This is a genomic window from Croceicoccus mobilis (genome assembly GCF_001661965.1).
GTDB lineage: Bacteria > Pseudomonadota > Alphaproteobacteria > Sphingomonadales > Sphingomonadaceae > Croceicoccus > Croceicoccus mobilis.
This window is the reverse complement of sequence record NZ_LYWZ01000017.1, coordinates 1-55,097: the sequence shown is the minus strand read 5'-3', so window position 1 is coordinate 55,097 and position 55,097 is coordinate 1. Positions and strand designations below refer to the sequence as shown.

At 63.1% G+C, this 55,097-nt stretch carries 57 protein-coding genes (1 of these 57 running past the window's edge); 29 read left to right on the top strand and 28 right to left on the bottom strand.

Translation table 11 applies throughout. The annotated features are described in order from the left end of the window. The 3 genes in view from A9D13_RS04520 to A9D13_RS04510 are tightly spaced (at most 22 nt apart) and all read right to left on the bottom strand, a layout consistent with a single transcriptional unit that may run on beyond the window. Positions 1 to 512: the 5' portion of a nuclear transport factor 2 family protein gene (locus A9D13_RS04520; protein WP_066770756.1), read on the bottom strand. The gene continues 16 nt to the left of window position 1, outside the view; the window shows 512 of its 528 coding nt (coding positions 1–512); its start codon is at positions 510 to 512; its stop codon lies beyond the left edge, outside the window. Continuing rightward, a complete protein-coding gene (locus tag A9D13_RS04515; RefSeq protein WP_066770753.1) occupies positions 509 to 874 on the bottom strand; it encodes an EthD domain-containing protein in 366 nt (121 codons plus the stop codon). The genes A9D13_RS04520 and A9D13_RS04515 overlap by 4 nt, the downstream gene beginning before the upstream one ends. A 22-nt stretch (positions 875 to 896) precedes the next feature. Continuing rightward, positions 897 to 1,718 (bottom strand): SDR family NAD(P)-dependent oxidoreductase, encoded by an 822-nt coding sequence (locus A9D13_RS04510; RefSeq protein ID WP_066770750.1) that lies wholly within the window; start codon positions 1,716 to 1,718, stop codon positions 897 to 899. Between the two features lie 153 nt (positions 1,719 to 1,871). Between A9D13_RS04510 and A9D13_RS04505 the strand changes: the two genes are divergently transcribed. Then, positions 1,872 to 3,119, top strand: coding sequence for a cytochrome P450 (locus A9D13_RS04505; RefSeq protein ID WP_066770747.1), 1,248 nt, complete (start codon positions 1,872 to 1,874; stop codon positions 3,117 to 3,119). Positions 3,120 to 3,137: 18 nt separating this feature from the next. Here the strand turns inward: A9D13_RS04505 and A9D13_RS04500 are convergent, their stop codons facing one another. Further along, complete coding sequence (locus A9D13_RS04500) at positions 3,138 to 3,917, bottom strand: SDR family NAD(P)-dependent oxidoreductase (protein ID WP_066770744.1); 780 nt, start codon at positions 3,915 to 3,917, stop codon at positions 3,138 to 3,140. 161 nt (positions 3,918 to 4,078) lie between these two features. Between A9D13_RS04500 and A9D13_RS04495 the strand changes: the two genes are divergently transcribed. Then, a complete protein-coding gene (locus tag A9D13_RS04495) occupies positions 4,079 to 5,194 on the top strand; it encodes a Gfo/Idh/MocA family protein (protein WP_066770742.1) in 1,116 nt (371 codons plus the stop codon). A gap of 3 nt (positions 5,195 to 5,197) precedes the next feature. On the opposite strand, the gene A9D13_RS04490 is transcribed toward A9D13_RS04495, so the two are convergent. Further along, on the bottom strand, positions 5,198 to 5,965 hold the full coding sequence (locus A9D13_RS04490) for a TetR/AcrR family transcriptional regulator (RefSeq protein WP_066770740.1): 768 nt from the start codon (positions 5,963 to 5,965) through the stop codon (positions 5,198 to 5,200). A 340-nt stretch (positions 5,966 to 6,305) separates the two neighbouring features. Here A9D13_RS04490 and A9D13_RS04485 point away from each other — a divergent pair, with 340 nt between their 5' ends. After that, positions 6,306 to 6,833 (top strand): nuclear transport factor 2 family protein, encoded by a 528-nt coding sequence (locus A9D13_RS04485; RefSeq protein ID WP_066770732.1) that lies wholly within the window; start codon positions 6,306 to 6,308, stop codon positions 6,831 to 6,833. Here A9D13_RS04485 and A9D13_RS04480 read toward each other — a convergent pair. Next, positions 6,830 to 8,257, bottom strand: a complete 1,428-nt coding sequence (locus A9D13_RS04480) for a phosphotransferase family protein (protein ID WP_172808098.1) — start codon at positions 8,255 to 8,257, stop codon at positions 6,830 to 6,832. The two genes, A9D13_RS04485 and A9D13_RS04480, sit on opposite strands and share 4 nt — an antisense overlap. A gap of 31 nt (positions 8,258 to 8,288) precedes the next feature. Continuing rightward, positions 8,289 to 9,173: a sugar phosphate isomerase/epimerase family protein gene (locus tag A9D13_RS04475; RefSeq protein WP_066770727.1), complete on the bottom strand. Its 885-nt coding sequence runs from the start codon at positions 9,171 to 9,173 to the stop codon at positions 8,289 to 8,291. Between the two features lie 115 nt (positions 9,174 to 9,288). Here A9D13_RS04475 and A9D13_RS04470 point away from each other — a divergent pair, with 115 nt between their 5' ends. Both A9D13_RS04470 and A9D13_RS04465 read left to right on the top strand, forming a co-directional pair. Then, entirely contained in the window at positions 9,289 to 10,632 is a 1,344-nt protein-coding gene (locus A9D13_RS04470) for an aromatic ring-hydroxylating oxygenase subunit alpha (protein ID WP_066770720.1), read from the top strand. Between the two features lie 16 nt (positions 10,633 to 10,648). Further along, positions 10,649 to 11,071 carry a VOC family protein gene (locus A9D13_RS04465; protein WP_066770716.1) on the top strand — a complete coding sequence of 141 codons (423 nt, stop codon included), beginning with the start codon at positions 10,649 to 10,651 and terminating at the stop codon, positions 11,069 to 11,071. 18 nt (positions 11,072 to 11,089) lie between these two features. Here the strand turns inward: A9D13_RS04465 and A9D13_RS04460 are convergent, their stop codons facing one another. Further along, the gene (locus A9D13_RS04460; RefSeq protein WP_066770975.1) at positions 11,090 to 11,605 is read right to left on the bottom strand and encodes a VOC family protein; all 516 of its coding nucleotides are present in this window, start codon (positions 11,603 to 11,605) and stop codon (positions 11,090 to 11,092) included. Between the two features lie 140 nt (positions 11,606 to 11,745). On the opposite strand from A9D13_RS04460, the gene A9D13_RS04455 reads away from it, so the two are divergent. Then, complete coding sequence (locus tag A9D13_RS04455) at positions 11,746 to 12,522, top strand: SDR family NAD(P)-dependent oxidoreductase (protein ID WP_066770712.1); 777 nt, start codon at positions 11,746 to 11,748, stop codon at positions 12,520 to 12,522. 51 nt (positions 12,523 to 12,573) lie between these two features. Here A9D13_RS04455 and A9D13_RS04450 read toward each other — a convergent pair whose 3' ends face one another. Then, positions 12,574 to 13,359: an SDR family NAD(P)-dependent oxidoreductase gene (locus tag A9D13_RS04450; protein WP_066770708.1), complete on the bottom strand. Its 786-nt coding sequence runs from the start codon at positions 13,357 to 13,359 to the stop codon at positions 12,574 to 12,576. A gap of 165 nt (positions 13,360 to 13,524) precedes the next feature. Between A9D13_RS04450 and A9D13_RS04445 the strand changes: the two genes are divergently transcribed. Continuing rightward, positions 13,525 to 14,007, top strand: coding sequence for a MarR family winged helix-turn-helix transcriptional regulator (locus tag A9D13_RS04445; RefSeq protein WP_066770706.1), 483 nt, complete (start codon positions 13,525 to 13,527; stop codon positions 14,005 to 14,007). 14 nt (positions 14,008 to 14,021) lie between these two features. On the opposite strand, the gene A9D13_RS04440 is transcribed toward A9D13_RS04445, so the two are convergent. Then, positions 14,022 to 14,555 (bottom strand): VOC family protein, encoded by a 534-nt coding sequence (locus tag A9D13_RS04440; protein ID WP_066770704.1) that lies wholly within the window; start codon positions 14,553 to 14,555, stop codon positions 14,022 to 14,024. A gap of 119 nt (positions 14,556 to 14,674) precedes the next feature. Between A9D13_RS04440 and A9D13_RS04435 the strand changes: the two genes are divergently transcribed. Then, entirely contained in the window at positions 14,675 to 15,928 is a 1,254-nt protein-coding gene (locus A9D13_RS04435; RefSeq protein ID WP_172808097.1) for an MFS transporter, read from the top strand. On the opposite strand, the gene A9D13_RS04430 is transcribed toward A9D13_RS04435, so the two are convergent. Then, positions 15,900 to 16,352, bottom strand: coding sequence for a nuclear transport factor 2 family protein (locus A9D13_RS04430; RefSeq protein WP_066770698.1), 453 nt, complete (start codon positions 16,350 to 16,352; stop codon positions 15,900 to 15,902). The two genes, A9D13_RS04435 and A9D13_RS04430, sit on opposite strands and share 29 nt — an antisense overlap. A 150-nt stretch (positions 16,353 to 16,502) precedes the next feature. Here A9D13_RS04430 and A9D13_RS04425 point away from each other — a divergent pair, with 150 nt between their 5' ends. The 6 genes from A9D13_RS04425 (at position 16,503) to A9D13_RS04400 (ending at position 22,498) form a co-directional block, all read left to right on the top strand. Beyond that, positions 16,503 to 17,300, top strand: a complete 798-nt coding sequence (locus A9D13_RS04425; protein ID WP_229665559.1) for an enoyl-CoA hydratase/isomerase family protein — start codon at positions 16,503 to 16,505, stop codon at positions 17,298 to 17,300. A gap of 93 nt (positions 17,301 to 17,393) precedes the next feature. Beyond that, positions 17,394 to 17,996, top strand: coding sequence for a nuclear transport factor 2 family protein (locus A9D13_RS04420; protein WP_066770695.1), 603 nt, complete (start codon positions 17,394 to 17,396; stop codon positions 17,994 to 17,996). Positions 17,997 to 18,000: 4 nt separating this feature from the next. Continuing rightward, complete coding sequence (locus tag A9D13_RS04415) at positions 18,001 to 18,513, top strand: nuclear transport factor 2 family protein (protein WP_066770692.1); 513 nt, start codon at positions 18,001 to 18,003, stop codon at positions 18,511 to 18,513. Positions 18,514 to 18,595: 82 nt separating this feature from the next. Then, entirely contained in the window at positions 18,596 to 19,813 is a 1,218-nt protein-coding gene (locus A9D13_RS04410; protein WP_229665560.1) for an acyl-CoA dehydrogenase family protein, read from the top strand. Continuing rightward, the gene (locus A9D13_RS04405) at positions 19,810 to 20,967 is read left to right on the top strand and encodes an acyl-CoA dehydrogenase family protein (RefSeq protein WP_156521923.1); all 1,158 of its coding nucleotides are present in this window, start codon (positions 19,810 to 19,812) and stop codon (positions 20,965 to 20,967) included. The genes A9D13_RS04410 and A9D13_RS04405 overlap by 4 nt, the downstream gene beginning before the upstream one ends. Before the next feature lie 118 nt (positions 20,968 to 21,085). After that, positions 21,086 to 22,498 carry an aromatic ring-hydroxylating oxygenase subunit alpha gene (locus A9D13_RS04400; RefSeq protein WP_066770686.1) on the top strand — a complete coding sequence of 471 codons (1,413 nt, stop codon included), beginning with the start codon at positions 21,086 to 21,088 and terminating at the stop codon, positions 22,496 to 22,498. Between the two features lie 61 nt (positions 22,499 to 22,559). On the opposite strand, the gene A9D13_RS04395 is transcribed toward A9D13_RS04400, so the two are convergent. Next, entirely contained in the window at positions 22,560 to 23,249 is a 690-nt protein-coding gene (locus tag A9D13_RS04395) for a histidine phosphatase family protein (RefSeq protein WP_066770683.1), read from the bottom strand. Then, positions 23,242 to 24,117, bottom strand: coding sequence for a hypothetical protein (locus A9D13_RS04390; RefSeq protein WP_066770680.1), 876 nt, complete (start codon positions 24,115 to 24,117; stop codon positions 23,242 to 23,244). The genes A9D13_RS04395 and A9D13_RS04390 overlap by 8 nt, the downstream gene beginning before the upstream one ends. A gap of 129 nt (positions 24,118 to 24,246) precedes the next feature. On the opposite strand from A9D13_RS04390, the gene A9D13_RS04385 reads away from it, so the two are divergent. Next, on the top strand, positions 24,247 to 25,881 hold the full coding sequence (locus A9D13_RS04385) for a GMC family oxidoreductase (RefSeq protein ID WP_066770677.1): 1,635 nt from the start codon (positions 24,247 to 24,249) through the stop codon (positions 25,879 to 25,881). Positions 25,882 to 25,943: 62 nt separating this feature from the next. On the opposite strand, the gene A9D13_RS04380 is transcribed toward A9D13_RS04385, so the two are convergent. Next, positions 25,944 to 26,789, bottom strand: coding sequence for an SDR family NAD(P)-dependent oxidoreductase (locus A9D13_RS04380; protein ID WP_066770674.1), 846 nt, complete (start codon positions 26,787 to 26,789; stop codon positions 25,944 to 25,946). Between the two features lies 1 nt (position 26,790). Continuing rightward, entirely contained in the window at positions 26,791 to 27,663 is an 873-nt protein-coding gene (locus A9D13_RS04375; protein ID WP_082922100.1) for an SDR family NAD(P)-dependent oxidoreductase, read from the bottom strand. A 103-nt stretch (positions 27,664 to 27,766) separates the two neighbouring features. Here A9D13_RS04375 and A9D13_RS04370 point away from each other — a divergent pair, with 103 nt between their 5' ends. Both A9D13_RS04370 and A9D13_RS04365 read left to right on the top strand, forming a co-directional pair. Continuing rightward, on the top strand, positions 27,767 to 28,528 hold the full coding sequence (locus A9D13_RS04370; RefSeq protein WP_066770671.1) for an SDR family NAD(P)-dependent oxidoreductase: 762 nt from the start codon (positions 27,767 to 27,769) through the stop codon (positions 28,526 to 28,528). Positions 28,529 to 28,538: 10 nt separating this feature from the next. Beyond that, positions 28,539 to 29,708, top strand: a complete 1,170-nt coding sequence (locus tag A9D13_RS04365) for a phosphotransferase (protein ID WP_172808096.1) — start codon at positions 28,539 to 28,541, stop codon at positions 29,706 to 29,708. A gap of 9 nt (positions 29,709 to 29,717) precedes the next feature. On the opposite strand, the gene A9D13_RS04360 is transcribed toward A9D13_RS04365, so the two are convergent. Further along, positions 29,718 to 31,289, bottom strand: a complete 1,572-nt coding sequence (locus tag A9D13_RS04360) for an AMP-binding protein (RefSeq protein ID WP_066770665.1) — start codon at positions 31,287 to 31,289, stop codon at positions 29,718 to 29,720. Between the two features lie 127 nt (positions 31,290 to 31,416). On the opposite strand from A9D13_RS04360, the gene A9D13_RS04355 reads away from it, so the two are divergent. Further along, positions 31,417 to 32,217 carry an enoyl-CoA hydratase/isomerase family protein gene (locus A9D13_RS04355; RefSeq protein ID WP_066770662.1) on the top strand — a complete coding sequence of 267 codons (801 nt, stop codon included), beginning with the start codon at positions 31,417 to 31,419 and terminating at the stop codon, positions 32,215 to 32,217. 35 nt (positions 32,218 to 32,252) lie between these two features. Here the strand turns inward: A9D13_RS04355 and A9D13_RS04350 are convergent, their stop codons facing one another. Both A9D13_RS04350 and A9D13_RS04345 read right to left on the bottom strand, forming a co-directional pair. Further along, positions 32,253 to 33,419: an acyl-CoA dehydrogenase family protein gene (locus A9D13_RS04350; protein ID WP_066770661.1), complete on the bottom strand. Its 1,167-nt coding sequence runs from the start codon at positions 33,417 to 33,419 to the stop codon at positions 32,253 to 32,255. A 94-nt stretch (positions 33,420 to 33,513) separates the two neighbouring features. Next, entirely contained in the window at positions 33,514 to 35,919 is a 2,406-nt protein-coding gene (locus A9D13_RS04345) for a TonB-dependent receptor (RefSeq protein WP_066770659.1), read from the bottom strand. Between the two features lie 243 nt (positions 35,920 to 36,162). Between A9D13_RS04345 and A9D13_RS04340 the strand changes: the two genes are divergently transcribed. After that, complete coding sequence (locus A9D13_RS04340; protein ID WP_172808095.1) at positions 36,163 to 37,341, top strand: MFS transporter; 1,179 nt, start codon at positions 36,163 to 36,165, stop codon at positions 37,339 to 37,341. Between the two features lie 33 nt (positions 37,342 to 37,374). After that, positions 37,375 to 40,596: an SDR family oxidoreductase gene (locus tag A9D13_RS04335; RefSeq protein WP_066770650.1), complete on the top strand. Its 3,222-nt coding sequence runs from the start codon at positions 37,375 to 37,377 to the stop codon at positions 40,594 to 40,596. A 228-nt stretch (positions 40,597 to 40,824) separates the two neighbouring features. Here the strand turns inward: A9D13_RS04335 and A9D13_RS04330 are convergent, their stop codons facing one another. From A9D13_RS04330 to A9D13_RS04305, 6 genes are all read right to left on the bottom strand, one after another. Then, entirely contained in the window at positions 40,825 to 41,619 is a 795-nt protein-coding gene (locus tag A9D13_RS04330) for an SDR family oxidoreductase (RefSeq protein ID WP_066770648.1), read from the bottom strand. Positions 41,620 to 41,692: 73 nt separating this feature from the next. Continuing rightward, positions 41,693 to 42,397, bottom strand: coding sequence for a TetR/AcrR family transcriptional regulator (locus A9D13_RS04325; protein ID WP_156521922.1), 705 nt, complete (start codon positions 42,395 to 42,397; stop codon positions 41,693 to 41,695). A 7-nt stretch (positions 42,398 to 42,404) separates the two neighbouring features. Beyond that, positions 42,405 to 43,412, bottom strand: a complete 1,008-nt coding sequence (locus A9D13_RS04320) for a hypothetical protein (protein WP_066770636.1) — start codon at positions 43,410 to 43,412, stop codon at positions 42,405 to 42,407. Positions 43,413 to 43,430: 18 nt separating this feature from the next. Next, positions 43,431 to 43,871, bottom strand: a complete 441-nt coding sequence (locus tag A9D13_RS04315) for a nuclear transport factor 2 family protein (protein WP_066770634.1) — start codon at positions 43,869 to 43,871, stop codon at positions 43,431 to 43,433. After that, positions 43,868 to 45,040 (bottom strand): aminoglycoside phosphotransferase family protein, encoded by a 1,173-nt coding sequence (locus A9D13_RS04310; RefSeq protein WP_066770631.1) that lies wholly within the window; start codon positions 45,038 to 45,040, stop codon positions 43,868 to 43,870. The genes A9D13_RS04315 and A9D13_RS04310 overlap by 4 nt, the downstream gene beginning before the upstream one ends. 100 nt (positions 45,041 to 45,140) lie before the next feature. Next, on the bottom strand, positions 45,141 to 45,890 hold the full coding sequence (locus A9D13_RS04305; RefSeq protein WP_066770628.1) for an enoyl-CoA hydratase/isomerase family protein: 750 nt from the start codon (positions 45,888 to 45,890) through the stop codon (positions 45,141 to 45,143). A gap of 265 nt (positions 45,891 to 46,155) precedes the next feature. On the opposite strand from A9D13_RS04305, the gene A9D13_RS04300 reads away from it, so the two are divergent. The 5 genes from A9D13_RS04300 to A9D13_RS04280 all read left to right on the top strand — a co-directional run bounded on the left by A9D13_RS04300 (position 46,156) and on the right by A9D13_RS04280 (position 50,551). Further along, on the top strand, positions 46,156 to 46,917 hold the full coding sequence (locus A9D13_RS04300) for an SDR family NAD(P)-dependent oxidoreductase (protein WP_066770626.1): 762 nt from the start codon (positions 46,156 to 46,158) through the stop codon (positions 46,915 to 46,917). 62 nt (positions 46,918 to 46,979) lie between these two features. Further along, positions 46,980 to 48,428, top strand: a complete 1,449-nt coding sequence (locus A9D13_RS04295; protein WP_066770622.1) for an aromatic ring-hydroxylating oxygenase subunit alpha — start codon at positions 46,980 to 46,982, stop codon at positions 48,426 to 48,428. A gap of 20 nt (positions 48,429 to 48,448) precedes the next feature. Next, entirely contained in the window at positions 48,449 to 49,705 is a 1,257-nt protein-coding gene (locus A9D13_RS04290; protein WP_066770618.1) for a cytochrome P450, read from the top strand. A 90-nt stretch (positions 49,706 to 49,795) separates the two neighbouring features. Then, complete coding sequence (locus A9D13_RS04285) at positions 49,796 to 49,987, top strand: hypothetical protein (RefSeq protein ID WP_066770616.1); 192 nt, start codon at positions 49,796 to 49,798, stop codon at positions 49,985 to 49,987. Between the two features lie 276 nt (positions 49,988 to 50,263). After that, a complete protein-coding gene (locus A9D13_RS04280) occupies positions 50,264 to 50,551 on the top strand; it encodes an FAD-binding protein (protein ID WP_066770614.1) in 288 nt (95 codons plus the stop codon). On the opposite strand, the gene A9D13_RS04275 is transcribed toward A9D13_RS04280, so the two are convergent. From A9D13_RS04275 to A9D13_RS20430, 3 genes are read right to left on the bottom strand one after another with little or no spacing between them, the layout of a single operon-like run. Then, on the bottom strand, positions 50,552 to 51,304 hold the full coding sequence (locus tag A9D13_RS04275) for a 2-oxo acid dehydrogenase subunit E2 (protein ID WP_066770612.1): 753 nt from the start codon (positions 51,302 to 51,304) through the stop codon (positions 50,552 to 50,554). It abuts the gene before it with no gap. Further along, positions 51,304 to 51,534, bottom strand: a complete 231-nt coding sequence (locus A9D13_RS04270; RefSeq protein ID WP_066770605.1) for a biotin/lipoyl-containing protein — start codon at positions 51,532 to 51,534, stop codon at positions 51,304 to 51,306. The genes A9D13_RS04275 and A9D13_RS04270 overlap by 1 nt, the downstream gene beginning before the upstream one ends. Continuing rightward, positions 51,524 to 51,715, bottom strand: coding sequence for a hypothetical protein (locus A9D13_RS20430; protein ID WP_156521920.1), 192 nt, complete (start codon positions 51,713 to 51,715; stop codon positions 51,524 to 51,526). Before A9D13_RS20430 ends, A9D13_RS04270 begins: the two co-directional genes overlap by 11 nt. A gap of 120 nt (positions 51,716 to 51,835) precedes the next feature. Here A9D13_RS20430 and A9D13_RS04265 point away from each other — a divergent pair, with 120 nt between their 5' ends. From A9D13_RS04265 to A9D13_RS04255, 3 genes are read left to right on the top strand one after another with little or no spacing between them, the layout of a single operon-like run. Next, on the top strand, positions 51,836 to 52,735 hold the full coding sequence (locus tag A9D13_RS04265) for an SDR family NAD(P)-dependent oxidoreductase (RefSeq protein ID WP_066770965.1): 900 nt from the start codon (positions 51,836 to 51,838) through the stop codon (positions 52,733 to 52,735). After that, on the top strand, positions 52,732 to 53,838 hold the full coding sequence (locus tag A9D13_RS04260) for a phosphotransferase family protein (protein ID WP_066770602.1): 1,107 nt from the start codon (positions 52,732 to 52,734) through the stop codon (positions 53,836 to 53,838). Before A9D13_RS04265 ends, A9D13_RS04260 begins: the two co-directional genes overlap by 4 nt. 4 nt (positions 53,839 to 53,842) lie before the next feature. Further along, complete coding sequence (locus tag A9D13_RS04255) at positions 53,843 to 54,178, top strand: hypothetical protein (protein WP_066770601.1); 336 nt, start codon at positions 53,843 to 53,845, stop codon at positions 54,176 to 54,178. Here the strand turns inward: A9D13_RS04255 and A9D13_RS04250 are convergent. After that, positions 54,173 to 54,733: a recombinase family protein gene (locus A9D13_RS04250; RefSeq protein WP_011950653.1), complete on the bottom strand. Its 561-nt coding sequence runs from the start codon at positions 54,731 to 54,733 to the stop codon at positions 54,173 to 54,175. The genes A9D13_RS04255 and A9D13_RS04250 overlap by 6 nt on opposite strands. Positions 54,734 to 54,864: 131 nt before the next feature. On the opposite strand from A9D13_RS04250, the gene A9D13_RS04245 reads away from it, so the two are divergent. Continuing rightward, the coding region (locus tag A9D13_RS04245) for a DUF4158 domain-containing protein (RefSeq protein ID WP_156521895.1) at positions 54,865 to 55,097 on the top strand (233 nt) is incomplete at its 3' end.

Sequence of the window (55,097 nt, the reverse complement as noted above, 5' to 3'; positions counted from 1 at the left end):
GCCCGGGTGGAGCTGAAGTCGCGGCCTTCGCGTTCGCCGCGGCGATAGGCCGGCTCCATTGCGAAAAACCGGTCGGCGGCTGGCTCGGTGCGGGTCCAGTCCGCGATCTCGCAGCGTCGGACGATCCGCCATTCGCCGCCGCGCCGGGCGTATTCGTCGACATAGCGCCCGCCGAAGATCATGTCGGTTTCCTCGTCATCGAGCGCCATGCGGTGATAGGCGATGAAATAGACTTCGCCGGTGGCCCGGTCGCCGTCTACAAGAAGGTCGACCTGCCCGATCATGTGATGGGTGAAATGGCACTGGGCGAGTCCGGCCTGCGCGTATTGCACGAATGTCTCGACATCGCCCGCCACCGGCCCGCAATCGACGAAGGCGTCGGGGTGGAATGCGCTCTTGTGCAATTCGGGGTCGCAGCGATCCTGCGCGCGCATATAGCGATTGATGCAAGCCATGATGTCCCGCCTTGCGGCCAGATCGTGCACCTCGGCTGCGATCTCTTCGTTAGTCATGCCGGTTGCTCCAGATCGGATTCGACTTCTTCGACCGCAGCAAACCGGTTCTTGCCGCGGTCGAACAGGTTCTCCTCATCCGCCGCGATCCGCGCACCGATGTCGCCCGTGGCGGAATGGGCCACGACTTTCTCGAAAGCGGCACGGTCGTCGAACCAGATCTCGGTGATGACGTCGAAATCCAGTTCGCGCGTTTCGCCGGTCAGCGGATCGGCAAAGGGGTCGAGGTAACGACGCATGTAGCGGCGGGCGCCGGGAATGCTCTGTTCGCCCAGCTTGCGATGGACGGTTTCGTAATATTCGCGGAACGCTGAGAGCGACATGCCCGGCTTGCGTTTTAGAAAGACCAGGACTTTGTACATGAATTCGTCTCCGTATCTGCGTTCAGCGGGTAAAGGGCATCATCATGATCGCATTGCCGCCATCGACCGGGATCTCGGCGCCCGTGACATGCGCGCCGGCAGGGCTGGCCAGCAGGGCGGCGATGCCCGCGATATCGCCAGGCTCGCCCAGCCTGCCGGTCGCGGTCATGGCCTCGAACCCGGCGGTCAGCGCGTCGGCTGCGGCATCGCCCTGGCCCGCTTTCAGATCGGCTACGGCCTTGTGCAGGATCTCGGTCCAGATCACGCCCAGCAGCAGGACATTGGCGGTCACCCCATCGCGCCCGAATTCCGCGGCGAGCGAGCGGGCATAGGCGTTGAGCCCCGCCTTTGCTGCGGAATAGGCGACATTGCACTGCCCGGTCGCGACGCTGCGCGAGGCGGTGGAGGAACTGAACAGAATCCGCCCATAGCCGCGCTGCCGCATGCCGGGCAGCATTTGCTGCACCAGCATCATGTTGGCGGTGAGATTGACCCTGAGGCAGCGCTCGGCCTCAGCCAGGGTGATCGCGTCGGCCGGTTCGAAATGCAGCGCGCCTGCATTGCCGAGAAAGATATCGACATGGCCCAGCGCGTCGAGGGCGTTGCGGCCCAGCGCCTCGACAGAGGCCGCGTCATAGAGATCGGCCGTCTGGCACGAAACCGCCGCACCGGGGCACCTCTTGCGGATCAGGTCCGCGGCCTTGTCCAGCACCTCGGCGCGCCTGCCTGCCAGCATCACCGCGGCGTCATGGCTGGCCAGCGCGGTCGCCATGGCCAGCCCGATTCCGGTGCCGCCGCCCGTCACAAGCGCGTGGCGACCCGAAAGGTCCAGCGATTCCAGCATCTCACCTCCATTCCCAGCCCGATGTTTCGCCATGGGTTATCGCAAAGCGACGCCGCTGCCCGGCCGAATGTTTGACGCCGCGGCGCCATCATCCAGACATCCCGCCCACCCGGCCCCTCGTCTGGGGCAAAAGGATGGCGAAGGAGATTGCGGATGCTGGAAGACGAAATCGGGACGGGCGGCACGCTGGACATGACGCAGGTCATGGAAGGCGGTTGCCCCTATGCGAAATATGCCGAGATGCATGCCAGGGGCGGCGTATGGCGCGATGAAAATTCAGGTTTCTACATCGTTACGGATTATGCCGATGTCCGGCGCATCGCCGGCGATAACAAGCGTTTCTCGAACCGGACCGGCCTGCTGGTCGAACGCGACACGCCGCTGCGCGACGAGATCGACCGCATGTACCGCGAGGAAGCATGGCTGCAGATCCACACGCTGGTGACGAACGATCCGCCATCGCACCGCCGCTTTCGCTCTCTGGTCGAACGGCTGTTCACCGCGCAGCGTGTCGAGGCGATGGAAAGCTATATCCAGGGGCTGGTCGACGAACTGATCGAGGCGGTGCTGCCCGCAGGCCGGATGGAAGTTTCCTCGCAGCTGTCGGGCGTTTTTCCGGCAATCATCGCGGGCGATTTCCTTGGCCTGCCGCGATCCGACCATGCGCGGCTCAAGGAATATACCGATGCGTCGAACGCGCTGACCGAACCGGGTTTCGACGAGGCGAACGAGCTGGAAATGAACCGCAAGGTTATCCAGCTCCTGAACTATATCCTCGAGCGCGCCAATATCTCCTCGGCGGCGGAAGATGGCACCTTCATGCATCACGTGCGCACCTTCGAGGTCGATGGCAGGCGCCTTACCGACCAGGAGCTTGTCTGGTTTGTCCAGCCGCTATTCGTGGGCGGGCACGATTCGATCACGCTGCTGATCCCCACCGGCGTGCTGCGCATCATCGAGACCCAGGGCCTGGAAGAAAAGCTGCGCGCCCATCCCGGGATGATCCCGAACTTCGTCGAAGAGCTGATGCGTCACGACGCGCCGGTCCAGTGCCTGTGGCGCCGCGCGCTCGAAGATGTGGAGGTCGCCGGCGTGACCATCCACGAAGGCGCGACCATCCAGTTGCAGTGGGCCGCGGGGAACCGCGATCCTGCACGCTTCGACGATCCCGACATGTTCGATCCGGAACGGTCAAATGCGCGCCAGCATCTCGCCTTTGGCCACGGGCCGCATCTTTGCATCGGCAACCAGCTGGCCCGTGCCGAAATGCGCATCGCCTTTGAAACCATGCTTCGCCGGACGAAGAACTGGCGCCTCGATGGCGACGACGCGGTGGAGATGCGCCGCCACTACATGCAATGGGGCGCATCGCGGCTTAACATCGCCTTCGATGCGGTCTAGCGCGCCCCGCTTCTCCGGCTAGTCGACGCCATTGGGCAGGGCATCGGTATAGAAACCCGATGTCATGCCGCCATCCACCACCAGCTCCGTGCCTGCCAGATAGCCGGAATCGGCGCTGGCGAGGAACAGGCAGGCCGAGGCGATGTCCTGCGGTTCACCCACGCGCTGAACCGGTTGGCGGTGATGGCGCGCGTTCAGCTCCTCGATCGTCTCATTGGCGATATTGCCCATCTGCGTATTGATCGTGCCGGGCATGATCGTGTTGACTCTGATGCCCTTGGGGCCAAGCTCGAGGGCAGCAGTGCGCGACAGGCCCCGCACGCCCCATTTGCTGACGGCATAGGGTGCGATCCCGTTCAGCCCGGTGATCGCCGCGATCGAGGCGATATTGACGATCGCGCCTCCGCCGTTGGCGATGATCTGCGGGGCGACATGCTTGATCCCCAGCCAGCAGCCCATCGTGTTGACGTCGAACAAGCGCTGGAAATCGGCGCGTTCGATCTCGAGGATCGAGCCGCCCATGAAGACGATACCGGCATTGTTGATCAATATGTCGGCGCCGCCGAACCGGTCGAGCGCGAGCGCGGCAATGGTCTTCCAGTCATCCTCGTCGCTTACGTCGTGGCGCGCGAACAGGGCGGACGCGCCGATTTCATCGGCCACCCCTGCGCCTTCGGGCCTGATGTCGGTCATCAGGCAATTCGCCCCTTCCTGCGCGAAAAGGCGGGCGGTGGCTGCGCCCATGCCCTGCGCCGCACCGGTGATGATCGCTGTTTTCCCTGCAAGCTTGCCTGTCATGGCGGACCCTTTCGTCATCGCTGTCAGCTGGGAGGTTAGGCGGGGTCCGGCTCGGTTCAACGCGATTGATTGGACGGATGGCGACCATCGTCCAGACTTGCCGGACATGTCGCGATGCGACCGGGCTAGACGGGGGCATCACGGTATTAGCGAGGAATTTCATGAAGGACAGGATTGGCGTCGGCATCGTGGGGCTGCAGCCGGGGCGGAGCTGGGGCGCGCTTGCCCATGTACCGGCGCTGCGCGCCTTGGCGGATCGGTATGAAATCGTCGGTGTCGCCAACACCAGCCTCGAAAGCGCGACTGCCGCGGCGCAAGCGCTCGATATTCCCAGGGCGCATGTCAGCGCCAGTGACCTGGTACGGGTGCCCGAAGTCGATCTCGTCGTCGTGACGGTCAAGGTGCCGCATCACCGCGCCATCGTCGATCTGGCGCTGGACGCGGGCAAGCATGTCTATTGCGAATGGCCCCTCGCGCGGACGCTGGCGGAAGCCGAGGCGCTGGCTGAAGCCGCGCGCGGTGCCGCGAACGGGGCGGGGGTGATCGCAGCGGCCGGCATGCAGGCCTGCGGGGCGCCCGTCATGCGCCATGTCGCCGATCTGGTCAAAGCGGGCTATGTCGGCGAGATACTGTCCTCCACGCTTGTCGGCACCGGGCTTAATTGGGGGGCGGAGATCGAAGCGGTCAATGCCTACACGCTGGACCGCGAGAACGGTGCCAATATGCTGACCATTCCGCTGGGGCACACGATGGCGGCGGTGACCCGCGCGCTTGGACCGGTGCGGGAATTGAGCGCGATGACCGCGACCCGCCGGCAGCAGGTCATGGTAAGCGACACGGGCGAAACCGCCACGATGACATCACCCGACCAGGTACTGGTCTGCGCCATGCTGGAAAGCGGCGCCCCGCTCAGCATCCATTATCGCGGCGGCATGCCAAAGGGGGCCGGGCTGTCGTGGGAGATCAACGGGACCGAAGGCGACCTGCGGGTGACCGGCTTTGGCGGCCACGGGCAGTTCGTGCCGCTTACCCTTGAAGGAGCGAAGAGCGGGGAGGAAGCGCTGGCACCGATTGCCCCGCCCGCCGATCTGGCCGTGCCCCACGACATATCGATCTATGCCGACAATGTGGCGGCGATGTACGGCTTCCTTGCATCGGACATCCGCGATGGGACGTCGCTTGTCCCGCGTTTCGACGATGCGCTCGCCCTGCACCGTGTGTGCGATGCGATAGAGCGGGCCGGCGAAACGGGCGAACGCGTCCGCGTCGCGGGCTGATCCTCAAGCGGCCTGTGCAGCGTCCTGCGATGCGCGTGCCGCGCGCAGGTCGATATCGTGCTGCCTCGCGATCCAGTCGCGCACCCGCGCGGCCTCTGCCGGGACCAGCGCGTGTTCGAGGATCATCGCATGGCTGTCGAGTAGATCGAGACGCAGCCGTTCGATGCTGCGCGCCCCGCTCGCCCAGTCGAACACGTCGGCTGCGGCAAGCTGAGCGAAACGATGGGCGACGCTGCGCAGGTCGAGATCGGCGCGCAACTGGCCCTGCCGCTTCATGGCGATCAGCGCATCGACGAAAATGCGGATGGCCGCGCCACTCACCTGTTCGCGATATTGCGACTGGGTCGAATAATAAGCGAGCGTCGCTTCGCGCACATATTCCGGGCTGTTCGCAGCCGTCGCCCAATAGACATGCGCCACGGCGAGGAAGCGATTGGGAAAATCGCTGAAATGGCTGGAATGCTGGAACGCGACCTCGATGAACTCGGTAACGGCGGAGGCCAGCACGTTGGAGCGGTCGCCGACCAGATTATAGACGGTCTGCACCGAAACCCCGCACATGTCGGCCACTTCGCGCAGCACGAGCCGTTCATATCCGTTTCTGCCGATCATTTCCCGGGCGGTCGCCAAAATGCTTTCGCGCCGCTGCCGCTGGGCCAGGCGCCCGCCGGTCGCGGCGGGGCGCAGGACGGAAATCGAACCGGCATGATCGAGAACGCAGGCGGCATTGGCGTTGAGCGTGCCAACGAGGTTTGCAGACGTTTCCAGCATGGCTCTCCCTCTATCTTCGATCCCCGGATACCCCGGGCTGTATGTTTTGGCCCCGGGATCAAATCTTCACGAATGGACCGCCCCTGCAGTCTGTGCGAGCCTGCGCATCCATCTTGGAGCGACAGGCGCCGTCGGGCGTCATCCGGCACATGCGGGCACGCGCATGAAAGGCACAGAGATAGCCGTTTTTCACGTGCATCCCTTGGGGCTCCTCTTTCCGTCGCGACGTATCTCTTGGTCGTACGTTCGCTAACGAAATTATGCATATCACCTCGCCCGGGTTCGGGCAACGGCGCAAGGCACAAAGAAAAACGCAAGCAATACAGGGAGAAGAGCGATCATGGACAAGTCGAGAGAACAATTCGCCGAAGAACTGGCCGACCGCGAGGCGATCCGCGACTGCCTCTATCGCTATTGCCGCGCCATCGACCGGCTGGACGAGGATCTGCTGCGGTCCGTCTATTGGCCCGGGGCGATCGACGAACACGTCGGCTTTGAAGGGACGGGAGAGGAATTCGTCGAGCATGTCGTGGCCGCGCTCGGCCCGCTGGATCAGACGATGCACAATCTGGGCAACATATTGATCGACGTCGATGGTGCAGATGCGCGCGGCGAATCCTATTTCCATGCCTTTCACCGCATCCCGCGCGAAGACGGCAGCCGCTGGGACCTGATCGTGGCAGGGCGCTACCTGGATCGGTTCGAGCGGCGCGGCGGCGTGTGGAAGATCGGGCACCGCGTCGTTATCCTCGACTGGCTGCGCGAATATCCCGATTCGGCGGACTGGTCGCAGCTGCCGTTCGGCATGCAGGCAGTGCCGGGCAGCAGGAAACCCGGCGACCGCAGCTATGAACTGCTGGTGCGCTAGGCGGCGATGCGTTCCGCGTCCCGGGCCAGCACTTCCTGCAGCACGCCCGCGATGCGGTGCAGCAATCGCTGGCTGAAATGTGCGCCCGCGCTGGCGGGCAGCACACCGTCAGCGGTGCCACTTTCAAAGATGTCGCGCCCGCCTGCCATGACCATGTTCATCAACCGCAACCCCGCGCGCAGGGCGAAATAGTCGATTTCGCGCTGGGAGACTTCGGCCCCGCCCTCGTCGCGATAGGTTTTGAGGAATGCATCCCAATGGCCGGTGCCGCTGATCAGCGGATAGGCATAGCCCAGATCCTCGCCCGGATGGCCGATGGACGTCATTTCCCAGTCGAGCACGCCGGTAATGCGACCGTTTTCCGCCATGATGTTGTGGAACAGGAAATCATTGTGGACGAGGCCGCGCCGGTCCTTAATGCAGGCGGCATTGGCCCGCATCCACGCGATGGCTGCCGACATAGTGACCGATGGCCAGTGGCAGGCCGCGTGCCATCCCCTTGCCAGATCGTCGAGTTCGGCAAGCCAGCCCGCTTCGTCCCATGCCTTGCGCGCCTGCGGCAGCAGCGTGCCGAGGCGGCCCGGATCGTGCCGGTGAAGCAGCGCCATTTCCCGCGCGAGGTCGAGGACGATCGAGCGATCGCCGGGCGCGAGCCAGAAATCGGGTTCGCAGCAGGTGCCCCGGGCGCGTTCCACCACCATGAAGGGTGCGCCCAGTGCCGGGTCTTCGGTTTCCACCAGCACGGGGGTCGGCACCCGTAGCCCTGCGGCAAGCAGGTCCTGGATCAGGTCGAACTGGACCGCCTCGCCGATGAAGCCGGGGCCCGCCCCGCCGCCGGGCAGCCCGCGCTGTACGACCATCTCGCGCGGGAGGGTGGCGCAGCCCTCTATTCCGAATAGCGCGGTTTGTCGGGACCGGCCGCCATGGATCGGCTTGAAAGAGGTGATGGCAAGATTTGGCGCACCGAAACGACGCTGCAGATACTCCTGCAAGGGAGCGAGGCGGATAGCATGGCCCGGTCCGTCCCCGTCTGCCTGAACGGTGCCGTATTCGATGGCATCGACCCGCGCGATGGCCTGGTCCAGCGCGGCTTTTTCCCACGCGATGGCGGCGGCCTCGACGCCAAGCGCGCCCTCTTCGGCGGTGTCGAGCCGGTTTGCGCAAGCCGCGATGGCCACGCCGCTGCCACGCCAAGCCGCCGCGTTTTCCGGCGGTCCGCCAAGCCGGTCGGTATCGGCGATGGCCCCGGTTCCGCCCGGAGCGGTCGTGCCATCGGGGGCGTCAGCTTCCAGCGCATTGGCGATCCAGGTGATGATGCGAAGCCCGTTGTGCAGCGTTTCGCGCACCGCTGCATCCTCGATTGCGGGCATCACCACCGCGCGCAGGTCGCGGGCGGTCGACCACAGATATGCCGACATCGTCATTGCGAGGTCCTCTTCTTCTGGTGCGGTCGGATCACGTGCGGACCATGGCGACGGCGTTGAGTGTGCGGCGTGCGGAATCAGCGGCCGTTTGCATCGCCGCCTCGATCGGCATTTCGCGCAGCCGGATCGACAGCACCTCGCAGCCGATGGGCCCGGCATAACCCGCGTCGCCAACCGCGCGCAGGAAGGCGGCGACATCATAGACCCCCTCATCTGGCAGGCGGCGATGATCGACCGTATCCTCGAACAGCGAACCGACGATGTCGGGTGCGATATTGGAAATTTCGACTCCGCAGATTTCCGCGCCGGTAAGCCCGCCCAGATCATCGGGCGCTATGCCCCGACGCGCGAAATGCCAGCAGTCGAGCATCACGCCGCCGCCGTGTCCGGCGCTATTCGCGACGATCAGGCGTGCGGTGGCGGCGTTGCGCACATTTGAAAAGGCGACCGGTTCAAGGGCGGCAATCGTACCTGCCTGGGCCGCGCTTTCGGCAAGCCGGACAAAGCCTGCGCGCATGGATTCGATAGAGGCCGGGACCGCGCTGAACTCGCCGTTGAGCTTGATCTGCCGGACCGGGAAGTGGGCGCAAAAGGAAAGCATCGCATCATAGGCTGCGCGCCAACAGGTGCCATCGGGATCGTCGTTCCACCAGCCTGTCACCGTCTCAAGCTCGACGTGGCGCACCCCCCCATCGCCAAGCACGCGCGCAAGCCCCGCCGCGCCGTGCTGCGCAATCAAGGCCTCGTAATCGGCGCGGTTGAGGCCGATCCCGGCAAAGCCTGCGGCGACGGCGGCGGCGACGCGGCGTTCGATCGGGATGGGGCACGGACCGGCATCGGCAGCAGGGCGGGCGCCTTCGGCCATCCAGGAAGATGCGACCAGTTCGACATTCGCAGGCCATCGATGCTGCGGCACAATCTCTCTCCCGATTTCGCTCTCAAAGGGCGATTGCCGCAGATCGTAATCTAATATACGATTATCCGCAACCGGCATGAACAGACCGGTGAAATCGCTTGGGTAGGAGATCGAGATGGGCCACGAAGCCACCGGGAACGTCATGCAGGGCAGGGCACGCCCGCTTGCCGGAGAGCGCTATACTTCGCGCGCTTTCATGCAGGCGGAATGGGACAATGTCTGGACGAAAAGCTGGCTCGTCACCATCCGCGCCGACGATATTGCCGAGGCTGGCGATTTCATGCTGGAGCAGATCGGTCCCGAGTCCATCCTGATCGTGCGTCAGGAAGACGGCGGGGTAAAGGCATTCTACAATGTCTGCCAGCACCGGGGGAACAAGCTTGTCCATGTCGAGGAAGGGTCGATGCCGGCCTTTACCTGCGCCTATCATTCATGGCGCTTCGAGCTGGACGGTCGGTGCAGCTATGCGCAGGACCCGGAGGATTTTGCCGGCGGCGATCCCTGCCCGCGCGCCGGACTGGTCGAGGTGGCCTGTGAGGTGTTTTCGGGCTTCGTGTGGATCAACATGGATCCCGACTGCGCATCGCTGGCCGATTCGCTGGGGCCGATCCGGGACGAGTGGCAGGCCTATCCGCTGGAGCACATGACGCGCATTCAGGCGATGTCGGTCAACATGCCGTGCAACTGGAAGCTGCTCATGGATAATTTCCATGAGACCTATCACCTGCCCACCGCCCATCCCGAAGGCATCGAATATGCCGAGGACCACTTCAGCGAAACCCGGCTGGAGCTGTATGAAAACGGGCATGCGTTGGGCCAGACCAAATGCTGCCTGCCCGCCCACCGCCTGCCCCCCGGCAAGCCGCGCATGACCAAGCCTATCGAGGCCGATCTGATCGCGTGGGAACTCGATCCGGCCGACTTCATCGGCCGTGAACGCGATGCGCGCGAAGCGATCCAGCAGCAGAAGCGGAAGCTGGGCGCGGGACGCGGCCTGCATTACTATGACGCGATGAGCGACGAGCAGCTGACCGACGTGTTCCACTACACGGTCTTCCCGAATTTCGCGACCTCGCTCAATCCCGACGGAATGCTGTTCCTGCGCGCGATACCCGACCGGACCGATCCGGAAAAATGCCTGTTCGATTGCTGGTACTATTCCTTTGGCGGGGCCAATGCGAACACCGAACTGGTCACCGCCGATGGCCCGCGCGCCGGCCATGCCGAGCGCGAGATCGTCGAATATGGCGACAAGAGCCTTGGCGTGGTGCTCGACGGCGATGCGTGGGTCATGGCGGGGCAGCAGGAGGGCATGCGCTCACGCGGCTATGGGGGGGCAATTCTTGCCAACCAGGAACGCCGGGTGGCGCAATATCACGAGATGATCGACCGCTATATCGCCGGTTTCCGCCCGCAGCCGAAGGGTTCGGGCGTGAGGGCCGAGGATTGTGCCGCCTGATACGGGGCCGCCTGATATGGGCGGCACGGCGCCGGTGCTTATCGACCACGTTAATATCCGCACCGACCGGCTGGAGGAGGCATGCGCGTTCTACGAGCGGCTTCTCCTATTGACGCGGGACGCGCCGCCGGGGCTTGACCCTGCGCGATATGCGTGGCTGCGCAATGGCGCAGGGCATGCCGTGATCCACATCGCCACCCCGTCAGAGCGGGATGGCGATGACGGGCAGGGGACGGGCGCATTGCACCATGTCGCCTTTTCATGTTCGGATTACGACACGTGGCGCAGCCGCATCGACGCGATGGGTCTGCGCTGTGAAGTCAATGATTTCCCGGCGGCCTCGCTGCGGCAGCTTTTCGTGATCGATCCAGACGGCATCAGGCTGGAATTCAATTTCCACGACATGCCGCAGGCGGCGTTTGCCCAGGCACCTGCCTAGAAGCTGCCGCCCGCCAGCCTAGAAGCTGATCGTGCGGGTTTTCCCGTCCCAATCGTTTCCGGCCTGTTTGACCGCATCGAACAGCCCGGCCGATTCGGGCGGCAATTGCGCAAGTTCGAGGATCATGGTCTCATCGCCGGTCATGTCGAAATAGGCCACTTCCGACCCCGGGCCAAAGCTGGCCCCCTGAAGTCGTGTCGCGCCCACTGCCTCGATCTCGGCCTGGGCGGTAGCCATGTCGTCAACGAATCGGCAGGTGTGATGCACACCCGTACCGCCTGCCTTGAGGAAATCGTCGAAGATCGAGGGACCGCGCGGTTCGATCAGCTCAATATTGGTTTCGCCCGAATAGGCGATCGCCGCGCCGAACTTGTAGATGTAGTCCTCACCCCGGTAATCGCCGCGCGTGGCGTTTAGTTCGGGAAAGACGAAGAACGGGCCGACGCCCATTACCTGCGTCCAGAAATCGATGGCTTTTTCGATGTCGGGCACGACATAGGCCATCTGGTTCAGCACGCCTGTCCGGGCTGTCATCGTTCTCTCCTTGATATATTTTCGCGGCAGCATTGGCTGGCACCGTCAGGATAATATGCTAGCATCCTTTCTCGTGGCGGCAAGCGCAATGACGCAGCATTTATTGCAGCATGGAGCCGCAGCATGGGAGAGCGAGGATAATGCGCAGAACGAATTCGAACGATCTTTCCGGCAAAACCGCCATCGTCACCGGCGGCGCGCGCGGCCTGGGAGAGGGAATCGCCTGGGCCTTGGCGGAAAACGGCGCAAGGGTGATGATCACCGATGTGCTCGACGCCGAAGGCGAAGCGCTGGCAGCGGCGATGGGCGGGGCAGGGCACAAGGCCGTTTTCCGCCACCACGACGTGCGCGATGCGGCGGCGTGGCAGGAGATTGTCGCCGCAACGCTCGCCGAATTTGGCGGGCTCGACATCCTCGTCAACAATGCCGGTATCAATTTTGTCGAGACCATCGAGTCCGCGACGGAAGAGCAGTTTCGCAATATCGTGGAGGTGAACCTGATCGGCCCCTTTATCGGCATGCAGGCGGTTATCCCGCACATGAAGGATGCCGGCGGCGGCTCGATCGTCAACCTATCGTCCAATTCGACGCGCAAGGTGGTCGTCTCCACCACCGTATATTCCGCGACCAAGGCGGCGCTGGCCAATCTGACCAAGACTTCGGCGGCATGGCTGGGCCAATATGGCATCCGCGTGAATTCGGTGCATCCCGGCGCGCATGATACCGAAATGGTGCGCAAGGGTTTCGAACAGGTCACCGATCCCGCCATCCGCGAGGCGATCCTGAACGCGATTCCGCTGGGTCGGCTTGGCCGGCCGGAAGAAACGGGCGCGCTTGTCGCGTTCCTCGCCTCGGATGCCGCCTCCTATATCTCGGGCGGGGAATATTTCATCGACGGGGCCAACAGCAATATCTGACCCGCCGTGAATGGCGCGGGGAAGGAAAAGCCATTTCCCGCGCCATAGGCGTCACAGATTATCGGGCGCACCCGGCAGGAACGGGGTAAAGGCCCCCAGCGTCTGTCCGCCATCGACCGCGATTTCCGCGCCTGCCAGATAGGACGCATCGTCGCTGCACAGGAACAGGCTGGTGCGCGCGACCTCTTCGGGTTCGCCGATGCGCTGGATGGTCTGGCCGGTGTAATATTTATTAAGGTCCTCGGGCGCGTCGCCGGTGACATTGCCCATGCGGGTGTTGATGCCGCCCGGGAACACCGCGTTCACCCGGATGCCGCGATAGCCCAGTTCCATCGCGCAATTCTTGGTCAGCCCGCGCAAGGCCCATTTGCTGGAGAGATAGGCGGTCAGCCCGTTCATGCCGATCAGGCCCGAACTCGACACGATATTGACGATCGCGCCCTTGCCCTTGTCGATCATGCCGGGGGCCACGGCCTTGATGCCCAGCCACGCGCCGATCAGATTGATCGACAGCACGCGCTCGAAATCCTTTTTCTCAAGGTTCAGCGCGTCGACCGAATGGACGATCCCTGCATTGTTGACGAGGATGTCGGGCGCCCCCCATTCGCCGCTGACGCGGGCGATCAGTGCAGCCCAGCTCTCCTCGCTCGACACGTCGAGCTGCTGGAACATGGCGCTGTCCCCGATGCTGGCGGCGACCGCTTCGCCTTCGGGTTCGGAGATGTCGGCGACGACGACTTTCGCGCCTTCCTCGGCGAAAAGGCGTGCAGTGGCCTCTCCCTGCCCGCGCGATGCACCTGTGATGACGGCGATGCGACCTTCCAATCTTGCTGGCATTTCATTCTCCCGATTATGTGTTCATGACGGTGGGGTTGATCGCGGTGGAATGCGCCCTTGCGCCAATTGCGCGGCAACCGCGGTCTGTTATGCTCTGGCAATGCACCATGGTCCGCGAATGCCGGGGGTGAACCGAACAGACGCAATGACGAGGGACTTTTCACGATGAATATTGCGAGCGGGATCGGATCCGGGGCGGATGCGCAGGCGGTCGATCACTGCTTCAAGGATACGCTTGCCTATAAGACGCAGCTTCTCTCGCGCCTGCTTCAGTCCGAATATATGTCGCGCATCGCGGATACGGGTGTCGCCCCCGCGCAGGCCTATGTGCTGGGCGAATTGTGGATCGAGGAGCCGCTCTCGCAGGTGGAGCTTGCGCGCAGGCTGGAAATCGGCAAGGCCTCGACCGGCAAGACGCTCGGGCGGCTGGAGGCGGCGGGCCTGATCGAGCGGCGCCGGCATGAAGGCGACCGCCGCGTGATCACCGTCCACCTGACCGACAAGGGTCGCGAGGTGCGCGATACGCTGCAACAGGCAGGCGCCATGCAGGACCAGCGCATTCACGAGCTGATGGGCGAGGATCGGCTGGAGCAGACGATCGCCTTGCTTGACGTCATGATCGACGGCTTCCGCCAGAAAGCGGATTGAAGCGCGCTTGCGCATCACGAAAAGCTCAAATCCCGGATCGGATCGCTGCCGTCCCATCCCTGCGCGCTTGCCCGGACAAGTTCATAGACGCCGAGCAGTGCCTCGCTCGGTTCGTATAACTCGATGAAATGACCAAGCTCGGCCACGCAATCCATCATGGCGAAACCTTGTCCGGGCGCGACTTCGGCATAAAGCGCGGCCGGGTGTCCGGCGTCTTCGAACCCGTGCATGGCCGATTTCAGATCGTCGACGATCAGCGCGACATGGTGCATGCCCTGCGCGCCATCGGGGTAGAGATCGGTAAAGCATGACCGCTCGGCGCTATCCTGCTGCACGAACTCGATCATGACCTCGCCCCACTGGCCATAGGCCGAGGTGTGCACGAAATGCGCGGGCTCTTCGTAATACAGGCAGGTCGTCAGCGGGATTTCGCGGACCACGTAATAGGGGCCAGAGCCGTAAATTGCGCTGTGCTGCATCGCCGCCTCGACCACGTCGGGCACGAAATAGGCGATTTGCTGGGCAGGTCCCCCGATCGGAATGGCCATGCTTTTCGTCCTCTCGCTTCGGCTTTCTTGGCCGTTGCCATGCTCATAACCACGATATAGTAATATAGCAAACTAATTGGCCCGGCAGCGACCGGCCCAGCGGACAGGAGAGCATGTCGATGCAGGAAAGCACCATCGCGGGCGGCGGTGTCGCGCCCTTTCACGGGTGGCGGATGGTCGGCATCTGCTTCATCCTCATCAATGTCGCGCTGGGAGTGAATTTCTCCGCCTATGGCGCGCTGGTCGGCGCGATCGAAACCGGGTTCGGCACCAGCCGGGCGCTGGCATCGGGCGGGGTTTCAATGCTCACGCTGAGCATGGGGCTGATGTCGCCGGTGGTGGGTTCGCTGATGCGACGCGTGCCGCTGCGGCTGCTGATGGCGGTGGGAATCGTGATGAACGCGGCGGGGCTGGCGGTGCCGTCGCTGACCGAATCGATCTATGTCCTGCTGGCAAGCTATCTCTTGCTGGTCGGGCCGGGTTTTTGCCTGTTCGCGATCATTCCGTGCACCACGATCATCGGCAACTGGTTCGTCACCGGGCGGGGCAAGGCGCTGGGGCTGGCCAATATTCCCATCGGCAATGCGATCATGCCGGTCGCTGCGGCCATGGTGCTGTCGGCGGCGGGGCTTTCGGCGACGTTCCTGTCGGGCGCGGTGCTGATGCTGGCGCTGCTGCCGCTGCTGCTGTTACTGGTGGACCGGCCCGAGCAGGCTAATCAGCGCGCGCGTGGGGCCGAGCATGATGACGATGGCGCGGTGCAACCGGGCATGACGACGCGCCAGATATTGTCGAGCCGCCCTTTCCAGGTGCTGACGCTCGCGGTTTCGATCCTCAGCGCGGCGGGCCTTGTGATGGTGACGCAGATCGTCGGGCTGTCGATGGATCGCGGCCTCGACCTGCCGTCGGCGTCGCTGGTGCTGGCCGGGTTCGGGTTAGCGGGTCTTGCGGGTGCGCCGCTGTTCGGTTTCCTTGCCGACAGGCTGGGCGGGGGTCGCGCCTTTGCGGTGCTGGCCTTTGCGCTGATTCCGGGCTGGCTGGGCCTGCTGGTCGCCGACACGCTGCCGCTATTGCTGCTGCTGGCGGTGATGATCGGGGTGTGCAGCAATGGTATCGTCACATTGTTCGGCGCGACCATGGGCGAATGGCTGGGCGGGCGCAATGTCGGCATGGCGATGGGGCTGTGCTACCTGCTGCAGATCCCCTTCCTCTTTGGCGCGCCGCCGCTGGCCGGCGCCATGTATGACGCGACCGGCGGCTATGCGGCGACGATCTGGCTGCATATCGCCAGCATGGTCGCCATCGGCCTTCTGAAGTTGTTCTATCGCCCCGGCGCGACCGTTCTCAGCGCATCTCCACCAGCATCCGCGTGATGCGCAGCGTGGCGATGCGCCATTGGCCGCCCTCTTTCACATAGGTCTCGTGATAATGGCCATAGCCGCGGAATACATCGAACGGCTCCCCCGTCGGCGTGCGCAATATGTCGGCCAGCGCCCAGATGCCGGTTGCCTCGGTGTCCGACAGGATCTCGATTTCGGGCATATGTCCGAAATGGGCCGAGGTGATTGGCGCGATCCCCGCGCTTATATAGGCGACCGCGGCCTCGCGTCCGGCGATGGGCTCGGTGCCGGTAGTGTCGGGATTTTCCTCCAGCGCGCCATGCGGATCAAACCGGCAATCGGCGGCGAAGACTTCGGCAAGCCCGTCCCAGTCATGCGTATCCATGCAGCGGAAATAGCGGGCCTTGAGCTTCTTGATCGCCTCTGTCGCCAGCAGGGTTTCGATGTCGGATGGCATGGGTGTTCTCTCCCGTTTTTTTGCTCGGCACATAAGATGGTTGCCTTGCTTACGATCTTATCCCTATTGGAATCGGGATGAAAAGAGCGAAAGGCTTTGTTCGGGTCGCTCGGGGGCGAACCGACAGGCGCCGGGACGGGAGGAAACGCGTTGAACTTCGACAGCTACAGCCAATTGGTGATCACGCGCGAGGGCCGCGTCCTGACCATCGCGATGAACCGGCCCGGCCTGCTGAACGCGGTCGGCCATGATCTGCATGTCGAGATGGGCCGCGTCTTTGACGAGGCCGCCGACGATCCTGAATCCGACATCATCGTGCTGACCGGCAATGGCCGCGCCTTTTCGGCAGGCGGCGACATGGAATGGCTGGGCAAGCAGATCAGGGGAGAGCGCAATCCCTTTGTGCGCGAGCTGCGGACCATTCGGCGGATCGTCCATTCGGTGCTCGATTGCCCGAAACCGATCATTGCCAAGGTGAATGGCGATGCCTTCGGCTTTGGCGCGTCGATCGCGCTGGTGTGCGATGTCATCTTTGCAGCAGAACACGCGCGTTTCGCCGATCCGCATGTCCGCCTGGGCATGGCGGCGGGTGATGGCGGTGCGTTCATCTGGCCGCAGCTCATCGGCTATGCCAAGGCGAAGCATTACCTGCTGACAGGCGAAGCGATTGCCGCCCCCGACGCCGAATCGCTGGGTCTCATCACATTTTGCGTGCCTGCCGAGGAGCTGGACGAAAAGGTTGCGGCCTATGCCGCCCGGCTTGCCAAAGGCGCGCAATCGGCGATCCGCTATACCAAGATGGCGACCAATGCCCCGCTGCGCCAGCTGTTCGCTACCGCCTTCGAGATCGGCGCCGCCTATGAAGGGCTGACGCTCGACACCGAGGATTTTCGCGAGGGCGTGACCTCGCTGATCGAAAAGCGGCGGCCCGAATTCAAGGGACGTTGAGCAGTCGCAAGCAGCCTCTTGTGAATCTGGTGTGTTAGGTTACGATATTGACCGAAGCGACGCGGCAACAGCGTCTCAATCGGGAAGGATATCATGGCCGACACATTCGAAGCCAAGCTGCAACTCGTCCTCGACCGGCAAGAGATCGAGAAGGTCCTCGCCACCTATTGCCGCGCCATCGACCGCTGCGATCTCGAATTGCTGAAGACGGTGTACCACCCCGACGGCACCGACGATCACGGCTCGTATTCGGGCAATGCGCATGAGTTTGCCGAATTCATCATCCCGACGCTGAAGACCGCGATCCTCGATGGCATTCACACCGTCACCCACTCGCTGATCGAGGTGGACGGCGATTTCGCCACATCCGAAGCCTATTACTGGGCGTATCAGCGCTGCCATGGGGGCGAGGCTGCGGTCACGCCCTATTTCGGGGAGGATTACGCCGCCCGCGTCAAGGAAGCGGGGCTGATCGACCTTTATCACGATTATTATTGCGGTGGCCGCTACATCGATCTGTTCGAACGCCGCAACGGCGAATGGAAAGTGCTGCGCCGCAAGATCACCAATGAATGGAACGATATTCGCCCATCGCGCCGGATCACCGACCAGGGGGGCGTTGCCGATTTCAACCTGCCCGGCAGGCGCGACCGGCAGGACCCGGTCTATCTCAATCGCATCCCGATGACGGTATAGGCGGATGGATATCGAAACCATCGGCGCGCGCCTCGCGCTGGAGGACCTTGCAGGCCGTTATGCGCGCGCGATCGATCGGCGCGACATGGAGCTGCTGCGCAGCGTCTATCACCCCGACGCCATCGACGAGCATGGCACGGCCTATCAGGGCGGTGTCGATGGCTTCATCGCCGCCATGCCCGCGCTGATGGGCAATTACGAGGTGACGCAGCACCAGATCCATTCGAAGGTTTTCGCCATCGAGGGCGACAAGGCGGATGGCGAATTATATTTCACCGCCTATCACCGCACGAGCGAATCTGCGCGCCATCTGGTCGTCCATGGCCGCTATCTCGACAATTACGAGAAGCGCGAGGGCGCATGGAAGATCGCGTATCGGCGGCTCGTCTGGGATGCGATCCTCTCTCAGGACGTGCTGGAGGAGGATGCCAGGCTGCTCGACATGCTGGGCGAAAATGGCGCGGCAGCGGATGATTATTCCTATCGGTGCCTGCCGCTGATGCCGCGTGGGGGTTGAGCGCGCCAGACGGGTTTGCATTGTCCGCAATATAGTATACTAGCGAACTTGTTTGCGATTCCGAGCCTATCGGAACGGGAGGATGGACAAGGTCATGCAGCCAAGCTTCAGCGATGGTGACAAGGAATTCCGCCAGACGGTGCGCGCGTTCATCGCGGATAATCTGCCCGACGACCTGCGCCGCCGCGCCAGATGGGATTACCATCCCAACCGCGAGGACCAGGCCCGTTGGTGCGCGATCCTCGACAAGCAGGGCTGGTCGATGCCGCACTGGCCGCGTGAATTCGGCGGGCCGGGGTGGAGCGGCATCCGGAAATACATTTTCGAGGAAGAGATGCGCCGCGCTTATGCGCCGACGGTCGATCGGATCGGGCCCGAGCTGGTCGCGCCTGTCCTCTATACCTTCGGCAGCGAAGCGATGAAGGCGCGCTTCTTGCCCGGTATCCGTTCGGGGGAAACCTTCTGGGCGCAGGGCTTTTCCGAGCCGGGGGCAGGGTCGGACCTTGCCTCGCTGCGCACGCGGGCCGACCGCGACGGCGACGAATACCTCGTCAACGGGCAGAAGACATGGACGACCGAGGGGCATCATGCCGACTGGATCTTCCTCCTCGTCCGCACCGATCAGGAGGTGAAGCCGCAGCAGGGCATTTCGGCGCTGCTCGTCGATCTCAAGAGCCCCGGCATCACCATGCGCCCGATCCGTACGCTGGACGAAGGCGTCACGGTCAATGAGGTGTTTTTCGAGGACGTGCGCGTGCCGGCCGAAAATCTGGTCGGAGAGGAAGGCGCAGGCTGGACCTATGCCAAATTCCTGCTCACCAACGAACGGACCAACAGCGCCGAGGTGCCGCATACTAAGCGCGACATCGCCCAGTTGCGCGATATTGCCGCGCGCGAGGTGAAGAACGGCCGCCCGCTGATGGAGGACCCCGAATTTCGCCGCAAGCTGGCCCGGATCGAGATCGATACGCTCGCACTTGAATTTGCGGTGCTGCGCGTGCTGTCGAACGAACATGACCCGGAGAACGCCAATATCGCCTCGCTGGTAAAGGTACGCGGATCCGAATTGCGCCAGCGCGTTGCCGAGCTTGCCGACGAGGCGCTGGGCGATGCGGGGCTGGCCGTGCTGACCAGCAAGGAAGGCGAACATGGCCCGATCGCGGAAGATTTCGACCCGCCCGTGCCCGAACACGGCATCGGCATTTCGGCCAAGGCGATGTTCCGCCGGGCGACCACGATCTATGGCGGCGCGAACGAGATCCAGCGCACGCTGATCGCCAGGACGGTGCTGGGCCTGTGAGCGAGACGATGATTTTCGAGCTGACCCCGGAACAGCAGGCCATCGCCGACAGCGTGCGCCGCTTTACAGAGCGCGAATATGACTGGGATAGCCGCATGCGTGCCATTCGCGGAAGCGAGGGGCGCGATCCCGCTCACTGGGCGGTTTTTGCCGAGCTGGGCTGGCTGGGCGCTGGCCTGCCCGAAGAGGCGGGCGGTTTCGGCGGCAGCGCCATCGAGAACGCGGTAATCGCGCAGGAACTGGGCAAGGCGCTGGTGAACGAGCCTTTTGCCGTCCATGTCGCGGCGATCAACCTGCTCGCCAGCAGCCCGCATGCAGCGATTGCCGAAATGATCGAGCCGGTCATGATGGGCGAGACGCGGATCGCCGCCGCCATGCATGAAGCCGGAGCGCGCGGCGATTTCCGGATGATCGCGACCCGTTTCGACCGCAATGGCGACGGTTTCACTATCTCCGGCGCAAAATCGCTGGTCGAGGGAGCGGCAAGCGCCGACCTCATCCTTGTGCCCGCGATGGGTGATGGCGGGCTTGCTGTCTTCGCCATCCCGGCCAGGGCCAATGGCGTGGCGCTGCGTCCTTACCGCCTGCTCGACAATAGCCATGTGTGCGACGTTACGCTCGATGAGGTCGCGGTGGCAGGCGATGCGCTTGTCGCGATGGGCGACGAGGGCGAGCTCGCCTTTGCCAGGGCGGTCGACGAGGCGCTGATCGCGCTATGCGCCGGGGCGCTGGGCACGATGGAGGCGGCGCTTTGGGCGACTCGCGACTACCTTTTGACCCGCACCCAGTTCCGCGTCCCGCTTGCCAATTTCCAGGTGTTGCAGCACCGCATGGCCGACATGCTGATCGAGGTCGAGATGACGCGGTCGCTGCTGTTCCATGCCTTGGGTGCGGCCCAGGCGGCGATGGCGGATGGCGGCATCGCGTCGGTCGACGCATCTGCCCGCGCGGCGGCGGTTTCCGCATTGAAGGCGCAGACGGGCCATGCCGGATTGCATGTCGGGCGCGAGGCTATCCAGATGCACGGCGGTATCGGCGTGACCGAGGAACTGGCCATCAGCCATCATTACCGACGCCTGTTCGTCATCAACCGGCTGCTCGGCGACGAGGCGGTGCATCTGGAACGATTTGCAAAGGCTGTCGATGGCGAATGAGCGCGCCTGCCTCACTTGGCTGCTCGCTTGCACGATACCGTATGCTGGGTTATTATCTCGTGGAAAATATCGCCCCGCATGACAGGCGGGCGGAAAACATGATGAGAGGTTTGTAACAATGGCTGAGGCTGATCCCCAGAAGTTCCTCGACGGCTATGGCTCGGACGAAAGGCCGCTGGCCCATGTGCTGTGGCAAAAGGAGCGGTTCGATCCCGATCACCCGGTCCTTACCGATCTGTCCGATTTCGATCCTGCGCCGCTAAATGTCGATTACAGCATCTATTACGATCCCGCCTTTGCCGCGAAGGAGCGCGATGCGATCTGGCGCATGTGCTGGCTTTATGCCTGCCGCGAAGAGGACATGCCCAATATCGGCGACCGCACGCCGTTTCAGGTGGGCAACGATTCCTATTTCATCGTCCGTTCGGGCGAGGATGAATTCAAGGCGTTCTACAACAGCTGCCTGCATCGCGGGACCATGCTCTGCATGGAAAAGGAAGCGGGCGACACGATCCGCTGCCCCTATCACGGCTGGGAATGGAGCGTGGACGGACGGCTGAAGCGCATCCCCAGCCATTGGGATTTCGGGCAGATCAATCGCACGAACGGTTCGCTGCCCGAAGTGAAGCTGGGCCGCTGGGGCGGGTTCATCTTTATCAATGCCGATCCCGATTGCGCGCCGCTGGAAGAAGCGCTGGGCGTGCTGCCCGAGCATTTCCGCAGCTTCGCCCCCGAACGCCGCTATACGGCGGGCCGCTTCCGCAAGCTGGTCAAGGCCAACTGGAAAATTTCGCAGGAGGCGTTTCAGGAAGCCTATCACCTCTATGCCACGCACCCCGAGGCGGTGCCGTTTACCGGCGACAGCCAGGCGCAATATGACGTGTGGCCGGGGGAAAACGGACAGGTCGGGCGCAATGTCGCGACCTCTGCCACGCCCAGCATGCATGCGCCTGCGTCCGCCACCCACCTGGCCGCCGCCGAGGCATGGGCCGAGTTCATGGTGATGTGGCACTATCCGGGCTATGACGTGCCCAAGTTCGACCCGGACCAGGACGTGCGCCAGCAGGCGGCGGACTGGCACCGCAAGGTGCTGAAGCAATATTACGGGCGTGACATCACCATCCCCGATGCGGCGATGATGGACAGCTTCCTGTATTTCATGTTCCCGCACTCTGCCTTCTGGATGACGGAAGGCGTGCCCATGACCTATCAGTTCACGCCCCACCCGGAGGACCCGGAAAAGAGCTTCTTTGAGGTTCGCCTGCTGCTTCCCGTGCCCGAAGGGCGCGAGACGCCGCCGGCGGAAGAGGTGATCGAACTGGGGCCAGAGGACAGCGTGTTCGAGAATGTCGCCTCGTTCGGGGGCCTGGGGTATATTTTCGATCAGGACATGTCGAACATGCCCAAGATCCAAAGGGGCGCGCATGCCGCCGACCCCACCCAGTCCCATACGAGGCTGGGGCGCTATCAGGAGAAGATCATCCGCCACTGGGCCGCGACCATCCAGAAGATGGTGGCAGCGCAAGGCTGACCGGCGGGATCGATCCATGAGGGGAGGGGCGCCATCTGGCGCCCCTTTTCGTCTGGGAAATTTAGTCGCCGCGTAAATGCGAAACATCGTTGAAGCTGCGCAGCCGCCAGCTGCCGTCGGCATTGACGATCAGCCGCGAGGCCGAGGAATTTTCCGGGCTGATAAAGGCAAACGGCCTGCTACCGGTGGCCTGCCGGCAGATTTCGGCAATGGCTGCGCCATGCGACACGGCAAAGGAGGTTTCACCCGGTTCGGTCAGCGCCACCAACGCCTCGATCCCGCGCCGCAGCCTTTCGGCAAAGGCAGCCATCGGTTCGGCATTGGGAATGACTTCCCAGCTTTCCTCTGCATACATCCGGCGCAGGATCGGGTTGCCGGCGGCGGCATGTTCGTAAAATGCGTGCTCCCAGTCGCCTAGATGCACTTCGCGCAGATCCTCTATCACGCGCGGTTCCATCGCCCACGCGCGCGCCAGCGGCGCTGCCGTCTGATGGGTGCGGCGCAACGGGGTGACGAAGATGTGGTCGATGCGCTCTTCACGATAGGCATGGGCCAGCGCATCGGCCTGCAATTGCCCGTCTTCGGACAATACCGGATCGCTGATTGTCAGTGCGCCCAGTTCGATGATGTCGAGCGTGGGCCCGATGCTGGCGCCATGGCGCACGAGAATGATTTGCCGTGCGCCATCGGGCAGGCGATAGCGCTGCTGCGAACGATGGGCGAGCCCTTCGGCATCCTCGGCCCTACCCATCGAGGGCGGTTTCGACCGGGGCGGATGGCTGCGGATCGCCGGGCACGGGGCTGATTGCGTCCAGCGTTCCGGCAAGCTCGGCTGCGGTGAAATACCGGCCCGCGTGATCCAACCGCGCCCGCGCCTCTGCGGCCTGCGCTGCGGGCGGGGGCGACAGGACTTCGCCGGATGTCAGCCGCTCGATCCGTTTTTGCCAGCAGCCCTGTTCCATCGCCGCGACCATTATCGCCAGCCCGGCGGGATCGCGCCTGTCATGGCCATCGCCCCATGCGGCCAGCGCGGCTCCTGCATCGGACAGCCCATAGATGGCGACCATTGGCCATGGGCAGGTGATCGGCAGCGACTGTTCCTCATGCAGGGTGAACAGCCCCGCCGTCTCCAGCCCCGGCAGCCCGGTCGCCCATGGCGCATGGGATTGCGCGAACCAGCTGACGAATTCCTCTGGATCGCCTGCGGGTTGCAGCAGCACGGTCAGCACCGCATCCCCGCGCCGGAAACCTTCCTGCGGCGACCAGCCATGCGACAGATGGCGGGGCCGAAAGAAGAAATCGCGCAGCCCCGCAAAGCTGGCATCGCGCGTGATCTCCATCTGCGGCGTCCCCGCGCGCTCCGCATGACCTTTGACGGAGGCGGCGGCGCTTTCCCATTCATAGATCGTGTGCGCCCAGTGAAAGGGCAGGCACTTTGCCCCATCCAGCACCGGCTGCAGCGGGTGCACCGCGAAACGCTGCGTCGCGATTGCGCCATCAAGGCGCATGGCATCGCGGATATGGATATTGGTATACCAGTCGTCATAGGCGGCAAGCCGTCCCTCCAGCGGGTTCTGGTACACGACTAGAATGCTTTCCAGCATCGACCCCTCGGTCATGCCCGCCTCTCCTTGGCTTTCGTTTTTTCTGGACGATACCGTACGCCATGTTACCGTATGCGTCCATACTATCATGCGCGGATAAACCGCGCGGAACGCTGCAATGCCAGCAAGAGAGGACAGACCGGCATGGACCGTTACGACTATATCATCGTGGGGGCAGGCTCTGCCGGATGCGTGCTGGCCAACCGGCTCTCTGCCGATCCGCAAAACCGGGTGCTGCTGCTGGAAGCGGGCGGCGAGAACCGCGATTTCCTCGTCGACATGCCAAAGGGCATCGGCAAGCTGGTCATGAGCGAGCAGCATTGCTGGAACTTCCCCGTGGGCGGCGCCAAGAGCAAGGCCGAGACATGGCAGCGCGGCAAGGGGCTGGGCGGATCGTCGGCGATCAACGGCATGATCTATGTGCGCGGCCAGCCCGAGGATTACGAGATCTGGCGGCAGGAAGCGGGCGACGACTGGGGCTGGGACAAGATGAAGCAGGCCTTCCGCTCGATCGAGGATCACGAGCTGGGCGACGATGGCACGCGCGGCGTGGGCGGGCCGGTCCACATCACCACCAACAAGTTCCGCTATCCGCTGGCCGAGGCGCTGATCGAGGCGGGCGAGGAAATGGGCCTTCCCCGCCATTATGAGGATATCAACCGCGAGGACCAGGAGGGGATCGGCTATTACTGCTACAACATCAAGAAGGGGAAGCGGCAGAGCGCGGCGGTCGCCTTCCTCGACCCAGCGCGGGGCCGGTCGAACCTGACCGTGATGACCGGCGTGTCGGTGGAAAAGATCGTGATCGTCGACGGGCGCGCCATTGCGTTGCAATGCAGGATCGACGGCAAGCCCCAACGGATCGGGACCGACGGGGAGATCATCCTTGCCACCGGCGCGCTGATCTCTCCGAAGCTTTTGCAGGTGTCGGGCATCGGTCCGGCCGATCTTTTGAAAAGCCATGGGATCGAGGTGATACACGACAGTCCCGACGTGGGCCGCCGTATCCTTGAACATCTCGGCATCATGATGACCTATCGGTTGAAGGACGAGAAGGGCGTCAACCACCGCCTGCGTGGTACGGGCCTTGCCAAAAGCGTGGCGCAATATCTGCTGTTCAAGTCCGGCCCATTGTCGAACGGGGCGATGGAAGTGGGCGCCTTCGTCAAGACATCGCCCGACAAGGCGCGGCCCGACCTGCAGCTTTATGGCAGCGGGTGGACGCTGCACATCGACGAGGACAACGATTCGGTCGCCCCCATGCAGGAGGTGGAGCGCGAGCCGGGCATGTCGATCACCGCGCAGCTCGTCGGGCTGCAGAGCGAGGCGGAGCTGGCCATCACCGGGCCGGACATGGACGCGCCGCTGGCGATCGAGCCCAACTGGCTGGCCACGGCAGACGACCGCAAGGCGGCGGTCGATACGGTGCATTATATCCGCAGGCTGATGTCGCAGCCCGCCATCGCCCGTTTCATCGAGAGCGAGGTGGCATTCGGCGCGGATGTGCAGACGGACGAGCAGATACTCGCCGCGTTCAAGACGCATGCATTGTGCGGCACCCATGCGGTGCGCAGCTGCCGCATGGGGCGCGATGCGGGATCGGTCGTCGACGAACGCTGCCGGGTTCGCGGGGTAAGCGGGCTGCGCGTGGTCGATTGTTCGATCATGCCGGGGCTGGTGTCGGGCAATACCAACGGGCCTGCCATGGCGACCGGCTGGCGCGCATCCGACCTGATCCTCGAAGATGCGCGGCTGCGCAACCTGCAGGGCGCGGCCTGAACCGCGCCCCCTTACGACAGTAACGGCGGCGCGGGTCAGCCCCCCGGGGTCAGCCCCCGGGGTCAGCCTTTTGACAGGCTGCCCGCGTCGAAACCCTTGCCCGATTCCCGATCGGCCAGCGCGCCTGCGCCTTCATAGCTCGCGCCCGATCCCGGCAGTTCGCTCAGGAAGGGGAAGCGGTTGATCTGGTTGCCGCCCGCAATGTCGAGCATGCTGCCGGTGATGTAATCATTGCCCGCCAGCCACAGCACCGTATCCGCCATGTCCGAAGGCAGGCCCAGCCGGCCCGCCGGGATTTCATGCACGAAACGTTCGGTGATGCCGGGCGAATCGTAATGCGATTTCGCCATGTCGGAATATACGGTGGCGATGCGGATGCCGTTCACGCGGATCTTCTGGTCGGCGAATTCGCGCGCGGCATATTTGATCATGCACTCCATCCCCGCCTTTGCCGCGGCATAGGCGAAATGCGGTTCGATGGGGTGCGTCGCGCTCATCGATGAAATGAGCACCATCGCGCCGCCATCGGGCATGTGGCGCGCCATGTGTTTTACGAAATAGGTCATGCCGAACAGGTTGGTGGAAACCGCCTGCTGCATCAGTTCGGGGGTGATGTCGCGGATCATCGACAATGTCGGCGTGGCGGCGGAATTCACCGCGATGTCGATCTTGCCGTATTTCTCCGCCGCCGCATCGCCCATGGCCGAAATATCGTCCTCGCTGCCGGCATCGCATTTAACGGCTAGGCCGCCGATCTTGTCGGCCAGCTTTTGCAGCGGCCCCATGCTGCGCGCGCCGACCACGACATTCGCGCCGGCCTGCGCCAGCGCCTCGGCAATGCCCCAGCCGGTGCCGCCTTCGGCCGATGCGCCCAGCACGACCGCCGTTTTTCCTGTCAGGTCTCGCATGTCATTCCTCTCCGGTTTTGGTGTTTTCGGGATATGTGCCGCGCATGATCGTCTGCCCGCCATCGACGACCAGCACCTGCCCCGTCACATGGGCGGCATGGTCGGAGGCGAAAAAGGCGATGGCATGGGCGATGTCCGCCGAGTCGGCGATCCGGCCCAGCGGGGTGTCGGCGGTGATCCTGTCGATGAAGCCGGGGCGCTGTTTCAACGCGCGGATCATGTCGGTGTCGGTGGTGCCGGGGCTGACCGCATTGACCCTGATGCCATGCGGCCCCCATTCCACGGCCAGCTGCCGCACCATCTGCTCCAGCGCCGCCTTCGATATGCCATAGGCGCCGCTGCCCGGCATGGCGAAGCCCGCGTTGACCGAGGAAACCGCGACCATCGCCCCGCCCGGGCCCATCGCGGGCAGGGCATGGCGAGCAAGCCGCAGCGGACCCGATAGATTGGTGTCGAGCACCTTGGCCCAGCTCGCCTCGGACAGGTCCGTCAGCGGGTCGAAGCTGGGATTGATGCCCGCGCAGGCGACCGCGATATCGAGCGTGCCAAAGGCCTCCACGGTCCCGCTTACGAGCCGGGCCAGATCGTCATCGCGCGCCGCATGGGCGGGAATCGCAACCGCATCGCATCCCTCGCTTCGCAGATTGGCGGCGACTTGCTCGCACACATCGGCCTTGCGCGAGCTGATGGCGACGCGCGCGCCGCGCCGCGCCAATAGTTGCGCGCAGGCCAGCCCGATCCCTCGGGTCGAACCCGTGACCAATGCGGCTTTGCCACTGAAATCCAAATCCATCTCTCCCACCGGACCGTTGGCGCAGGCCGCCTGCAGGTCGGTAGTGGCAGGGGAGCGGCAATCATTGCGCTTGCGCCGCATTGCCCCTAGACACCAAACAAGTACGCAAGCATATTGTATGTTATCGAACGGCTAGTAAAGGCCGGATGTCGCGTCGGCATCGCAAGAAGGTGGGAGAGCATTGGTGGAACCCTGGTTCGAGGGCAAGGTGGTGGCAGTGACCGGTGCCGGCGATGGCATCGGCCGCGCGGTCAGCCTGTTGTTCGCGCGCCGGGCCGCGAAAGTCGTGGTATCCGATATCGATCCGGCCGCAGCCGAGGCAACCGCCCGTGCGATAAGGGGCGAAGGCGGCACCGCCGAATCGCTGCGGGTCGATGTGACCGTCGATGACGATGTGGCCGCGCTGGTCGCATGTGCCCGCGATTCGTTCGGCGGTCTCGACTGTGCCTTCAACAATGCCGGGATCGTCATTCCCGACGATAATCTCTGGACCGAGGAAGGCAGCGCGAAACTGCTGGACGTAAACCTGCATGGGGTGATGCGATGCATTCGGCACGAAGTTCCCGCCCTGCTCGAACGGGGCGGCGGCAGCATCGTCAATACGGCATCGCTTGCAGGGTTCATCGCCTCGCGCACCGGGCCGCAGCCTGCCTATACCGCCAGCAAGCATGCGGTCATCGGGCTGACCAAGACCGCCGCCCTGCAATATGCTCGCCAGAATATTCGCGTGAATGCATTGTGCCCGGGCACCACCCGCACCCCCATGGTCGAGGCGGTTGCGTCCCAATCGGACGAGATCCGGTCCATGCTCGAAAATCACTCCCCGATGGGCCGCATGGCCACGCCGGAGGAAATGGCCGAAGCCGCCATATGGCTGGCATCCGACAAGGCAAGCTATGTCAACGGGCACGCTCTCGTGGTCGATGGCGGCGCGCTTGCAGAATGAAAGGAAGATCGTGACCCAATCATCCACCGCCAGCGCCGACAAGTTCGAGCGGATCAAGGAAATCTTCGCCCGCGAGCAGGTGGAGAAGCCGCTTGCCGTAAAATATGGCGACATTCCGGTCAGCTATGATGCGATCACGCCCGAATGGATGACCGCGATCCTGTGCCGCGACACGCCCGGCGCCGAGGTGACCGAGGTGATGCTGGGCGATCCCGATACCGGTACGTCGAACCGGCGGCGGATTTACGTCGAGTATAATCAGGCGGGCCGCGACGCGGGCCTTGCCAAATCGGTGTTCTGCAAGGCGACGCAGGACCTGGCCAACCGCATCCTGCTTTCGACAGCCGGCACGAAGAGCGAGGTGCGTTTCTTCAACGATATCCGCCCCACCCTCGATATTGACGCGCCCGAAGCCTATTTCGCGGCCTATGATCCCGAAAGCTGGGCGTCGATCATCGTGCTCAGGGATATCGCGGACGAGGTGACTTTCTGTTCGCACAAGACCGAGATGCACGAGGATCTGGCACACAGTCAGATGGAACTTCTGGGCAAGGTGCATGGCCAGTTCCACGAAAGCCCGCTGTTCCAGGGCAAGTTCTCCGACATGATCGTGTTCCGCGACCGCTTTCACCTTTTGTGCGAACGCAACGGGTTCGAGAAATGCTGCGTCGACGGCTTCCTCGCTTCGGAGGAATTCGTGCCCGAACGCCTGTTCGCGCGTGAGAGCGAGATCTGGCCCGCCACCATGCGCGCGGTCGACCGTCACAAGGGGCTTCCCGAAACGCTGACCCACAACGACGTGCATCTAAAGAACTGGTATATGCGTGGCAGTGCCATGGGCCTTGGCGATTGGCAGGTCAGCTGCCGCGGTCACTGGTCGCGCGATCTTGCCTATACCATCGGCACCGCGCTGAAACCCGAACAGCGCCGGGTGATGGAGCGTGATCTCGTGGCCTATTACCTCGACCGGCTGCATGCGGCAGGCGGGCCCAGGGTAACCTTTGACGAAGCGTGGGACCATTACCGCGAACAGATGCTGTCCGCGCTCGCATGGTGGACGATGACGCTGACGCCGGCGGCCGACATGCCCGATATGCAGCCCTATGATACCACGCGCGAGTTTATCCACCGCCTTGCCGTGGCGATCGACGACCTCGGCTCGCTGGACATTCCCGCCTGATCGGCGGCGCTAGCGGGGAGCGGGCGCGAGATTGACCGAGAAACGTGCGGTCAGCGCCCGCTTGTCGACCTTGCCGGTGGTGGTGAGCGGCAGGGCGGACACGAAATGGATCGTCTTGGGCAGCTTGTAACCCGCGATCAGCGGGCGGGCCCATTCGCGCATCGCCTGCGCTTCGGGTTTCGTGCCGCGCCGGGGCACGACGATGGCGACCACCGCTTCGCCCCAATGCGGATCGGGCACGCCGATCGCAGCGACTTCGGCCACGTCGGGATGAGCTGAAAAGGCGCTCTCCACCTCTGCCGGATAGACGTTTTCCGCACCGGTGATGATCATCTCCTTCACGCGGGAGCGGACATAGAGATAGCCGTCCTGGTCGAGATATCCGGCATCGCCTGTATGCACCCAGCCATCGCTGTCGAGCGCGGCGCGGCTGTCGCTCTGCCGTTTCCAGTATCCCGACATATTGGCGACCGAGCGGATCAGGATCTCCCCTGTCTCGCCCGCGCGCAGGGGCTGACCGCCGGGCGCGACGATCCTTACCTCGGTTTCGGGCATGGGAAGGCCCGCGCCTGTCATGCGGCGACTGCCGCCCGGGTCATGATCGCCGGGCGGCAGCGCCACGACCGGGCCGCTGGTCTCGGTCTGGCCATAGCTCTGCACGAAGCGGCAGCCGAAGGCGGCGATGGCTCGCTGCAAGAGATCGGGCGTGATCGGTGCCGAGCCATATACGATCTGGTCGAGGCTGGAGAAATCGACCTTGACCGCGTCCGGGTGATCGAGCAGCATCTTGATCGCGGTGGGGACGAGCGCGAGTTTTGTGACGCGGTAGTGTTCGATCGCCTCCAATGTGGCCTTCACCTCGAATTGCTCCTCGATCACGCAGCAGCCGCCAAAGAACAGCGCCCGCGCCATCATGCCGAATGCCCCGATATGGCCAAGCGGCGCGCTGACGAGGGTGACGTCATCGGCGCCCCAGCGGTCCCATTCGAGCCGCGCGCGCACCGTGTTGATGCCCAGCATCGCCCGGTGGGAAAGCATCACCCCCTTGGGCGCGCCGGTTGTGCCCGAGGTATAGACCTGAAGCGCGATCGTTTCAGGATCGGTGACAAGGTCGACCGGGTCTGGAGCCGCGTCGCCCAGCGGTGCGACCAGCATGTCGGCGCTGAGGATATCGGCCCCTATCCGTGCGGTGATTTGATCGTCGAGCGCCCGGAAAGCATCGGTGGCAAAGACGAGCGGAGTCTCGCAATCCGCCGCGATCCGCACCATCTCTTCAGGGGCGAGCCGCCAGTTCAACGGCACCGGCACGGCGCCGATCCGCTCTGCCGCCAGCGCGAAGACGGCGATGGCGTCGCAATTGCGTCCGATGAACAAGACGCGGCTGCCCGGTACAATACCACGCGCCTGCATCAGCGCCGCCCCGCGGTCGGCCAGGCGATCAAGTTCGGCATAGCTGGTCGACCTGCCGGCGAACACGATTGCGGGAGCATCTGGCGTGCTGCGGGCATGATCGCGCACGACCGCATGGAAAGTGGGCACGGCCAGCGCGCGCCAGCGATCGTCTTTCGAAGCCTGATCCATCCTCACCACTCCGCGCTTTCCTGCGCTGCCTTTGTCGATTGACAGCCTGTGACGGCAAGATAGTGTGCTGGCAAACCAATTGGCAAGCGTTCCGCCAGCGAACGCCGCCGGGAAGAGGAGATAGTATATGGCAGGCAATGTAACGATCGACAGGCCGGAAGATGGCGTGGCGCTTCTGACAGTAGGCGACGGCGGAGATCCGGGGCACCTGACCACCTGCGCAACGGTCGATCATTTGGCCAATGCTCTGGACGAGGTAATCGCCGATGGGGCGCGGGTCATCGTCCTGGCGTCTTCCGTCCCCGGCCACTGGCTCGAACATGCCTCGCTCGACGATCTGCTGAACCTTGTCGAGGGTAAGGAGGCGAGCGGCGACGGTTCGGGCTGGTTCCGTTCGCTCCAGACGATCAATCGCGGCACGGCGGTGACCATCGCGGCGGTCAATGGCGATACCTCGGGCGGGGGCTGCGAACTGGGCTGGGCCTGCGACCTGCGCGTGGCCGAGGAGCAGGTTCGCTTTAGCCAGCCCGAAGTGATCATCGGCGCGGGTACCGGCATTGGCGGTACTTCGCGGCTGATGCGGCTGATCGGGCGCACTGTCGCGGCCGAAGTGGTGCTGACCGGCCGCCCGCTGACCGCGCAGCGACTGTACGAACTGGGCGGCTGCAACAAGGTGGTGCCCACCGGCAAGGCGGTAGAGGCCGCGCTGGAACTGGCCAGCGTCATCGCAGGGAACCCCCCGCAAGCGGTTGCCGGCATGAAGAAGATGCTGGGCGAGGCCGAGGATCTGAACCAGTCCGACGGTATCCAGAACGATCAGACGATCAGCCAAAGCCTGTTCGCCAATCCCGACAGCATGGCGACCATGCGCGCCTATAATGACAGGTTGGCCGCGGGCGAAACGATGGACCAGGCCTATTGGTCCTGATCCATCGGCCGCCGTGTTCGCATTAGGCTTTCGGCCTAATATGACTTGGGAAGTCCCAGCACCTTTTCCGCGATGAAGTTCATGATCATCTCCGGGCTGACCGGAGTGATGACAGGCAGGATGGAATCGCGGAAAAAGCGTTCGACCTGATATTCCCTGGCATAGCCCATACCGCCATGGGTCATCACGGCGCGGGTGCAGGCGTTGAAACAGGCGCGCCCACCAAGGAATTTGGCGGTGTTCGCCTCCGCCCCGCAGGGCTTGCCCGCGTCGTAGAGATAGGCCGCGCGCATCGCCATCCAGAACGCCGATTCCAGCTCCATCCAGTTTTCGGCGAGCGGATGGGCGATCCCCTGGTTCTGGCCGATGGGCCTTCCGAACACCACGCGCTCACACGCATATTGCGCCGCGCGGTTCAGGGCGTTCTGCGCAAAGCCGATCGCCTCCACCGCGACGAGGATCCGTTCGGGGTTGAGGCTGTGGAGGATGCATTTGAACCCGTCACCTTCGGCTCCGATGCGGTCTTCTTCGGGCACGAAGTAATCGTCGATGAAGGTGAGGTTCGAATCCACTGCGTTGCGGCCCATCTTGGGGATCTTGGTGACGCTGATCTGCGTCTTGTCGAGATCGGTGTAGAACAGGGTCAGCCCGTCGGTGGGCTTCCTGCACTGGTCCTTGGGCGTGGTGCGCGTCAGCAGGAGGATCTTGTTCGCCACCTGGCCGGTTGATGTCCAGATCTTGCGCCCGCTGACGCGATATCCGCCCGGCACCTTTTTCGCGAACGTCGTGATGCTGGTGGTGTCGAGCCCGGCATCGGGTTCGGTCACGCCGAAACACGCCTTGTCGGTCCCGTTGATGAGGCCGGGGAGCATGCGCGCCTTCTGCTCGTCATTGCCGTAAACCACGACGGCGTGCGGGCCGAACAGGTTGAGGTGCAGCGTGCTCGCCGCATTATAGCCGCCGCTACCCGAGGTGACGGTGTGCATCATGATCGCTGCCTCGGTCACGCCAAGCCCTGCGCCGCCCAACTCTTCAGGCATGGTAATGCCGAGCCAGCCCGCATCGGCCATGGCGCGGTGGAACTCCTCGGGGAAACGTTCGGTTTCGCTGGCTTCGGACCAGTATTCGTCACCGAACTTGTCGACGATCTTCTTCACCTCGTCCCGGATCGTCTCGTGATCCGGCGACAGTTCGATCTGCATGGGTGTGTTCCTTTTCAGCGATCCTCTGATGCCGGAGCCGCGGGACCGCACGGGGCGCCGCGAACTCCGATATCGTACTCTAGAATACCGTATTTCAGAAACGAACCGTCGCCCGCAGCATGATTTCGCGCCCCCGGTTCACCGACGATACCGAATCACCCAGCACGCCCGGCGTCACACCCGGCGCGGTGCCGGTGAAGGGGCGATCGGATGTGCGGGTCCAGCAATATTCTTCGGTCAGGTTGCGCCCGATCAGCGCCAGTTCGTAGCGTTCGTCGATGGTGCCCACCCGGACCGATGCGTTGAACATGGTATAGCTGTCGGTCCGGCCGCCGGGCGAGGAGGTCGCGTCGGTGATATAGCCATCGGAATAGAGCATGTCCCCGGTCAGGCCGAAGGCGAAGCTGTCAGCGATTGTGGTATCGAGGCTGAAGCCCAGGCTCCCGCTCCATTCGGTCATGCGCAGGAGCTCGGTTCCCGACAGGTCCTGCGCGAGGATGACCGCGCCGGTCTGGCGGCTGACCTGTTCGACGCATGGCACTGGCGATGACGCGTTCTGGCCGCGATAGCAATTGCCCTGGTAATCGGTGTATTTGCCATCGCCATAGGCAAGCGCCCCGAACAGCGTAAGGCCGGGCACGGCACGCGGGGTAAAATCGAAATCGAACTCGACCCCCTTGCTGCGTACGCTGCCCGCATTGGTCAGCCGCTGGACGAGGCCGCTGACGGTCACCTGTACCTGCAGATCGGTGATGTCATAGGTATAGGCGGTAAGGCCAAGGCGCAGCTGATTGCCGAGGACAAAGGCCTTGATGCCCGCCTCGAACCCTTTGACCAGCTGGGGGTCATAGGTGAGATTGGTCGCGAAATCGGTCGCGCCCGAATTGAACCCGCCCGACAGGAAGCCTTCCTTGTAAGAGCCATAGAGGGTCAGGTCGGAATTCGGCCGCCAGCTCAACGTGACTTCGGGCGAAAGATTGTCGAAGCTGACCCGGTCGACCGGCGTATCAACCAGCACCCGCCCGGTGTCCCGACTGACCGGCGTCGCGCCATTGGGATCGCTTTCGAGGAAGGCGAGGCGCTTCTTTTCATGCGAATAGCGCGCGCCAAAGGATAGCTCGATCGTGTCGATCGGCCGCACGATCGTCTGCAGGAAGATCGACCATGCGCTCCCCTTTTGTTGCAGCAGATAGTCGCTGACCTCCAGCGGATAGATACCCCCCAGCGATGGCGCGCCAAGGAAGGTGTGCGAGCCATTGGTCACCTTCGTGTCCTGGTAATAGCCGCCGGCTGTGAAATCGACAGGGCCGCCGAAATCGGTCGCGACCCGCAATTCCTGCGAATATTCGGTGATGTCGAGGACATTGTAGCTCGGCAGCAGGACGCCGGCCGTATAGCTGGCCGAATAATTGGCGATATTGTCGAGGCTGACGTCATAGACGCCCGTGACCGAGGTCAGCATGACATCGGGCGTGACGAGATAGTTCATCACCAGCGAGCCGAGCAATTGCTGCTGGTCGAGGAAGGTCGTGCCATCACCCCAGCGCGGATCATATTGCGCATAGCCGTCGCCCAGATCGGAAACGCTGACGGTGTCATTGGCGGTGCAATCGTCGACGCCGCCGCCCTGCGGGCTGCCGGTCGGGCAATTCACGAACTGGACATTGGCCGTCGATGAATCGCCCGATCGTTCGCCATAGGTCAGCTTGAGCGTCGCGTCGAAATCGTCGCCATTGTCGAATTTCAGCGTGCCGCGCACGCCCCAGTCCTCATGCTGCGGAACCCGCTTCGTGTTCTGCTGCAAATCTGCGTCTGCGGGGATCTGGCTGGTCACCCAGCCATCCATGTTCGAATAATAGCCCGCGACGCGCAGTCCCAGCGTCTGGGTGAGCGGGGTCGAGACGAAGCCGTCGATCTTGTATTCGCGGGCGTTGAATTCATAGCCGCCCGAAAGCTGTGCCTCGAACTCGGGGCCGGGGTCATTCGTGCGAATGGTCACCACGCCGCCCGGACTGTTCTTGCCAAAGAACAGGGCCTGCGGGCCCTTGAGCACCTCGATCTGGGCAAGGTCGAATTCGCCCATGCGCCTCACCGATGCGCGGGCGATGGCGACGCCGTCCATGTTGAAGGATACCGCCTGATCGCCAAACGGATTCGAATCCGAAGCGCTGATGCCGCGCAGCGATATGCTGCCGCCCTGCACCGTGCCGCCCCCTTCGCCCACGACCAGCGCGGGGGTGATCGCGGCCACGGCATCGAGATCGCTGACCCCCCGCTGATCGAGATTGGCACCGGTAAAGGCCGTGACCGCGACGGGTACCGAAATCAGCGTTTCGTTTCGCTTGCGGGCGGTCACGACGATTTCGTGCGCAGCGCTCGGTTCATGCACTTCTTCCTGCGTGTCTGCTTGGTCGGCTGAGGATTGCGCCCGGACGGGCTGAGCCATCACGACCATGTCGATCGCCAGTGACGAGCATGACAAGGCTTTGAATTCAATCATGTCTCTTTCCCTCTCCCGCCGGCCTTTTTGTTTTTCGCAGCCGGTCGAACCAGTGCGGCGAAAGCTGCCTCAATCGCTGCCCGACGAAAATCGCAGGCCGTCCAGCAGACCGCACCGAAACGCCAGATTGGGGTGGCGGGGCTTCAAATGGCCGGGGGACCCTGTCCAATTAGCGAGGAAACACGGCGGCAGGCCGGGGCACCGGCGACGTCGCGCCGCCATGAAGGACGAGGGATGCAGGACATGCCGAAGCGGCAGGATTGGAATGGAGAGGCGACGCGACCGCGTTCCCGACCATCATGGCAGCGCAGCGGGCATCATCCGGCCTGGCGCATGCTGGTCATCGTCTTCCTCGCGCAGAACTGCGCGATCGGGATGAATTTCGGAATCTACGGCACCATCGTCACCGCGCTGGAGGCGGAGTATGCGACGACACGCACGCTGGCAGCATCGGGCCTTGCAGCGATGACGCTGGTGATGGGGTTGTCATCGCCGCTTGTCGGTCGGCTGACGCGGCGCGTTTCGCTGCGCGCGATGATGATCGCGGGTGCCCTGATCTGTGCCACGGGCTATGCGCTGCTCGCGCTTGCTCCATCGATTGGGGCGGTGCTGGCGATCTATGCGCTGGTGATCGGTCCGGGCGTCTGCCTGCTGGGCGTGCTGCCTTCCTCCACGCTTGTGGCGAACTGGTTCCATGGCGGCAAGGGCAGGGCACTGGGCTTCGTGAATATGCCGCTATTCGTCTCGCTCTTCCCGATCCTCACGGCCTTCGTGCTTGCCGGATACGGGCTGGAGGGAGTGTTCGTGATGGCGCTTGGCGTTTCGCTTGCGCTGGTCCCTGTCCTGCTGGCCGTGGTCGACACTCCGGCGCGGGCAGGCTGCGAAGCCTATGGCGCAAACGCGGAGGCAGGACCGCAGGCCGATGCGCAAGCGCCCGGTGCAGGTCCGCTGCTGGAAGGCCGGGCGCTGCACGGGAACCGGTCCTTCCAGCTGATATGGTTCGGGATCGGCGCGGCGATCGGGGCGCTGCTGTTCGGCTGGCTGGCGGATCGCATTGGAGGTCGCCGCGCAGTCGTGGTCCAGGCGCTGTGCTGGACGGTGCCGTGGGCATTGCTGCTGGTGCTTGGCGCCAATCTGCCGCTGTTGCTTGTTGCCGCTGGGCTGGCGGGCATGATGTCGGGCGCGATCGTGGGCCTGTGCGGGGTGCTGGTCGGCAGCTGGCTTGGGGCACAGAACTTCGCCACCGCGATGGGGCAGGTCTATTTCTACAAGGTGCCCTTCCTGTTCGGCGCGGCACCTCTGGCAGGCTTTCTGTTCGAGGAAACCGGCAGCTATCGCCTGCCGGTCCTCCTCCACATCGCAAGCTTCGCGCTTGTGGCAGCGCTCTTTGGGGCGTTCAGGCCGCGGCCGCTGAGCGATTGAAAATCAAAAAAGACCAACGGGACAGGATCGGACATGACCGAAGAATTCAACCAGAGCCACCTTGTCGAAGTAGCGCGCGCGAAGATGCGCCGGATGATCGCAAACGACCCCGAAATCGCGGCACGCGTTCCCGAACCCGGGGTGACCGCCGCGCTGCAACGGCCGGACGCTTCCTATCGGCATATGATCGCGGCGGTGCTGGAAGGCTATGCCGACAGGCCTGCGCTAGGTTCGCGCCATTACGAGCTGGACGATGACGGGGCCGGACGCATGGTGCGGCGCTATACGGATCGGTTCGATACGATCAGCTATGCCGAGCTTTCCCGTAGGATAGAGGCGATCGCCAGCCTGTGGCAGCACGATGCGGAGCATGGCGCTGCCGCGGGCGAGATGATCGCCTTCATTGCCTTTACCGGTGCGCAGATGGCGACCATCGACCTTGCCTGCAATTACGCGCAAACGGTTTCGGTTCCGCTGCAGGCCAATCTGCCCGGTCCCGACATGCGCGAAATCCTGACCGATATAGCGCCTGTCGTCCTTGCTGCCTCTATCGATAACCTCGACGTCGCGACCGGCTATGCCATCGGGCAGGAAACGATCCGCAGCTTGATCGTGATGGATAGCGATGACCGGGTCGATGCCGAACGTTCCGCCATCGCGCAGGCACGCAAGGCGCTGGCCGATGCGGGCGGCATGGTAAAGCTTATCACCTTTGACGAGGCGGTCGCGCGCGGGGCTGCGATCCCTTGGCAGCCTCTGCCCGAAACAGGGCCGGACCATGTCTCGATGATCATGTACACCTCGGGCAGCACCGGCAAGCCCAAGGGGGCGATCATCCATGACCGGATCAGCTCCCAGTTCTGGAACGAGACCATCCCGGCCTATGCGCCGACGGTGCAGGTCGCCTATGCGCCGATGAATCATTTCATGGGCCGCAACATGGTGCATTCCACGCTGGCGCAGGGCGGCACGGCCTATTTCACCTTGCATAGCGACATGTCGACCCTGTTCGACGATTTCCGCATCGCCCGCCCGACCGGCATCCTGTTCATCCCGCGTGTGTGCGAACTGGTCTATCAGCATTTCCAGTCGGAACTGCAGCGCCGCATTGCGCGCGGAGAGGACGAGGCGATGGCCGACGCTGCCGTACGGGCCGAGATGAAGGACCGCCATCTGGGTGACAGGCTGTGCGGCGGCGGGGTCGGATCATCCCCCACCGCGCCCGAAGTGCGCCGCTTTATCGCCGAATGTTTCGAAATGCCCTTCGTCGAAGGTTATGGCCAGACCGAAGCGGGCGCGGCCGCCATCACGCAGGGCAACCGGCTGACCGGCTATATGGGGACCGAGTTCAAGCTCGTCGATGTGCCCGAACTGGGCTATTTCACGACCGACAAGCCGTTCCCGCGCGGCGAGCTTTATGTGAAGACCGACAAATTGTTCCAAGGCTATTACAAACGGCCCGAAGCAACCGCCTCGGTCTTTAGCGAGGACGGTTATCTCAAGACCGGCGATATCATGGAACAGCGCGGACCCGACCATATCGTCTGGGTCGACCGGCGTGGCAATGTGATCAAGCTGAGCCAGGCCGAATTCGTCGCGGTCGGCCCGCTTGAGACGACCTTCCTCGGCAATAGTTCGCTGATCGAGCAGTGCTTCGTCTATGGCAGCTCCTATCGCTCCTATCTGCTTGCCGTGGTGGTGCCCGATATCGAGGTTGCGCGCGCCGGGTTGGGGCATGCGCCTGACGATGCCGAATTGCGCGAACTGGTGCTGCGCGAATTGAAAGAGGTTGCGCGCAAGGCGGAGCTGAAGAATTTCGAAATCCCGCGCGACGTCATCATCGAACGGGAAGCTTTCAGCTATGAAAACGGCCTGCTGTCGAGCGCCCGAAAACCGCTGAGGCCCAATCGGAAGCGCAAATACGCAGACCGGCTGGAAGCCAAGTATGAAGAGATGGACCGGCAGCAGCAGGCTGAACTGGCGCGCCTGCGCGAAGGGGGCGAGGGCAGCGTCGCCGAAAAGGTCGCAGGCGCATTCAAGGCTAATCTCGGCCTGGCCACGGTCGATGTCGAAAGTCCGCGCAGCTTTGGCGATCTGGGCGGGGATTCGCTGGGCGCGGTCGGCATGTCGCTGCTTTTGGAAGAGATGTTCGGCGTATCTGTCCCGGCTAGCGCGATCCTGCACCCGGCCGCCAGCGTCGGCTGGCTGGCCCAACTGATCGAACGGCTGCTGGCCGGTGAGGGGGTGACCATGGGCGATGTCCACCCGCAAAGCGATATTCTGCGCGCCGACGATCTCAAGCTCTATAAATTCATCGCAGAGGAAACCTTGACCGGCGCATCGCAGGCGGCGCCCCCGGCGGATGAGATCCGCAACGTGCTGGTGACGGGCGCCAATGGCTTTCTGGGCCGGTTCCTGTGCCTTGAATGGCTGGAACATGCCGCCGGCTGCGACGGCACCGTTTACTGCCTCGCCCGCGGCAAGACCGAAAAAGAAGCGCGAGAGCGGCTCGAGGCGGCATTCGACAAGAGCGATCCCGATCTTCTGGCCCGGTTCCGAGAATTGGCGGAAAACCATCTTACCGTGCTGTGCGGCGACCTGGCGGACCATCGCCTCGGACTTGGCGAAGATAGTTTCGCCATGCTTGCCGAGAAAGTCGATCACATCGTCCATCCCGCAGCATTGGTGAACCATCGCCTGTCATACGAAAACCTGTTTGCGCCCAATGTGAAGGGTGCGGCAGAGCTGATCGCGCTGGCCCTGACCTGTCGGCTCAAGCGTTTCGATTACATATCGACCGTGGGCGTTCCGGCACTGCTGCCCAGCCTGACCTCGGCACCCGAAGACACCGACGTGCGCAATGTGCCAGATCCGGTCCCGCTCAGCGATGCCTATGCCAATGGCTATGCCGCCAGCAAATGGGCCGGCGAAGTGCTGCTGCGCGAGGCGCATGACCTGTTCGGCCTGCCGGTCAATGTTTTCAGGCCCAACATGATCATGCCGCACCGCCGCTATGTCGGGCAGTATAACGAAACCGACATGATCACCCGGCTGCTCTACAGCATCGTGAAGACCGGGCTGGCGCCGCGCTCCTTTTACCGGCTTGAGCCCGATGGAAGCCGCGCACGCGCGCATTACGACGGGCTGCCGGTCTTTCCGGGTTCGGACCATCGCCCACCCGGTGCCCGTCGCCGTAAAATACGATCGCGATTTCTACCGGTTCAAGCCGTACACTCTCTCCGCTGGCGAGCGTGATCGTCACCGAGCGGTCCGATCCCAGATGCAGCAGGCGCAGGCATCCGTTCTCGACCCGAAGGTCCTGCATGAGCAATTCAGCCAGCGAGGAGTTCAGCTCCTCGATCTGTCCGGCAGGTCCGCACGTGGACCGCTTCGGGCGTTCGACGGGCGTGTCTGATGCGAAATCGGGCGGCCGTGGAGACAGGCCCATCCGATCTTGCGGATAGTGGTGCAGGGCCATGGCGGTCACGCCTTGGTGCTGATGGGCGGTCGGATGAAGACTTCGTGCAGGTTGATGTCGATCGGTTGTTCGAGAATGTAGTGCACGACATTGGCAACGTGCTGCGGGTCTCCGACGATGCGGCTGATCTCGGGGCTGGTCCGGTCGATCCCGAGCTTTTCGAGATTGCCCGCGATATTCCTGAGGCTCTGTTCGTTGAAACCGCGCGACAGCTTTGTCGCAAAACCGCCAAGGATCACGGTGGCGACGCGGATGTCGTCGTGCTCCAGTTCCTTGCGCAAAGTCTCTCCGATCATCTCGGCCGCCTTTTTCGAGATGCCATAGACGCCCGGCTCCTCGAACCGGCCCTGGACCGATCCGATATTGATGACATGACCGGTCTTGCCCCGCGCGCGCATCGCTTTGACCGCCGCCTGGCTCCCTTCAAGCTGCGCCATGACATTGATGTCGAGCATGGCCTGCCAGCGCTCAAAGGTGCCCTCCATGATCGGTTCGGGATACATCACGCCCGCATTGTTGATGACGGCGAAGAGATGCGGATGATCGCTACCCACTTGCGCGATCAACGCGGCCAGCGGGCCCCGCTGCGAAAGGTCGATGCTGACGGGCGTAGCAGGCGGTCCCCCGGCGTCGGCAATGGCAGAGACGGTTTCGGCCAGCCCGGTTTCCGATTGCCCCACCAGCCAGACATCGGCACCGCAGCGGCCCAGCTCGATCGCGATGGATTGGCCGATACCGCTCGACGCCCCCGTGACGACGACCGCTTTACCCTTGAAAATTTCGCTTTTCAGATCGCTCATTTCGACTCCTTCTCCGGCCCCTGCCGTCTATCCGTTCGTGCGCGGTTCGGGGCCTTTCGATGCATATGGTAACCTAGGTCACGAGATTCTCGATACGACCGATCGTCCGCCAGATCGTACAGTTCGTCCGGGCGGGTGTCGGCTGGGCCGTGGCGGGGGCCAGCAGCATCGCGCACAGCATGTCGATCAGTTTTGCCGCCAGTTGCTGATCGGCCATCGTGCCACCGGGAAAAATCGCGCCGCGATGTGCGGCCAGATCGACGCAGCACCTGCCAAAGGCGAGCTGCCGCATGCGCCATTCGGCATCGTCCATCCCCCGGCCCCGCAGGCGCAGCGCGGCATAGATCGACCGGGTCAGCGGCGCGGCATCGCCGGTCTGTCGCCAAAGTTCGCCATCGACATCATATTGCAGCAGGGCGTGAACCGTCCGGGCATAGGGCTGCAGCCGGCTGCGCAACTCGCTGAAGAGCAGGGGTCCGGCGATCGCCTCGACCAGAACCTCACTGGGGCTGCTCCCTATGTCGAGGCCGAGCGCGGCAAAGAAGCCCGCGCGGATCTTGTCCACCTGCGGACGCCGCATTTGCAGAAGCGCGACGACCAAGCCGTCACGATCGCCGAAATGATATTGCACCGCAGACCGGTTGCGATGCCCCGCCCGTTCCGAAATCTCCCGCAGCGAGGCATTGGCGATGCCATGTTCGCCAAACGCCCGCTCGGCCTCCACCAGCAGGCGCATCTTCGCCTCGGGCAACTCGGGCGGAGAGAAGGGGAGCGTCACGGAACGCTCATGCCTCGGGTTCGACGTGGCCGTTAATCGTGCGCTCGAAGCAGCCGTAACCGGGGACCGAACCGTTCAGCATCAGCCCGACCGACTGCTCGGCCAGCACCAGTGTCGGCGTATCGCCCTCGGTCGGATAGACGCCGACATATTGATCGTTGGGCGAGGTTAGCGACAGGTAGGAATCGGTCTGATACTCCGTCGTCTCGATATCGAGCGTGCCATTGGCGTAATGGAGCTTGAAGCGCACCGGATCATGGTCGCGCGCGGCATCGTCGCAGCGCCACGGCAGTTCCAGCTCGGCCTCGTAAAGCCTGTCGCCTTCATAGACGGCGGCTTCGGAGAACACGACCTTGCCGTCGCTTCGCGTCATGGCGTCGAACAGCAGGAAGCTGATCCCGTTCTCGAAATAGCCCTGATGCCATTGGTGGTTCATCAGGTCCTTGTTGTCGCGCGGGCCGAGCGAATGGTCGCGATTGGCGATGGTGTCGATGTCATACGCGTCATCGCCCACGCGGATGATGCCGGTAACACGGCCGATCTGTTCGATATGGCCTGCGGGCAGGAAATCCTGCGATCCGCCGACCTTGTGCAGGTCCCAGACATCGGCGTCGGATGCAAAGGCCAGATCGATCTTCATCGGCGTACGCGGGCCTTCGGGGACCAGCGCGGTCTTCATGCCCGCCGACGGCACGCGGCGGATGCCGCCATTGTAGCGATAAGTGAGCCTTGCCCCCGGTTCGACGATACGGATCGCGTAATGGGGGCCGCCGGGGCCATCCTTGGCCGAATTGGCATTGCCGATCGCGCGCGATGCCGCGACCGTGCCGTCGGGCAGGCGCACCACCACGGTCTCGCGGAACATGTCGAGGTCCTTCCTCCAGCGCCCGCAATGCATCCAGAAACCGACCCCGGCTTTTGGGTCCTGCCCGGCTAGCAGGAAATTTTCGCTCCAGTTGGGCGTGTCGGGGAAGGGGCCTTCCCACGGGTAATCGTTGACGGGGACGTTGGGCATGTCTGGTCTTTCGGCTAATCAGGTGATGTCGACGGCCAGCCGCGTCAGGCGCAGCTTCGCGATGTGCCAGACGCCGCTGCATTTGCGGTAGGTTTCGTGGTAATGGCCATGGCCCCTGATCTCTCGGTAGGGGCCGCCTTCGGGGGCGCGGATGATATCGGACATCGCCCAGATCCCGCGCGCGCATTTGAGACCGGTGATCTCGATCTCGGGCATGAAGCCCTGGTGGATGGAAATCGCCGGGTCCAGCGCCTTGCGCAGGAAAGCGACAGCCGCGTCGGCGCCCTGGATCGGGGGGTCGTCATAGCTGTCGGCCAGCGTGCTCGGCGCCATGCCGCCGCGCACGTCGAAGACGAGGTCGCGGGTGAACAAGCCATTGAGCTCATCCCAGCGTTTTTCGTCGATAAAGCGGAAATAGCGAGCCTTGAGGAGGCGGATCGCCTGAACGTCATTGCTCATGCCGGAGTCTCCGAATTGAGCAGCGAGTCGATAGATCCGTAATCGTCGATCGCGGTGCCCATGCGAATGAGGAATTCGGTGGTGGTGCGCTCGGGCTGCATGGCGGGCATGTCGCCGGTCGGGCACATGGTGATTGTCCAGAAGGCGAACACCGTCATCAGCTGTTCGCGAACATTGCGAAAGGCATCGTCGTAATCGATTGGCCCTGCACCGCTTGCCGCCATTTCTTCGAGATAGAGCCTGAGCAGATCCTCGAACCAGTTGCGGCGCTGATCGACGGTCAGCGCGCTGGTCAGGGCAAAGGCGAAGTCGCGCGACCAATGGCCGATGGTGGTCAGTTGCCAGTCGTGCAAACCCATCCGCCCGTCACCTGCGATGAACCAGTTCTTGAGATGGACGTCGCTGTGGATCAGCGTGTGGGGCAAATGTTCGTGCCGCGCGACCGAAGCCATCGTCGCGGGCCAGACATCGGCGCGGCGGCTGACCAGAGCTGCGGGAAGGCGCGGGGCAATACATTCGAAACCCATGTCGCAGAAATCGGGAAAATCGAGCGATCCGCGCATCATCCCGGCCCACCAGACCGGCCAGGTCTTGAAGGGCAGAGCGCTCGTTCCAAGCTCCGGGCTCTGGTAAAACTGGCTGTGCAGGCTTGCCAGTGTTGCCACCATCTGTTCGGCCTGGTCGCGGCTTATCATGTGGCGCTCATCGGGAAAGCGCACGTCGTGCGCCATGTCGTCCATCATGATCAGATAGGCGAAATTGGCCGGGTCGAACCGGGCATAGCGGGCCTGCGGAGTCGGTATCGAAAGGCTGGGCTGGACGAGGCGATAGAAATCGGCCTCTGCCCGCGCCGTATCGGAGACACCCAGCACAATGCGGTTTTCCAGCGATTCCGCAGCCTTGCAAAAGACGCTGGAGGGCAGATCGGCGTCCTGCCCCACGGCGTTATAGCCAAGCCAGATCCGCCGCCTGTTGGACGAGCCGTCATCGCGCTCGTCAAAGGAGAATTCGGTGACGCGCACATCGCCTCGATCACGGCACAAGACGTCGTTCAGCCATTCCAGCGTGATGGCACCATAGGATGGCGGCACCTGCTCGGCCTTGGTCACGGCCGCTTCATGCACCTCGGTTGCGAAAAGATCGCGGATGCGCGCGGCATCGGTCTCCATCGGCGTCTCCCAATTCGGCGGCGCCTGAACCGGCGACTCCCGCAGCTACTTTGATAGCTTGCGTACTAGTTTAAGAAGCCTGCATTAGCCAAGTCAATAGCTAGCGTACGAATCGCTTGAAACCGGCTTCCGCTTCGTCCGTCGCGCAGGATGCGGTGAACAGGCGATTGGCGTGGCGGTCCGCTTCCTCGCCCCGGCGTGGAACGGCGAAATACTCCTTAACGAAGCTGCATTGCGCATGGGGCAGACCGGCGAGCTGCGCCGCGATGTCGCGGGCGGCCGCGACCGGATCGTCGGCCAGTCGATCAACCAGCCCGCAGGCATGGGCATCGGCGCCCGACAGAATGTCGATGCCAAAGGACAGGCGGCGGGCGGCGACGATCCCTGCCCTTGTCGTGACGCCCTCCAGTCCCCAGGCCGGGAAGAGGCCGATCGGCACTTCGGGCAGGCTCCATTTCGCATCCGGGCTGCTGACCACGATGTCGCAGGCTGCCGCCAAAGTCAGGCCGCCGCCAATCGCAAACCCATGGACCGCGCACACAACCGGCCGGGGGTACGCGACGATCCTGCGCGCCAGCGTGCCGCAATCGGCCTCGAACCGGCTGCGTTCGCCCGCGGTCATGGCGGCCAGCGCTGCCAGATCGCTTCCGGCGCAAAAGCCGCGTCCGCCGCCGCTCAACACGATGGCGCCTGCCGCGACCGCTTCATCCGTGTCGAGGATCGCGAGAATTTCGGCGACCATCACGGTTGTCATCGCATTGCGACTGGCCGCGCGGTCGAGCACCACTTCAAGCACGCCGCCCGGTACTTCCCGGCGCTCGGCCCGGACATGCTGAACATCCCATTCCATCCTCGTTCCCCATGGCGGGCCCTTGCCTCCCGCCATTCGAAAGGAAGCGTACAATTGCCCTTGTCGCGAAAAAGATATGCGTGCATACTATCTCCGATAAGATAGAAAATCGAGCACAGGCTCCGGCCGGTGCGTGCAGGAGGAGAGGTGATTACCGTGGGTCGGGCTTGCAGCTGGACTTGCGGGAGGAGCCGTTCCCATCGCGCCGCCTGACCGATCAATTGCTGCGGTCCGGGACGGGCCGTTCGCGACATGGGAGTAAGAAATGGATCTTGGTCTTAAGGGTAAGAAGGTCATCATCGGCGGCGCGACGCGCGGTCTCAGCAAGGAAGCGGTCAAGCTGTTTGCGGCCGAGGGCTGCGACATCGGCATGTTTTCAAGAAATGGCGAGGCGCTGGACGAGCTGGCTTCGGGCTTTGCAGGCAAGGGCGGCAAATATGTGACGCGCGAATTCGTGCTGGACGACCGCGAAGAATACAAGGCGATGCTGGCAGGCCTTGCCGACGAGCTGGGCGGCTGCGACATCTTCATCCACTCGATCAGCTCTTCGGGCGCGAATGGCGCTCAGGACTGGGAGGAAAGCTTTCGCATCGACATGCTGGGCGCGGTCGACGCGGTCGAGGCGCTTGAGCCTTATCTGGAGAAATCCGATGCCGGCTCCATCGTGATGATGTCGAGCACCGCCGCCGTCGAGACCTTCCTCGTCCCGCAAGCATTTAACGCGATCAAGGGCGCGCTTATCACCTATGCCTCGCAATTGTCGCAGGCCCTCGCGCCCAAGGGTATTCGCGTCAACTGCGTTTCGCCCGGCCCGATCTGCTATCCCGGCGGCAATTGGGACGGGGTAAAGGCCGTGATGCCCGAGCTGGTCGAGGGCATCGAGGGGCAGATCCCGCTCGGCAACCGGATGGGTTCGCCCGAGGATGTGGCACCAGGCATCGTTTTCCTCTCCAGCCCGGCGGCGAAATATATCATCGGCGCGAACCTCGTCATCGACGGCGGTTACACCAAGCGCATCCAGTTCTGATCCTGTGACATCAGCGGGCGCCTGCTGCGGCGCCCGCCAACGACGATTTGCGGAGCATTGCAATGGCGACCAAGGCCACCGACCGCTACAGGGCGATCCGGTTCAACGACCGGCCGATCAAGGACGTGATGGCCGATCCCGAAAGCCTCCTTCTCGAACCGGGCGAAATCACTGCCGATTATGAGGGCAAGTCCGACACCCGCCTCGATGAAATCTATCCCGACATCGCCGATTACCGCATCGTCGAGACCGATCGTTTCATCGGCGATGCGGACAAGAAGCTCGAAGAGGAAAAGCTCTGGAGCAAAACCTGGCTGCTGGCCGGTTTCGCGAGCGATCTGCAGGACAAGGGCGACTGGTTCAGATTCGACATCGGCCCTCAGTCGCTGATTATCGTTCGTTCCGCCCCCGGAGAGGTTTCCGCCTTCTTCAACGTCTGCAAGCATCGCGGTAACGAGCTGGTGCAAGGCGATTTCGGCAAGGGGTTCGACTGCTTTACCTGCATCGTCCATTCGTGGCGCTTCAACCTCAAGGGCAAGAACGTCCGCGTGACCGACCGCGAGAGTTTTGCCAAAGAGGTGCTCGATCAGGATCTGGACCTCACCCCGGTGCATGTGCGCGAATGGAACGGGTTGATCTTCGTGTCGATGGCGAAAACGCCGATCCCGTTCGAGGAATTCTACGCCGGCGTGATGCCAATGATGGAAAGCTACCGCATCGACGAGATGTATGTGGTGAAAGAGCTGACCGTCGAGATTCCGGCCAATTGGAAGACGCTGATGACCGTCTTCAACGAAGCCTACCACGCACATGCGACGCACCCTCAGGCCAAGCTGATGATGGACGATCATTTCTATCAGTATGATTTCTATCCCAACGGCCATAATCGCAATCTCTTCCCGCTGGGCATGGTCAGCCAGCGCTGGCCTGACACGAAACACGTGAACGTGGCGCTCGCTTTCATGCTGGAGGAAGCGGGGCTGAAAGCGTCGCGCTATCGCGGCGATGCGACCGGCGTGCGCCGTGCGATCCAGCAGGGCAAGCGGGAGAACAAGCCGTTCGGCATCGATTATGACGGGTTTACCGACAATCAGATCACCGATGACTGGAACCCCACCCTGTTCCCCAATGTCACGCTGAACATGCACCCCGAAGGCATTCTGGTGATGCGGTTTCGCCCGCATCCGACCGACCCCGAAAAAGGGTTCTGGGACAATATCGTGCTGACCCGCCGACTGGCCGATGGCAAGCGTCCGCCTGCCTATATGGGCGTAGACGACGATGCCGATGTTACCGGCGAAACCCGACCAGAGCGAGAATTCTCGCCCTTCGACAACCCGCCAAGCAGCGAACTGCTGATCCAGGACCTCGACAATATGGTCACGCTGCACCGGGGGATGAAGAGCCGGGGGCTGAAACATATCGTGCTGAGCGAGCAGGAACGCCGCATCCAGCAGTTCCTTGCCGAACTCGACCTCTATCTGAACGACAAGAAAGCAGGCCTTGCATAACGGCCTTATGGAGTCATGCCATGAACGAGAGCAGCAGCCTGTCGGGCTTTCAGCTATTCACGCCGGAAAACCTGTCATGTCCGCACCAGGCATGGCAGATGCTGCGCGAACAGGCCCCGGTCTACCCCATAGACGTGCCGGGCGCGCGCGTGCCGGTCTATGTCGTGACCGGGCGCGAGGAAATCGAATATATCGCACGCAGCACCGACAAATTCAGCAACAACCCCGATGCCAGCATCTGGCGCTGGGGCGATGAATTCGCCCCCGAACTTGCGGAGAAGTTCGAGGCGGCGGGCCATACGATCGTGCGCACGCTGCAGGCGACCGATCCGCCCCATTCGCTCGACTATCGCAAGGTTGTGACCGATGTGATCGGGCCGGGCAGCATCCGGGGTTGGCGCAACAGGATAGAGGCGATCATCGCCGACCTGCTAGCCGATATTCCCGATGGCGTACCGGTCAATTTCGTCGAGGCATTTTCGGTCCCGCTACCGCTCAAGGTGATTTGCCTGATCCTTGGCATTCCCTATTCGGATTCGGAATTCTTCCGCTTTTATTCGGATGAATTCACCCATCTGGTCGATCCGACCCATCCGATGGAACGTGCGTTGAGCGCTACCGAAACGATCGTGAAGGGCTATGACTATCTGACAAAGCGGCTGAAGGAATATCGCGAATGCCCCGCCGACAATCTGCTCAGTGCCTTTGCAAATGCCGAATTCGACGGGCGCCCTGCCACTTTGGACGAGGCGCTTTCGATGGCGCATGTTACCGTGATCGCCGGCAATGAAACAACGCGCAATGCCCTGTCTTCGGGGATGCTGACATTGGCAAAGAACCCGGCGCTGTGGTCGCGGATCAAGGCGGATCGTTCGCTGGTCAAGGATTTCTACCTCGAAGTGCTCCGCCGCGATGCGCCCGCCACCACCACGCCGCGCACGGTGCTGGAAGATGTGGAACTGGGCGGCGTACAATTGCGTAAGGGCGACTGCGTCTTCGTCATGTGGGGATCGGGCAGCCATGCGGAAAAGCATTTCGACGACCCGCTGGAATTCGACATCGACCGCAAGAACAAGTCGGCCCATTGCACCTTTGGCATGGGCGTCCACCACTGCGCGGGCAGCGCCCTTGCGCGTGAGGAGCTGGACCAGGCCTTCAACGCGATCCTCGACCGTTATGACAGCGTGGAGCTGGCGCGGCCTGCGGATGAGGTGCAATACGATCCCGTCTTCGGCTTTCATGCGCTGAGCGACGTGCCGGTGATTTTCCGGCGCTGACCACGCCCGCTCCGGTTACTGGGCCCGCTCCGGTTACTGGGCACGATCCGGGCACGCGGGTTGATGCGGGCACGGGGGCAGATGTCATAATTGTCAATCCCGGCATCGCCGGGGGCCAGCGCCGCGCTTGCGGCTCGGGCAGCGGGCGCCAGCGTCCTCGTCCTTGAAAGATCGAGCGATGGCGACGGTTCGGGCAACGCGCTGGCACAGGTGATGGACGCGGCGGTGGAGGGGATGGACGCGGTTCACGCCACCGCCAGCTTTTTCCACCCGCGCAGCTGATCAGCGGGGTCATCGTCAATGTCCATGGCCAGCGTTTCGTGACTGAGGACAGCTATCACGGGCGCACGGCTGCGCATGTTTTCGAACAGCCCGGCGGGAAGGCTTGGCTCATCCTCGATTCGGAAGATTTCGCTTAACCCGAACTAGGCGAATTCTTTCGCTACGAACTCGTCGACGGATGGGAAAGCATCGAAGAAATGGAAGCGGGGTTGGGATTTCCGGCTTGCCAGCTGCAGCGCGCGTTAGGCGATTACGGCGGCGGGGCGCGACAGGAAATTGGGCAAATATCGCGATTGGCTGCGACCGCTGGACAAGCCGCCTTTCGCCGCCTTCGACCTGTCGCTTGGGCGGGTGCTTTATCATTATCACACGCTGGGCGGGCTGAAGGTCGATGCCGATGCGCGCGTGATCGCGAAAGATGGCACGGCGACCCCCGGCCTGTTCGCGGCGGGCAGCTGTGCGGCGACGATCATCCAGACCGCCAAGGGTTATGGCAGCGGAATGACCCTGTCGTCGGGATCGCTGTTCGGCCGCATAGCAGGATGCAACGCGGCGAACGGCTAGTCAGGCGATCAGCGCCGGATCGGCCATCGCCACGCCCAGCGCCCGCACGAAGCGGGCGGCATCCGCGCCATTGATCACGCGATGGTCATAGCTCAGCGAAAGCGGCAGCATCTTGCGCCAGATAACCGAACCGTCATCGGCGGGCGCCGGACGCATCTGCATCGCGGTCGCGCCTAAAATCGCGACATCGGGCGAATTGACGATGGGCGTGAACGCTGTCCCGCCGATATGACCCAGCGAGCTGATCGACATGGAACTGCCCATCATCTCCTGCATGGCAAGCCCCTTGGTCCGCGCCTTTTCGGCGATGGCGGACAGCTCGGTCGCGATCTGCGCCAGCCCCTTGCCCTCGCAATCGCGCAGGACCGGGACCAGCAGGCCGTTCGGGGTATCGACCGCTACGCCCACATGAGTGAATTTCTTGTATATCAGCGAATTGCCGTCCGCCGAAAGCGAGCTGTTGAACTGCGGGAATTCGCCCAGCGCGCGGGCCAGCGCCTTGACCAGCAGCACGACGGGGGTGACCTTGACGCCATTGCTTTCGTTAAAGGTGCGGCGGCGCTCCTCCGCCTCGGTCACGTCGATTTCGTCGTGATGGGTGACATGCGGGATTGCCACCCAGTTACGGCCGAGGAACGCGCCCGTCAGCTTCTGGATGCGCGACAGCGGCTTGACCTCGACTTCTCCGAACTCGCTGAAATCGATGTCCGGGAACGGGGCCAGCGCGCCGATCGTGTCGGCGACCGTCGCCATCAGGAAATTTCGCCCAGCACCGTGCCGACTGGATAGGTCTCGCCCACCTCTTTCAGGATCTTGAGCGTGCCCGAGCAGGGGGCCTCGACCTCTTGCGTCGACTTGTCGCTTTCCAGCGCGAACAGCGGCTCGCCTTCTGTCACCGCGCCGCCATCGGCCACCAGCCATTCGGCCAAAGTGCCCTCATTCATCGAAAAGCCGAGCTTGGGGAGCACCACTTCAGTCGCCATGTCGCAATTCCTCTTCAGCACCGGCCCACTGGCCAGAATCTCTCCGTTCCCCGTCACGTTTCCGCCCGTCCGGCGCATCGTGCGGCGTGCCCTCGATGGGCGTTTCCCGGATTCGATACGCTAGCTTACGGTATCCGTCAACACGCAGAAAGGCAATCGCCGCCAGCATGAAGGTGACCATGCATACTTTATTCTTGACCGCGCCAAGCCATAAGGTTAGCCAGCGTACTAGTTTGGGCGGCCGAGGCGGGTTTCCGTCATGCCGCGACGACGAAAACGAAAACCGGATCGGGAGATGACGATGAGCTTGCTGGAAGGTCGGACCGCAATCGTGACAGGGGCCGGGCGCGGGCTTGGCCGCGCGCATGCGCTGATGTTGGCGAAACATGGGGCCAATGTGATCGTGAACGATCTGGGCTCCTCCGCTTCGGGTGAGGGCGCCGACCAGACCCCTGCGCAGGAAGTTGTTTCGGAAATCGAGAAGATGGGCGGCAAGGCCGCGATCAACACATCAGACGTATCGGACTGGAGTGCGGCCAAGCAGATGGTCGAGCAGGCCATCGACACGTTCGGCGACCTGCACATACTGGTAAACAACGCGGGCATCCTGCGCGACCGCATGATGGTCAACATGTCCGAAGATGAATGGGACGTTGTGACCAAGGTGCACATGAAGGGTACGTTTGCGCCGATGCATCATGCCGCCAATTTCTGGCGGGCGCAGGAAAAGGCCGGAAAGAAGGCCGATCGCAGCGTCATCAATACAACCTCGCACAGCGCCCTCTTCGCCAATATCGGCCAGACGAACTATGCCGCGGCCAAGGCGGGCATCGCGACCATGACCATTGTCGCCGCACGCGAGCTGACGCGCTATGGCGTGCGCCTGAATGCGATCGCACCGCGCGCCCAGACCCGCATGACCGAAGGTCTGCGCGAACTGACCGAAGAGCAGGAACGCCGCCGCGCTCCCGAATGGATCGCGACTCTGGTCGCCTATCTCGCCAGCGAACAGTCCGCGCCGATCAGCGGCCGCGTGTTCGAGGCATGGGGCTTTGGCTATTCGGTGATCGAGAGCTGGCAGCACGGTCCGCAGATGGAAGCGTCGATGGACCCGACCGAGATCGACGCGGGCGTCAAGAAGATCGTCGCCGAAGCGCGCAAGAATGCGGGCATCGACCGCGGGCAGGAACTCGACCCTTGATCGGGCCGGCGCACATGATTGTGCCCGATGAATTCAATGGCAGCTGGTTCGCTGCCTATTTGGCGAACCGGTCGGGCCATACTGTCGATGTCGTGGAGTTCACGCGCTTTACCCGCGGTACATCGCGTCAGACATGGTTTGCGCGATACCGCGACGATAACGGTGAACACCAGCTCACGCTGCGTGCCGATCATCCGGCAGGGGCAGGCGATCCCACGCCGCTCGACCGCGAATATGAATGTTATCGAGCTCTGGGGAAGACGGACATTCCGCATGCCCGCGCGCTGTTCTGGGAAAGCGACCCGGCGAAAACTCCGCGCCCGTTCTATACCCGCGAACTGGTGGACGGGTCGTGGCAAGTGCCCGGCTTCGGCACCGATAGCGACGAGGCGAAGCGCATCCAGCTGGAAGCATCGCGCGAACATATGCGCGCCCTGGCCAAGGTGCATGATGCCGACTGGCGCGCGGCCGGTTTCGGAGAGCTGTTCGGCGCCCCTGCCGACGAGGCGCAAGCGGCACCGTTCTATCTGGAATTGTTGATGCGCCGTTTCGATGAATTCGGCGGCGAGCCGCAGCCGCTGATGCACGAGGCGCATGCCTTCTTGCGCGCCAACGCACCGTCTGCCGCCCGGATCAGCCTGTGCAAGGGCACCAATGGCCTTGGCGAAGAAGTGTTTCGCGACGGGCAAATTGTTGCGATGAGCGATTGGGAGGAATCGATCGTCGGCGATCCGGCCAGCGATCTGGCCATGGTGCAGGGCTTTACCGAAGCGATCGAGATCGAGGGCGAAACCGTCTGGGACCATGAGATGGCGGTCGATTACTACAACACGCAGGCCCGCGTGCCGGTATCGATGGACAATGTGCGCTATTACCAGCTGGCCCGCCTGTTCGGGCGCATGGTAATGTTTGCCTTTACCACGAATGTGGTGCGCCGCAGCCCCAATGCGACCGTACGCCAGGGCTGGACAACAACCGAACCGCAACATGTGGTGCGCCGGGTCATGGCCCATGCGCTGGGGCTGGGGCCGCCCGCCGATCCCCAATTGTTCGAGGAAATGAACGAATCAATCGATATGTTCGACGAGGGCGAGGAGGCTTGAGATCATGATCCACCCAACCTGCCTTGAGGTTCTGGCCACGGTCCAGTCCGCCTTCACGCGTGAGATCGTGCCCCGCCTTACCGATGTCGACGGGCGCAGCACGGCGGCGACCATCGAACATCTGTTGCGCCATATCGCGCTGAGGATCGAGCACGAGGGTCAGATCCTGACTACCGATATCGCGCGGCTGACGGGATTGCTGGCCAAGGCAGTCGCATGGCGTGATGCAAATGGCACCGGCGCGGCATCATTACGCGCCGTTCTGGAGGCAGAGGCGCGCGCTTCCGGCAGCTACCGCAATCTGGGTCGTGCGGCTGAGCGGAACAGGAAAGTGTCATAAGGCACTGTTTGGCTCGATACAGCGATAGATGGTGGCCGGGTGAACGTTGAAGGTCCTTGCGACGGCGCTAATGGACTTACCCTCGAGAACGAGTTGGCGAGCGAGCTCCGCCTGATCTGGGCGCATTTTCTTTGGGCGTCCGAAGCTCACACCGCGCGCCATCGCCGCCTTTCGCCCCTCCTCGGTTCGGCTCAATATGAGAGTCCGCTCGAACTGGGCGATCCCAGCGAATACGGTCATGATCATCACGCCAGACGGGGACGTGGTATCGGCCCAAGGTTCATCAAGCGATTGTAATCCTGCCTGCTTTTCCTTGATGCGTTCCGCGATGTGCAGGAGTTCGATGGTGGATCGCGCCAAACGATCGAGGCGGGCGACGACGAGAACATCGTCTTTGCGCAGGTGACCCATCAGCTTTTCAAGCTCGGGCCGGCCACGAGCGGCCCCCGATATTTTCTCTTCGAACATCATTTCACAGCCCGCCTCCGAGAGCCGACCGCGCTGGATTTCCAAGTTCTGATCCTCGGTGGAAACGCGCGCGTAGCCGAGCTTCATGCGACTGCTCCAGATATTGTGCGAAAGTTACTGCAAAACAATTTTGTTTCGCACATATGTTTTGCGAAGAAATTCGCCTTGTTTATCGGCATGGGCCGTCCCCTTCGCAAAAGTTGAAAGTTTCGCACGGTATGCCCACCCGTCACCTCACTGACGCCCAGCGTCAGGGCTTTGCCCGCTTTGATGGCGAACCGTCGGCCGATCAACTCGCGCGATATTTCCATCTGGACCAAACTGATCGCGACCTCATTGGAACTCTGCGCGGCGACCACAATCGGCTCGGCTTTGCCGTGATGCTGACGAGCGCCCGGTTTCTGGGCGCATTTCCAGTCTCGCCCGCCGAGATCCCAGCGTCGGTCCTGGC

Excerpts from the sequence above, each read along its gene's own strand:
- A9D13_RS04275 (WP_066770612.1), bottom strand. The coding sequence starts at position 51,304 with ATGGCGACGGTCGCCGACACGATCGGCGCGCTGGCCCCGTTCCCGGAC.
- A9D13_RS04390 (WP_066770680.1), bottom strand. The coding sequence starts at position 24,117 with ATGACCGAGGGGTCGATGCTGGAAAGCATTCTAGTCGTGTACCAGAAC.
- A9D13_RS04375 (WP_082922100.1), bottom strand. The coding sequence starts at position 27,663 with ATGCGGCGCAAGCGCAATGATTGCCGCTCCCCTGCCACTACCGACCTG.
- A9D13_RS04450 (WP_066770708.1), bottom strand. The coding sequence starts at position 13,359 with ATGCCAGCAAGATTGGAAGGTCGCATCGCCGTCATCACAGGTGCATCG.
- A9D13_RS04305 (WP_066770628.1), bottom strand. The coding sequence starts at position 45,890 with ATGGAATGGGATGTTCAGCATGTCCGGGCCGAGCGCCGGGAAGTACCG.
- A9D13_RS04380 (WP_066770674.1), bottom strand. The coding sequence starts at position 26,789 with ATGCGAGACCTGACAGGAAAAACGGCGGTCGTGCTGGGCGCATCGGCC.
- A9D13_RS04495 (WP_066770742.1), top strand. The coding sequence starts at position 4,079 with ATGAAGGACAGGATTGGCGTCGGCATCGTGGGGCTGCAGCCGGGGCGG.
- A9D13_RS04440 (WP_066770704.1), bottom strand. The coding sequence starts at position 14,555 with ATGGCCATTCCGATCGGGGGACCTGCCCAGCAAATCGCCTATTTCGTG.
- A9D13_RS04400 (WP_066770686.1), top strand. The coding sequence starts at position 21,086 with ATGGCTGAGGCTGATCCCCAGAAGTTCCTCGACGGCTATGGCTCGGAC.
- A9D13_RS04515 (WP_066770753.1), bottom strand. The coding sequence starts at position 874 with ATGTACAAAGTCCTGGTCTTTCTAAAACGCAAGCCGGGCATGTCGCTC.
- A9D13_RS04300 (WP_066770626.1), top strand. The coding sequence starts at position 46,156 with ATGGATCTTGGTCTTAAGGGTAAGAAGGTCATCATCGGCGGCGCGACG.
- A9D13_RS04395 (WP_066770683.1), bottom strand. The coding sequence starts at position 23,249 with ATGGGTAGGGCCGAGGATGCCGAAGGGCTCGCCCATCGTTCGCAGCAG.
- A9D13_RS04435 (WP_172808097.1), top strand. The coding sequence starts at position 14,675 with ATGCAGGAAAGCACCATCGCGGGCGGCGGTGTCGCGCCCTTTCACGGG.
- A9D13_RS04315 (WP_066770634.1), bottom strand. The coding sequence starts at position 43,871 with ATGAGCAATGACGTTCAGGCGATCCGCCTCCTCAAGGCTCGCTATTTC.
- A9D13_RS04265 (WP_066770965.1), top strand. The coding sequence starts at position 51,836 with ATGAGCTTGCTGGAAGGTCGGACCGCAATCGTGACAGGGGCCGGGCGC.
- A9D13_RS04480 (WP_172808098.1), bottom strand. The coding sequence starts at position 8,257 with ATGACGATGTCGGCATATCTGTGGTCGACCGCCCGCGACCTGCGCGCG.
- A9D13_RS04345 (WP_066770659.1), bottom strand. The coding sequence starts at position 35,919 with ATGATTGAATTCAAAGCCTTGTCATGCTCGTCACTGGCGATCGACATG.
- A9D13_RS04340 (WP_172808095.1), top strand. The coding sequence starts at position 36,163 with ATGCCGAAGCGGCAGGATTGGAATGGAGAGGCGACGCGACCGCGTTCC.
- A9D13_RS04410 (WP_229665560.1), top strand. The coding sequence starts at position 18,596 with ATGGACAAGGTCATGCAGCCAAGCTTCAGCGATGGTGACAAGGAATTC.
- A9D13_RS04255 (WP_066770601.1), top strand. The coding sequence starts at position 53,843 with ATGATCCACCCAACCTGCCTTGAGGTTCTGGCCACGGTCCAGTCCGCC.
- A9D13_RS04290 (WP_066770618.1), top strand. The coding sequence starts at position 48,449 with ATGAACGAGAGCAGCAGCCTGTCGGGCTTTCAGCTATTCACGCCGGAA.
- A9D13_RS04470 (WP_066770720.1), top strand. The coding sequence starts at position 9,289 with ATGGGCCACGAAGCCACCGGGAACGTCATGCAGGGCAGGGCACGCCCG.
- A9D13_RS04250 (WP_011950653.1), bottom strand. The coding sequence starts at position 54,733 with ATGAAGCTCGGCTACGCGCGCGTTTCCACCGAGGATCAGAACTTGGAA.
- A9D13_RS04420 (WP_066770695.1), top strand. The coding sequence starts at position 17,394 with ATGGCCGACACATTCGAAGCCAAGCTGCAACTCGTCCTCGACCGGCAA.
- A9D13_RS04510 (WP_066770750.1), bottom strand. The coding sequence starts at position 1,718 with ATGCTGGAATCGCTGGACCTTTCGGGTCGCCACGCGCTTGTGACGGGC.
- A9D13_RS04500 (WP_066770744.1), bottom strand. The coding sequence starts at position 3,917 with ATGACAGGCAAGCTTGCAGGGAAAACAGCGATCATCACCGGTGCGGCG.
- A9D13_RS04295 (WP_066770622.1), top strand. The coding sequence starts at position 46,980 with ATGGCGACCAAGGCCACCGACCGCTACAGGGCGATCCGGTTCAACGAC.
- A9D13_RS04430 (WP_066770698.1), bottom strand. The coding sequence starts at position 16,352 with ATGCCATCCGACATCGAAACCCTGCTGGCGACAGAGGCGATCAAGAAG.
- A9D13_RS04360 (WP_066770665.1), bottom strand. The coding sequence starts at position 31,289 with ATGGATCAGGCTTCGAAAGACGATCGCTGGCGCGCGCTGGCCGTGCCC.
- A9D13_RS04310 (WP_066770631.1), bottom strand. The coding sequence starts at position 45,040 with ATGGAGACCGATGCCGCGCGCATCCGCGATCTTTTCGCAACCGAGGTG.
- A9D13_RS04385 (WP_066770677.1), top strand. The coding sequence starts at position 24,247 with ATGGACCGTTACGACTATATCATCGTGGGGGCAGGCTCTGCCGGATGC.
- A9D13_RS04485 (WP_066770732.1), top strand. The coding sequence starts at position 6,306 with ATGGACAAGTCGAGAGAACAATTCGCCGAAGAACTGGCCGACCGCGAG.
- A9D13_RS04490 (WP_066770740.1), bottom strand. The coding sequence starts at position 5,965 with ATGCTGGAAACGTCTGCAAACCTCGTTGGCACGCTCAACGCCAATGCC.
- A9D13_RS04355 (WP_066770662.1), top strand. The coding sequence starts at position 31,417 with ATGGCAGGCAATGTAACGATCGACAGGCCGGAAGATGGCGTGGCGCTT.
- A9D13_RS04505 (WP_066770747.1), top strand. The coding sequence starts at position 1,872 with ATGCTGGAAGACGAAATCGGGACGGGCGGCACGCTGGACATGACGCAG.
- A9D13_RS04350 (WP_066770661.1), bottom strand. The coding sequence starts at position 33,419 with ATGCAGATCGAACTGTCGCCGGATCACGAGACGATCCGGGACGAGGTG.
- A9D13_RS04445 (WP_066770706.1), top strand. The coding sequence starts at position 13,525 with ATGAATATTGCGAGCGGGATCGGATCCGGGGCGGATGCGCAGGCGGTC.
- A9D13_RS04335 (WP_066770650.1), top strand. The coding sequence starts at position 37,375 with ATGACCGAAGAATTCAACCAGAGCCACCTTGTCGAAGTAGCGCGCGCG.
- A9D13_RS20430 (WP_156521920.1), bottom strand. The coding sequence starts at position 51,715 with ATGGTCACCTTCATGCTGGCGGCGATTGCCTTTCTGCGTGTTGACGGA.
- A9D13_RS04415 (WP_066770692.1), top strand. The coding sequence starts at position 18,001 with ATGGATATCGAAACCATCGGCGCGCGCCTCGCGCTGGAGGACCTTGCA.
- A9D13_RS04460 (WP_066770975.1), bottom strand. The coding sequence starts at position 11,605 with ATGACAGCCCGGACAGGCGTGCTGAACCAGATGGCCTATGTCGTGCCC.
- A9D13_RS04320 (WP_066770636.1), bottom strand. The coding sequence starts at position 43,412 with ATGCCCAACGTCCCCGTCAACGATTACCCGTGGGAAGGCCCCTTCCCC.
- A9D13_RS04330 (WP_066770648.1), bottom strand. The coding sequence starts at position 41,619 with ATGAGCGATCTGAAAAGCGAAATTTTCAAGGGTAAAGCGGTCGTCGTC.
- A9D13_RS04270 (WP_066770605.1), bottom strand. The coding sequence starts at position 51,534 with ATGGCGACTGAAGTGGTGCTCCCCAAGCTCGGCTTTTCGATGAATGAG.
- A9D13_RS04465 (WP_066770716.1), top strand. The coding sequence starts at position 10,649 with ATGGGCGGCACGGCGCCGGTGCTTATCGACCACGTTAATATCCGCACC.
- A9D13_RS04455 (WP_066770712.1), top strand. The coding sequence starts at position 11,746 with ATGCGCAGAACGAATTCGAACGATCTTTCCGGCAAAACCGCCATCGTC.